Source organism: Shewanella hafniensis (assembly GCF_019655335.1).
GTDB lineage: Bacteria > Pseudomonadota > Gammaproteobacteria > Enterobacterales > Shewanellaceae > Shewanella > Shewanella hafniensis.
Genome location: NZ_BPFD01000017.1, coordinates 1 through 57,671, shown reverse-complemented (window position 1 = coordinate 57,671; position 57,671 = coordinate 1). Strand labels below are relative to the sequence as shown.

The following is a 57,671-nucleotide window of genomic DNA, read 5'->3' as shown; positions in this document are numbered from 1 at the left end:
ATAAAATCAGTAAATTTACAAAATTAACTTAAATTTAACTGATTTGGTTCTCATAAATTGGGAATGTGTGAGGCGCTTCATTTATTCATTTTGGCTAAAGTTGATGTATTGGCTAAGTCATTGGGTGGATGAATACCACGATAAACTTGCGGGTGTTAGCCAACATTTACTTTTTAGGCGTGCCAAATAGCGCTGCTGTTTTCTCTGACTCATGCGCACATGTTTACATGCTTATTTTTAATGCGAGTAAAGTTTGACTAAGCGGATTTTAGATGGGCATCTCAAATAAAAACATCAAGTTAAAACAATGGTCGTGTCAGTCATTTACGCTATTTACATTAGGTAAAACGATTATTAGACTGTGAGTTTATCACTGCCCAGATATCTACTTGAGATTGAGTTAACGAGTAGGGCATTATGATTCTGAATATTGTAACTATGGCAGTTTAAAGGATTACACATAAAGTCAATTACCCCATACCTTAAGGTAAACATTTTCATCGCCTTAGCTTACATAATTGTAGGTAAACTAGGCTTGATGATTGCGTTGCCACCAGGATATTCAGCTGCCATTTGGCCTGCCGCAGGGATTGCCATTGCTGCCTGTATCCTGTGGAAAGAGTATGTCCCTTGGGTTGGCGTGTTTATTGGTTCGCTACTGATCAACATCAATATTGGCGGGCATATCCATTGGGGCTGGTTACCCTTTGCTATCTCGATTGGGTCTTGCATACAGGCTGTGCTTTCTGCCCATGTTCTTGGGCGAGTCGATCATTTATTTACCTTAGATAATCCTAATACCGTCATTAAATCCTGCTTGAGCTTGGCCTTTACTTGTATTGTGGCGACCGTTTTTGGCAACTGCGCTTTAGTGATCAACGGTACGATTCCGCCATCCGATTTACTGGGAAGCTTAGTGAATTGGTGGATAGGAGATTTGCTCGGCGCCGTGATCTTTATCCCCTTGACTATGTTGTTATTTGATAAGCGGACAATCTGGCGTGTTCGCCGCATTCAGACCGGCGTGCCTCTGCTGGTGGGCTTTTTATTCTGCGTGGGTATTTATTACTACTCAAATATGAATCAGCGCCAACAACTGCAAGATAAGTTTCAAATCCAATCCAATGCCATTATTAGCAATATTGATAGTTTTCAGAGCGCCAACCTGCAGCAAATTATCGCCTTAGCGAGTTTATTCGATAATAGCGAGCAGGTTTCTGATGAAGAGTTTGTGCAGTTTGGCAAACGTAACATGTTGCAGAAAGATGGCTTTAGAGCTTGGTCTTGGTCGCCGTTAGTGGCGGCTGCCGATCTACCCAGTTTTGAAGCATCAACCCGTTCGGCCATTGGCGCTCCCTACAAAGTCAAGCGGCCTCAAGATTGGCAAGCTAATGCCGATGGCTGGCTAGTCCCTGTGATGTATATTCAGCCATTAATAGGTAATGAGGCGGCATTGGGATTAGATCTCAATAGTGAACCAACACGAGCCGCCGCCATTGCCAAAGTGCGCGCGACTTTAGCGCCTGTGATGACGGCTAAGATCCAATTAGCACAAGATCCCAATGGCCCTGGTGGCACCTTGCTTATAGCGCCCTCGTTCGATCGGCTAGGCAAAATCTCAGGATTTTGTTCGGCTGTGATTGATTTGCAAAGCATTATTAATGATGTTGAGAGCGTAAAGGGATTGCAGTGGAAACTCTCTGACATGAGTGCGGGCGGTGCATTGCTTTACAGTAATACCCAGAAGTCGTTTCCCGAGTTTAGCAGCAAGCTATTTAGCGATAAAACCGGGCAGTATTTTCAGGCAAATCTGATGTTAGCGGATCGTCATTGGCATATAGTGATTTATCAATCCTATGCAGTGCTAATGGGTGATACTTTTAGCTTATCGCTACTGCTGCTTCTGCTTGCCTTTATTACCTGTGCCGTTGTGGGCGGTATGACACTGGTTTCCTCCGGTGAGCGTCAACGTATTGCCGCGAAAGTGACGGAAAAAACCATGGCCTTGTCAAAGGAAATTGCCCGTCGTCAGGCTTTTCAGGCCACTTTAGTCGAAAGCGAGCAAAGATATCGTAACTTGTTTGATAAGACGCCTGTAGGGCATGTGCTTAAACGTTTATACGATAGCCAGTTTGTGGCGATCAACCCCGCATTCGAAGCGATCACGGGTTACACACTCGCTGAGTTAAATGAGCTTGACCCTTGGGAGCTCACACCAAAGCGTTACCAATTAAGTGAAACTGAGCAATTAGAACGTCTAAAGCAAACGCGTCGTTATGGCCCTTATCAGAAGCATTATTTGAATAAGAATGGTCAATTAGTGGCGGTGCGTCTCAATGGTGCGTTAGTCACAGGTGCCGATGGTGAACAGCTTATTCTCTTTATCGTTGAAGATATTACCGAGCAGGAGCGCACCGTTGCGCGGGTAAATCTATTGGCGCAGGTGTTCCAGCAAAGCGGTGAAGGCATCACTATTATGGATGCCAACGACATTATTGTGGATGTGAATACTGCGTTTTCTCAGATAACCGGCTATTCACGAGAAGAAATCATTGGTAAAAACTGCCGCTTTTTAGAGGCCGAGCGTACCGACAAAAATATCGACCCTCAAGTGCGTGCAGCCCTTGAACAAACGGGATTCTGGCAAGGCGAAGTTTGGGACAGACATAAGCATGGTTACGATTTCCCCAAATGGTTGATGATGTCTGTGGTGCGCGATGATGCAGGTGCGGTGAGCCATTACATCGGCAGCTTTACCGATATCAGCGAGCGTAAAGTCAGTGAAGAACGGATTCATTTCCTCGCCCACCATGATTCTTTGACGTTACTGCCTAATCGACTCAGCTTACAGTCGCGCCTCGAAGTGGTTTTCAGGGAGGCGCTGGCATCCGACAGTCAAATTGCCGTGATGTTTATCGACATGGACCACTTTAAAAATATCAACGACACCTTGGGCCATCATGTGGGCGATCAACTTTTGTTAGAAGTTGCGCGGCGTTTGAAAAACATCGTTGGTGATACTGACACTGTGGCACGTCTAGGTGGCGATGAGTTTGTGGTTGCCTTATCTGATACGAACCATGATGAGGTGGCCAGTTTAGCGGAAGCGCTGCGCAGTGGTTTGAGTCAAACCTATGTTATTAACAATCAAGCATTACATTCATCACCGAGTATAGGCATCAGTTTATTCCCGACCGACGGCGACAGTGTTGAAGCCTTGATGAAAAACGCCGATATGGCCATGTACCGCGCCAAGGCTGCGGGGCGCAACAACTATCAATTCTTTACTGCGGCGATGAATACCTTGATCACCGAGCGCCAGCAAATTGAAACGGGCCTGAGGCAAGTGCTCGCTAACGATGAATTACGACTGCATTATCAGCCACAAATTGATATCCGCACTGGGCAAGTGGTCAGTGTCGAAGCCTTAGTGCGCTGGCAACATCCTGAGTTTGGCATGGTAGCGCCAGACCGCTTTATTCCCATCGCCGAAGAGATTGACATGATCATTCCTATCGGCCAATGGGTGTTAGAAACTGCCATGGCGCAGCTTGCCGTATGGCGCGCTGCGGGTGCGACTGAGCTGCGAATGGCAGTGAACTTGTCTGCGCATCAACTCCGCAAAGATAGCATTGTCGCCGATATCACCAATGTGCTTTTAAAGCATAAGTTGGGCAAAGGGGCATTGGAGCTCGAAATCACCGAGAGTGTGGCAATGCAATATCCGGAGCAGAATGCGCGCCTGTTAGCGGAATTGCGCCAGCATGGTATCGAACTTGCGATTGATGATTTCGGCACAGGTTATTCCTCCTTATCCTATTTGAAACTCTTGCCCTTAGACAGATTGAAGCTCGACCGCTCCTTTGTGAAGGATATTGAGAGCGACCCGAACGATGCTGCTATCAGTGCTGCGACCATTTCTATGTCCCATGAGTTGGGGCTAACTGTGGTGGCAGAAGGCGTTGAAAACGAAGCACAATTGGTATTATTGTCGAGCATGGGGTGCGACTTAGTGCAAGGGTTTTACTTTAGTAAACCCTTGGCGGCAGAAGAGTGTTTCCGCTTTATTCAGCGTAATTTATAACGGCAGAGTATTGTTGATTTCCTAATACTGGCGCTGAGTTGGACTATACTTGAGTTCGCGTTATGTATGCGTTAATCGAAATACTAAGGATGGTTTTATGCAAGTCATCTTCACCAAAGGAACCCAGCGTTATGGTCAGTTGCGCTGCGTGCGCATGGACGGTAGTGCGACCCAAACCCAAATGCCAGAACAGGGCATTGCTCCCCACGATATGATTCATTATGTGGTTGAAAAACGTCTGCATATTCAAGGGGCTTTCTTCTCGCAGGTCAGAGCTGGCGCCGATATCAGCTTCGCCTTGGAACATAATGAAACCTCCCGCGCTATCGCTGATAAAACGGAGGTGTGGCAAACCGAATCCATAGTTGAGACCTTGCAGTCGCTACTCTGGTCGGGTGAGACGCCAACCTATGACGGCTTTATTTATCTGTTAGAACAAGCCTGCAACAGCCGCGACCTAGCCGTTCCAACCGTCAGCCAATCGGACTTTGAACATATTCTTAATGAGATTATGGATCTGAGTATCGAATGGCAGGGCATGGGTGAAGGTCAGTCCCTGACCTTAAAGTTTTAAGCGGCTTAAAAATAAGTCATTTAACAACTAATTAAAACACAAAGAGCGCAGTTAACTGCGCTCTTTGTGTTACTGCGGCCATAGCGGGATTATTCCCTATGACGGCGTTCTTGGCTTTGAGTTGAGCGGCCTTGGTTATGTTCTACGAGCGAGCGGTTTGCGCATTTTGGCGTGGCTCACTTTGTCTCACTCTTACGTCTTCGCGTTGTCTCGGCGCCGCTTGCCTTGGTTGTTCAATACGTTGCGGTTCTGCGCGTCTTATCTCGGGTCGTGGCGTTTCAACTCTTGGGGTCGCAGTCCTTGGATTTTCTTGCCTTTGTGGCTGCGTCCTTTGTTGATCGACATTACGCGGCTGCGATTCACGAGTTTGGTATTGCCTTTGCTGCGGCTCCCTCGATGGTATTGGCTTTGACTGCACGGGTCTTGATTGCATGTCATTACGATCCTTGTGAGTCGGCGTTTGTACCATAGCCGCGGTGCGACGTTCCTTTAACTCGGCCTGCGTTTTTTGATAACTCGGTGAGCGGTTATCACGTTCACGGCTGGCGTTGTGATAGTCCTTACTGTCACGACTCTTATAACCCTGATTACTGATATTGCCCTGATTGCTATGGGTATCTTGGCGTTCTTTTGACTTCGAATATTGGCTATTGAAGTGTTGCTTGTTGCCGCTAGAGTATGAATCTCTACCGCGATACTTATTTTCGTTGTAATAGCGTTGCTTCACGACGGGGTTGTGGTAACTCACGCCGCGTCTATGTTCGGGTTTATGTTTCCAAGGCTGGGCACCATAGCTGACAGTGTATCTTTCACGTGGACGATAGCGGTGTGAATGGCGATAGTCGATCACGACCACTTTATGGTTGTGCCAGTGGAATGAACTGAAGAAGTAATTAAAGGAAATATGGATGCCCGGTGACCAGTAGAAATGATTATGGCTTGGACGATAGGGATAGCCAGCATAGCCGCCAAATTCCCAATAAACCGGTGGATAAGCCACACCCCAGCGCCATGTGCCATAAACCACACGCGGATCGTAATAGGGCACATAGACGATTTCTCGCTTAACGGGTTCTATGATGATCTGATTGTTGGCGCGGGTGATCGCCATGTTATCCATGTCTGCTAAGCTGTTCGCTTTATCAGCCTGCTGTCTTAGGGATTGAATGCTGTTCATCACTTGGCCTTCATCTTCTAAGAAGGCTTCACCGAGTCTTTGAGTCCAGTCGAGATCTTCACTCATTTTTTGCAGCAGCGTCGGAAAGGCCAGTAAAGCTTTGACGCTCGGGTCCCAGTCTTGATCTTCGGCCTGCGACATCAGTTGATCGATCGATGATTTGGGGCGCTGGGTTAACCAACGCTGTGCCTGCACGATTTCGAGTGGATAAGTCGAGGCAATAAGTATGTGGGTCAATAAGCTATCGGGATACAGGGCAATAGGCGCCAGCATTTGTTCGAGTTCGGCTTGGCTTGCCGTAGCGCTCGAGCCTTGGCTCACAGATACGCCCGCAGCTTGTGCTGTGGTAGTGAAAGGCAAGGCTGCTAATGCTGCCGTTAACACTAGCCAATTCCATTTATGTAGTCTGTTCATGGTTTGCTCCAATAATCCTGTTCGAGGATGTTATGGGCATCATAGGCGTTTGAATATGAACATAAGCTGAAAGCATTTTTGCAGTTAAAAAGTGATGTTTAACCGCAATGTAGGAGGGGATTTAAATTTATGATATTGAAATTAATGGTTAAATAGAATGTACGAAACTAATGCTGAACTTGGCGCCGCCCAAGGTTTCTGAACGTGAGACTGAAATTCTGCCGTTATAGCTGTCGACTAAATCGCGCACGATCGCAAGCCCAATACCATTACCCTGATGATAGGAATCGGCGCGAATGCCGCGTTCAAAGATTTGATTTTGCAGCGCTTCACTGATCCCTGGCCCATCATCTTCGATGCAAATAAGCAGTTGATAGGCATCGCCGGTCACGGTTAATTTAACCGTGGACTTTGCCGCTTTGCAGGCGTTGTCGAGCACGTTACCGAGAATTTCCGTGAGATCCGCTTCATCACCTTTGAATACTGCTGCGTCTGCCATCTCGCCGCTGAGATTGATTTGCGGCTCACGATAAATTTTAGCTAAGGTGCGTAATAACTTAGCGGCGACTTCATCGACGCGAATGCCTAAATGCCACGAGGCCGCCGCTGCGGTTTGGGCACGTTTTAGCTGGTGGCCAATAATGCGGCTGATCACCGACACTTGCTCGCTTGAGGCTTCGCTTAAGTCGGCCTGACTCTTGATCACCGCTAGCGGTGTTTTGAGGCTGTGGGCAAGATCGGCCAAGGCATTACGATAGCGTTTTCGTTGGGTTTGTTCGGTATTGAGCAAAATATTAAGCTGCCGAGCAACCGCTTGTAATTCAGTGGGGTACTGGCTACTTAGCTGCATCGACTTACCTTGCTCGACGGAATGTAACTCTTGGGTAAAGCGCGCCAATGGCCGCAGCGTCCACACTAGCCAGCTCAGTTGGAACACCAGCATGACGAACATTAAGATTAGCAGCCAAGTCCAAAGCTGTTGATTAAATTGATCGATTTGCTGCTGAAATTCGCGCTCGTCCTTAATGATGTGAATCGTCACTGGCACGTTTTGATTTTGGCTGGCAAAACTGACGCTAAAGCTATAAATCAAATGGGGTTGTTCGGCGAGCTCGATTTGCTCAAAGGCACTTTGACCCGTTGCTGGGATGGTAAAATGCGGCGGTGGCACCATGCCCATAAAAGATTGCGAGTGCCACACGATCGTTTGTTTGCCGCTGGCATCTTCAGTGGTCGCAATGGCATACAGCCCTGATTGAATGAGGTTAAAACGATTTTCGAGTACTAATTCTGGGATAGAGATTTGTTTATTCTCGACTTCAGTCACCGCGAGTATCGAATAGACATAGGCGCTGAGTTCATTTTTGGTCGCGCTTTTAACTTGTTCGGTAAAGGCATCGTTTAAGGCAACGCCGATCAAAGGTAATAACACTAAGATAAACAATAGCGCGCTAATCACTAAGCGCGCTTTAAGGGAATTCAATACTTGCCACACAATGGCACGTTTACTCATCGGCAGTGGGCTCGAGCGTTAACGCTTTTAGGCGATAACCTTGGCCGCGCAGGGTTTCAATCAGGTTGTATTGATTATCAGGATCGAGTTTTTTACGTAACCGGCGGATAAAGACTTCGATGACGTTTGAATCTAAATCAAAATCCTGATCGTAGATGTGCTCCGTCAATACGGTTTTAGATTTCACTTCGCCCTGATGCAGCATAAAAAATTCGAATAACTTGTATTCAGAGCCGCTGAGGTTAACCAGTTCTTCACCTTTACGCACTTCTAAGCTGCTGGTATTCAAGCTAAATGGGCCGTTATAAATTAAAGGGCTGGCCTTGCCGGCAGAGCGACGGATCAGGGCTTTGAGCCGCGCGACCAGTTCTTGGGGATGAAAAGGTTTCGTCAGGTAGTCGTCGGCACCGGCGTCGAGTCCTTCTACTTTATCTTGCCAACTGTCCCTCGCGGTTAAAATCAGGATTGGGAAGTCACGTTCCTGTTGGCGCACGCTACGGATAAGCGCGATACCATCGAGCTTAGGCAAACCGACATCGATTATCGCCGCATCATAGTTGTATTCGAGTGCTTGAAATAAGCCTTCTTCACCATCGCTCGCCACATCGATACTGTAATGGGCGTCGAGCAGATGTTGTTTTAAGTTCGTTTGCAGTTCTAAATCATCTTCAACCAATAACAATCGCATAGTTAGTTCCTCGACACTCGGCCAGATGCGGCATCCACTGAGACAGAAAACACTTGGCCGTCATTATTGAGGAGCTTAACCCGGTACCCTGAGCCGCTGGATTGCACGCTCAGTACCTTGCCTTGATATTGGCGTTGCACCATAGCCACAGCTTGATCTGGGCTATTGACCGCCAGACGGCGTTGCTCATTCTTCGCATTTTGGCTGCGAGACTGATTGCGATCATCCTGTCTATCATTGCCTGCCATGCTGCCAAAGGAAGCGAATAAGCAAGCGATTAGGGCCAATGTCAAACCAAGTTTCATATCTGGTACCCGCAATGTTCGGCGATCTTAAGTTAATGAATGAGATGGATAACTTATCGAGTCGACTAAGAATACCTCAACACCTTAACAAACACATAGAGATCAGCCAATTGGTTGGCACAATTCCATCAAAATTAACTTTGGTAGTCATTTTGTTATGCGTGACAGAACTGAAGCTCTGTCAGCGAGTCTATTCCTATGCTCGCATTCAATATGCCCTAGTGTCGGCTAATCCAGATGAACTAAGGCTGAACGTATTTTTACGTTAAAAAACACTAAATGTTGATGTTCAGCTTATGTTCACCTTCATTGCACTTTAATGGCTCCAATTTGAACGGGTTATCCATGGGGTATTCAAGATGAACACACTCAATAAACAAGGTATGGCAGCCACAGTTAACGGTCATTTCATTAAAGCGACGGCCATTGCCGCGCTGTTTTTAGCGTCCTCCGCTGTTAGCGCTCAGCCCCGCGAACTAGAGTCATCGCAAAGCTTAACGCCATTTACTGCGGCCAGTGTCGGCATTGCCAAAAAAGCCGAAAACAGCGAGCAAGCGGCCGAGCAGGAGCAGCAAGCTTTAGCCCTGTTACAACAAGCGGCGCCAGCAAAAAACGTCACTGAAGCTGCCGCTGCGGCCGTTAAATCCTTGGCGCCCGTATTATCGGCCAAATCGCCGACGGCAAACCGCGTGCAACTAATGGGCGCCTCGCCGATGACGCGTGAGCAAGTCACTGCGAAACATGCGAGCCAAGGCATGCCGAGTTCGAGCGCAACTAGTGAAGATCCCTACCGCGCCCCTGTGTATCACAGCTTTTCGATTTTTGATGCCAGCAGCCGTTTGTTCGAAGACTTTGACTACGATGGATTTTATCAAACCTTTAGTGTGACCTTCGACGTCGATGTAAACGGCGCCTATCTTAATGAAAGAGCAGACTTATTTGCTGAGCTGTATCTCAGTCGTAATGGCGGCCCTTGGGTGCATTACTACACCACAGACGTGTTTACTATTTATGGCGATTCAACACAAGACGACTATGAAGTACTGACTACGCTCTACACGGGTTATGCGACGGATCACTATGATGTGTTGATTGATGTGTATGAAGTGGGTTACAGCGACATTGTCGCGACCATCAGTGCCGATGAAACCGATAGTTTGTATGCCTTGCCGTTGGAAAGTAGCGACCGAGACCGAGAACCTGAAGTTATAGTTGTCGAAGAAAGTGGTGGTAGTTTATCGGTATGGGGTCTGTTATTCCTCGGTTTGTGTGCCGGGCTGCGGATGAATCGCACTCGCGCCTAATCGCCCTTATTTCTCTCTGTGTTTATCTCAGGTAAATAGGGCTAGTATGGACAGGTTAATTCAACTCAATGGAGATAAACATGATTGCTCAAGGTCAAACATTACCAGCCGCCACATTAAGCCAACTGACGAAAGATGGCATGGTGAATCACCAAGTTACTGAACTGTTTGCTGGTAAAAAAGTGGTATTGTTTGCTGTACCCGGTGCTTTTACTCCGACCTGTTCTGAAGCGCATTTACCTGGTTATGTGGTATTAGCCGATCAATTTAAAGCGAAAGGCGTGGATTTGATTGCCTGTGTATCAGTGAATGATGCCTTCGTGATGAAAGCCTGGGGCGAAGCGCAAAATGCTTCTGAATTGATGATGTTAGCCGATGGCGATGCCAGCTTTACTAAAGCGTTAGGCTTAGAAATGGATACAGCTGGTTTTGGTGGCGTGCGTTCACAACGTTACGCCATGATCATAGATAACGGCGTAGTGACGCTGCTGAATGTTGAAGAGCCAAAGGCTTTTGAAGCCAGTAAAGCCGAAGTGGTTTTGGCTGCTCTGTAATGATTCAGCTCCGAATTTAATCGGACATCAAAATAGATGGGAGCCTAGCCTAGGCTCCCATTTTTATTGGTATTTTAGTGGGTTAAGCGGTCCGCGACTGCGGTGCTAAGTTACCAACATCGGCAATGCCTAAACTGGTCTCAATATCCTCGACGCTCTGTTGCACTTCTTGGGCGATGACTTCACTCTGTTGTGAACTGGTTTGCGCCTGTTCTTTTAAACTATCCATAGTGCGCACAAATTGATCGAGATAATCGACTTGCTCCTTGGCATTGAGCGAGCCTTGTTTGGCGGTATTGGCCATGTCGCTCGCTTGATTTTGCACCGTTTGCGCCACTTGCCATAGGCTTTGAGCGCGCAGTTTTTGGCTGCTGGTGGCCTCTGCTATGCCATCGACACTCTCACTGAGAGCATGATTCGATTGGGTCAGTTGCTGCAGAATCTTCACGATTTCATTTAAAGACACTTGGGTGCGCTGACTTAAATTTCGCACTTCATCGGCGACCACGGCAAAGCCGCGACCTTGCTCTCCCGCTCGTGCAGCTTCAATGGCGGCATTGAGGGCAAGTAAGTTAGTTTGTTCGGCGATATTGCCAATCACATCAATGATTTTCGATACGTCCGTCACAGAGTTATTCAGGCTTTCGAGGGAAGCATGGCAAAGGCCAACGGCGGTTTGCGTCTGCTCGGTTGCGCTCAGTACGGCCTCGGCCTGTGTTTGACTCGACTGCATTTGGCGCATGGTTTCGGCGGCGCTATCTTCCACGAGTGCCGAAGTGTGGCTCACCTCATTGGCGAGGCTGCGGATATGTTCGGTCTGTGTTTGCGTATCGGCCACAATCGTTTGGGTGTGCTCCGTGTGCTGCGATAGCTGAGTAATGCGCGCCACCAGTTGGCTTAATGATTGAGAAACCCTAGTGATTTGCTGGCGCTGCGCCTCATCTTCCTGTTCAAATCTTTGCAGCAACTGGTTGAAATGACCTGCGATTTGGCCCGTCTCGCAGCGCCGATTAATGTCTAAACGCTCGCGGCTGTTCGATTCGCTTAATTTCATAAAGGCTTGGTTGAGACGTTTTAACGGTTTGACGACGCGGTTTTGCTGCAGGATTAAATAACCAATCGCAAACAAGGCCATGATCGAAACCATAGTGTAGAGGATCAGCTGTAACTCATATTTCAGCTGTTGATTCTTTGCTGCTTGAGCCTCACCTAAGCCAATAAGCTGTTGTTCCACATTGCTAATCGCTTGAATGAGTTGATCTTGCATCTCTTGGTTGGCTTGCAGCAATTGGTGAGTATTAGCGACTTCTTTATTGTATCGATTGGCGAGACTCAGCAGTTCACTGCGGTCACTTTCGCCGACTTCAACCTGTTCCGGTTCGCTGGCACCGAGGGCAAATTCATCGGCTTCTTGCTGCTCATATACGCCGATTAACGGCAGTGCGCTGAGTGCGTCGTGCCACGTATTGAGCTCTTTGCTGGTGCTGTCTAAAATGCCCTTGAGTTGCTGATTTTTGCCGATGAGGTAGCCATCGGTCAGCTGGGAAAGTTGATAGACGATAGAAGGTAAATCGCGGCTCAATTGCAGATATTGTTCGGCGACCGCCGCATTTGTGGTTAAGCCTTTATCGGCATAACTGCCCAAACGACGGTTATAGTCGAGCATTTCAGATTCGGCGTGGGCCAGCAGTTGTCTAGGATTGCCAGCGAGTTTACCCGCGGCGCGGTACTTGGTATCTAAATCTTGAATGAAGCTGCTGAGACTTGCTTGCAAGTCATTATCGGTAGCGCCCATGGTGGCGAGATTAAGCTCTGTAAGCTGGTTCTTAATGGCGCTGAGTTTGGTTTTCGCTTGTTCCAGTTGGCTAGCGTTGCCGCTCGCGAGGTAGCCGTCGAGATCGCGGCGTACGCCGACGAGGAAGTCTTCTTGTATGCTTTGCAGTGTGAGTGTTTGCTGTTCTATATTTTGTCGCTGATCACTGCTCCACAGCACTACGGCCGCCAATAATCCCGCGAGCAATAACAACAGGGCAGAAGCAGAGAGCGACAGCGTTGAAATTTTCATTTTGCAATCTTCATAATTGTCAGAGCCAGTTAACTGTTCTGAGTTTATGAATTTAGCGTGACACTAATATGACAAGCGCCAACATGAATGTCAGCGTTGTCATTTGATTTGCCGATATGTGATCTCGCGTTATTCCAGCGGCAGCCACACTTGGGCCCTTAAACCGCCTTCGGCGCGGTTGGAGAGGGTGACTTGCCCTTGGTGTCTATCGATAATCCGTTTGATGATGGCGAGGCCTAGGCCTGAACCGACACTGCCACGGGCGATATCACCTTGGGTAAAGGGTTGAAATAGTTTGGTAATTTGTGACTCGTCGATTCCTGGGCCATTATCTTCAACACTAAAACCGATACGTTTGCCATCGAACTGCGAGCTAATGCGGATCCAGCCAGAACCATAGCGAAAGGCATTTTCGACTAAGTTGCTCAGTACCCGTTTAATGGCAATCGCTTGGAATTGGGCTTCTGGGCAGTCAGTTAACACCACTTCAATTTCGCCGGCGCGATTGGCCTCTGCTTGAGCGACATCTTGAATGAGTTTATTGATTTGCCCTAGCTCACGGCTGGTTTCCTGATCTTGGCGAATATACGCAATAAACTGGCTGATGATGGCGTCCATATCTTCGATATCGTTAACTATGCCATCTTTAAGATATTGATCTTCCTCAACCATCATCTCAGAAGCGAGCCGAATACGGGTGAGCGGCGTGCGCAAGTCGTGGGAAATCCCGGCCATCAATAGCGCTCTGTCCTGCTCCAGTTGTTTCATGCTGTGCGCCATCTGGTTGAAGGCGTTAGTCACTTCGACAATTTCACTCGAACCATTCAGCGGCAAGGGCTCGGGGAATTCACCGCGGGAAACGGCAATCGCGGCTTTTTGTAGTCGTCTAAGTGGGCGGTTTTGTTGGCGGGCAAACCACCAACCCCCGGCGACGCTGAGGGCGCCAATCACCATTAAATAAAGAGTGAGTGGCGAAAGATCTGAAACATTTTGGCCGATAAGTGGCACTTTTATCCAAATCGAGGGCGCCTGTGGTGGACGGATCCAAATCTGTAATACGCTGCCATGGGTGACGCGGACTTCAGCATCGCCACCAAGATATTCCGACATCTGCGATGACCAGAAACCATAGTAAGTGGCTTGCTCAATACCCGCTTCATGCGCTTGCTGTTGATTGTAGATTTTCATGCCATCGTCGTGGACTTTGGCATTAAGGGCATCGACTATGGTTAAGTGTTCGCGGCCAATATCTATGCCGTCGACAAACAGTAATTTGACTTGGCGAGCGATTAACTGATTGATTTGTTGGTAACTTGGCTTAAGCACATAGACGGCGACCGTGACGTAAGACACCAACTGATTGATCAGTAATAGGCAACCAATCAGCATCACGGTTTGACTAAATGCGCTGCGAGGCACAAACCGCCACCAAAACTTAGGTTTCATCGTGGGCTCAATAACCGCAGGAGACTAAGATGGCAGCGCGGCTCATCGACGCGCGGCACCATCGGGTACAAACACATAACCTAAACCCCAAACCGTTTGAATGTAACGCGGATTTGCAGGATCTTTCTCGATTAAGCGGCGCAGACGTGACACTTGCACGTCGATGGAGCGTTCTAGCGCAGAATAATCGCGGCCACGGGCGAGGTTCATCAACTTATCCCGCGACAAGGGCTCGCGTGGATGGGTGACAAGCACTTTAAGTACGGCAAACTCACCGCTAGTGAGCGCAATCGATTCGTCGCCGTGGTACATCTCACGGGTGGCTAAATCTAGCGAAAACTCACCGAAGCTGATTTGTGCTTCTTGCTGGGCGGGCGCACCGGGCACATCTTGGGTTTGGCGACGCATCACGGCTTTGATCCGTGCGAGTAATTCCCGTGGATTGAAAGGTTTTGGCAGATAATCGTCGGCGCCTAACTCTAGGCCAATAATACGATCGACTTCATCGCCCTTGGCCGTCAGCATCACGATAGGAATAGGATTACCTTGCTGGCGCAAACGGCGACAGATAGACAGGCCATCTTCACCGGGCAACATCAAGTCGAGCACGAGTAAATGGAAGTTTTCGCGTTCTAATAGGCGGTCCATCTGCTCGGCATTGGCCGCGCTGCGCACCTGATAACCTTGCTCCATCAGGTAACGCTCGAGTAACGCTCGCAGGCGCATATCATCATCGACGACGAGGATTTTCGAGGTTTCTTGTCCCATGGGATGTCCTTTAATTGCTCAGATTGGTGCTTATTCTACTGACGAGAAACAGTTAAGATTAACCAACTGGCTGAAATTGAAAACGAATCTGCCTAATATAGCCGCATTCAACCTAGGCGACTAGCTCACCTTAGTGGCTTGAATGCGATAAATGCTGACATTTATTGCCCAATGTTAATACTAAGCAAATGAAATTGCATGGGAATACTCGCGTTTATTCACGCTAAGGGTGAAATTGTAACTAAATGGGCATCAGCAACTTTTGGCGTATCTGTTATCGAATTTGCATATCAAGATGGCTATACGCCTACAGTTGGTCCACAATTATAACCCTATGATTATAAGAAAGTAGGTTCATTATGAGCATGTTAAACCATTATAAAAATGCCTCTAAGTGGGGATTGCTAATCTTGTTGATGGGCCTACTGATCACGGCTGGATTAGCGTGGCAAATAGAGCAGAAAAATACGTTACTTATCGAACAGGCGTTACGTGAAAAGTTGGAGCGGCTAAGTACAAATATCATAGAGCGTATGACATTGTACCAATATGGCTTGCGAGGGGCTCGGGGTGCGATTACCACAGCAGGGGAGCACAATATTAGCCGTACCATATTCCATAGTTACAGCTTGACGCGAGATGTAGAGAAAGAATTTATAGGCGCTCGTGGATTTGGCTTTATCCGTCGAGTATCGAGTGCCGATGAAGCTGAATTTTTAGCGAGTGCAAAGCAAGACAACTGGCCCGATTTTAAAATCCGTCAGTTTAATCCTCATGAGGGTGAAAAATATGTTATTCAGTATATTGAACCCGTTGAGGGAAACCAAGCTGCGGTAGGCTTAGATATTGCATCAGAAAAGTCTCGCAAAGAAGCGGCAGATTCAGCTGTGATGTCTGGAGAGGCGCGTTTAACCGCACCGATTACCCTTGTGCAGAAGTCGGGTCAGACCCAACAATCATTCTTGATATTGCTCCCCATCTACCGCACTAACTCAGTTCCTGATACAAAAGAAAAGAGACTTTCAGAGGCTTATGGTTGGAGTTATGCGCCATTAGTTACTAATGAAGTTCTTACGGGTTTATCTATTAATCCACACATGACTCAATTACGTTTAAGTGATGTGACTGACATTAAATCCCCTATACATTTTTTTGAAACTAACAAAGGTAATAATATTCAGCCATTGAGTTATAGCCTTAATTTAACAAAAGAGGTATTTGGTCGTAAATGGCAATTAGAGCTCATTGCTTATCCTGCATTCGTTCAGTCATTAAATTTAACAAAGCCAAGCTTATGGCTGTTAATAGGTAGTTTGTTTAGTTTGATGCTAGGGGCTTTAGTGACTATCTGGTCCCTCAATTTACAGCGTAAACAACAAATTCAAGTTGAACAGGCTAGACAGGCTAGCATGGTAGAGCACTCTCTTGATGGAATAATTAGCTTAAACTTACAGGGGCAAATTACCAGTTGGAATAAAGGCGCCGAACAGTTATTTGGCTATAGTCAAACTGATGTATTGGGCGAATTAATTTGTTCTTTAATTGTGCCCCACAGACTTGTGCCAGATGAAGAAAAAAGACTAATAGAAGTCATATCGGGTAAGGCAATATTAAATCATCTATCACGTCACCGGCGACAAGATGGTCAAGAATTGATGACATCAACTACGATACTACCTCTTTATGATGAGCGCGGTTTTATCGTGGGTGCCAGTCAAACTATCCGTGATATTACCGCTCAAGAAGAAGCTAAACAAAATATATTAAACTTAAATTCAAGTTTAGAAAAAATAGTGGCTAAGCGAACGCAATCATTGCAGCAAGCTTTGCTCGAAAACCAGACATTACTTGATACCATTAATCAGCAGTTGCTTTATTCTGTTACGGATCCGCAAGGCACTATTCTTGAAGTCAATGATAATTTTTGTCGCGCGAGTGGTTTTCCCCGTGAAGTATTAGTAGGTAAAAACCATTCACTGCTCAAATCTGGTGAGCACGATGCGTTATTTTGGAAGACAATGTGGTTACAGATTAAATCAGGTCAATCTTGGCATGGTGAAATTTGTAATTATGATAGAAATAAACAATTAAAATGGTTCGATACGATTATTTCGCCGGCATTTAACGAATATGGTGAAATAGAACGCTTTATCGCCTTAAAAATTGATATCACAGCGAGAAAGTTAGCTCAAATTGAGAAAAATGATTTAGGAATCTTACTTTCAAGCGTACTTGATGCCGCCTCTGAAATGTCCATTATAGCCACTGATGTGCAAGGGAATATCACGATTTTTAACCGTGGTGCAGAGCGCTTACTCGGTTATTCAGCCGAAGAAATGATAGGTCAATCTACCCTTGCGCCTCTGCATTTGCTCGAGGAGGCGATGATAAGATCGGTAGAGCTATCTGCGGAATATGGTAAAGATATCCAAGGCTTTGATGTTTTTATCTATAAGGCAAGAGTCGAAGGTTCGGAAACCCGCAATTGGACCTATGTGCGTAAAGACGGTAGTCAGTTTCAAGTCTCACTTTCTGTTACTGCGATGCGTGACAATGTTGGCGAGATTATTGGTTATTTAGGCATTGGCGTCGATATTTCACAGATATTGCTTCAAAAAGAGGCGCTAATCACTGTCAGTAATCATTTAAGTAAGGCCGCAGAAGTCGCTCAACTGGGTATTTGGAGCTGGGATTTACTCAATAACTCACTTGATTGGAATTCGCGGATGTTTACGATTTACGATCAGCCAGAAAGCTTACGTGAGCAGGGATTAACCTATGAACATTGGTATAGTCGGGTTCATCCTGATGATATCGCCAATGCTGATGCTAGCTTAAAAGCTGCCATAGAAGGTATTTTTAGGGTAGTAAGGACGGATGGTTCGATTCGTTATGTGCAGGCTGCGGCCAAAGTTGAGCATGATAAACAAGGTAATGCGACGAAAGTCGTCGGGATAAACTTAGACATTACAGAGCGCCAACAAGTAGAAGAAACTTTAAAAAATGCAAAACTAGAGGCTGATGCGGCAAGTGCCGCTAAGTCAGCATTTTTAGCCAATATGAGCCATGAAATTCGCACACCAATGAATGCCGTGTTAGGTATGTTACAGTTGATGCAACATACTTCTCTGTCTTCACAGCAGCAGGATTACATTAATAAAACGCAAATTGCGGCCAAATCGCTGCTAGGTTTATTGAATGACATTCTTGATTTCTCCAAGATGGATGCGGGTAAACTGGCGCTCGATCTTCATCCCTGTTCGATTGAATTACTGATGCGAGATCTTGCTGTGGTGCTATCGGGTAACCATGGCAATAAAGACGTCGAGGTTATGTTTGATCTTGACTCGGCTCTACCTCCTTGGCTGTTAGCAGATCAACTTAGATTGCAACAGGTTCTGGTTAATTTAGCAGGTAACGCCTTAAAATTTACTCGCCAAGGGCAAGTGATTGTGAGTATTGAATGTTTAAGCCTTGATACTGATTCTGTCACAGTGAAAATTGCTATTACCGATACGGGGATTGGTATCAGTGACGAACAGATTGGACGTATCTTTACTGGATTCGAACAAGCAGAATCTTCAACTTCTCGTCGTTTTGGTGGCTCAGGATTAGGGTTAGCGATCAGTAAAAGACTCGTTGAGCTTATGGGAGGACAACTACAAGTTACCAGTGAGCTCGGTGTAGGGAGTTGTTTTTGGTTTGATGTGACTTTCCCTATTACAACTGCTGAAGAAACCTCAAAAATAGATCTTAGTGGATACCGTATTTTAGTGGTTGATGACCACCCATTAACAGCGGAGATTTTACACAAAAATTTGACTGGATTTGGTTGTGAGGTAGAGACTGCCTTTAGTGGCAATCTTGCCATCGCCATGGTGCAGCAAGCTGATGGCGAATCTAAGCCATTTGATGCAGTCTTGATGGATTGGCGTATGCCAGAGATAGATGGGTTACAAACCGCCGAAATGTTGCGAAATTTGCATCCTGATAGCGACACCCCTGTCGTAGTGATGCTGACAGCATATGGACATGATGTGATAGCTAAAAGCCAGCATAACAAAAATGTACCTTTCGTGAATTTTTTAACCAAACCAGTGACATCGCAGGTGTTGGCTGAAACAGTGCTCAAGGCTATAGAAGGCAAGACAATAGAATTACCATCTCAACCGCGTTTACAGCGCTTGTTAGTGGACCTAAATATTTTAGTCGTTGAAGATAATCAGCTTAATCGACAGGTTATTGAAGAGTTGTTGGGTTATGAAGGTGCCAATGTGGTACTGGCAGAAGATGGCGAGAAAGGCGTTGCCTTAGTGCTTGAAAGCGAAAACGCCTTTGATATTGTTATCATGGACATGCAAATGCCCGTTATGGATGGCCTCGAAGCAACTCGACGCATTCGTGCTGATGACCGTTTTGCTACATTACCTATACTCGCCATGACGGCAAATGCGTCAGAGTCTGATAGACAAGAGTGCCTCAACGCAGGTATGAATGATCATGTTGGTAAGCCAATCGATATGCCTTTACTGCTACCGAGTATTTTGCGCTTAGTTGGGCGTGAATATACGTCCGTTGAACAAGATTATGCTCTTTTTCCTGAGGCGGTAACTGATCAGGACGATAAACAGTTACTCGATGATATTGATTTGATTCTGCGGCGTTTTGGGGGGGATAAGTTATTCTTCCAAAAAATGGCCAAAAGTTTTGCACCCGAAATGAACAAGCAATTGATCTTGTTTACAGAGGCAATCAAGCGATTTGACTATTCGAACGCTGCAGCGATAAGTCATGCGATTAAAGGTATTGCGAGTAATTTTGGAGCAAGACGTTTAGCAGCATATGCGGCTTACTTAGAGAAGCAATTTAAACAAGCAAGCTCAGAGCCTATTGATATTAAGTGCTGGGCAGATAAGTTAGAAGAGTTGATTGAACAGAGTAGTCAGCAACTTTCTCGCTATGGTGATGTTGCCGAATCGGGGGAGGGAACTCACGTTCAACAAACTAATCCTATCGATTCCTCCGCATTGGCACAGAGTGTTAAGGTTGAATTAAATCATCTCATGATTCTTCTGCAAGAAAACAATTTAGAAGCGATGACCTTAGTGGACCGATTAGCAGACTCCTTATCTGGGCATCCACAATGGTCAGCGCTAAATGAGCAAGTGCAAGCGTTAGAGTTTGAAGGGGCAATAGCGACGCTAGGTATTATTTTGGAGAGTAAATAATGGACAATATTGAACTTAATCAGTATCCAAATGACACAAAGGGAAAGATTGTTATTGTTGATGATCAGCCGCTCAACATCAAAATTTTGCATCAAATCTTCAGTGAAGAGTATGAACTGTTTATGGCGACCAATGGTGAGCAGGCAATAGCGATATGCCAGAAGGTACTGCCGGATTTAGTGCTGTTGGACATTGAAATGCCTGGAATGTCAGGTTTTGACGTTTGCCAACATCTTAAAGCTGATCCTGAAACTGCGGGCATTGGTATTATTTTTGTCACCGGTCATTTTGATGAAGTTCAAGAAGTGAAAGGTTTTCAGCTAGGTGCTGTCGATTTTATCCATAAGCCTATTAATCCCATCATTACGGCTGCGCGCGTGAAGAATCAGTTCACTCTTAAACGCCAATCAGATTTATTGCACTCAATCGCTTTACTTGACAGTTTAACGGGTGTTGCGAATCGTCGTCATTTAGATCAGCGACTTCCTGAATTATGGAAACAATGTTGCCGATCTAAATTGCCATTATCGATAGTGATGCTAGATGTCGATTTTTTTAAACGGTTCAACGATCGCTATGGTCATCAAGAAGGTGATCATTGCTTACGGCTGGTGGCACAAACAATCAACTCAGTATTACGGCGGCCTATGGACTATATCGCCCGTTATGGTGGTGAGGAATTTATTTGCATCCTACCTGAAACTCCGCTTTCAGGGGCGTTACAAATGGCGCAAAGAATAGTAGATGCTGTTCGAGCTTTGCATATTGAGCATTTGGACTCGTGTTTTAAGGAGATCACTATCAGCGCAGGCATTGCAAGCGTGCAGCCTACGAGTGATGTGACATGGTTTTCATTAATTGAGACCGCCGATCAGCAGTTGTATCATGCCAAAGAAAATGGGCGTAACCAAGTTTTTGGTTTAGAAGTTAGTTAGTTGAATATATTAGCAAATATGGTGATAACGCCGCTATCATTTGTTCAGAGTGTGGAAGCCGAAAGTTATGAAAGCGCATTTGATCACCCGACAGGGTTGGCAAACTTTAGATAAAGAATTGAAGTATTTGTGGAAAGAGTATCGGCCGCAAATCACCCTTAAAGTCCAAGAGGCGGCGGCGCAAGGCGACCGTAGTGAGAACGCTGATTACACTTACAACAAGCGTTTGTTAAGACAAATTGACGGCCGAGTTAGATACTTAGTTAAGCGGCTGGAAGAATTGAAAATCGTCGATTACTCGCCGCAGCAGGAAGGTAAAATATTCTTCGGCGCTTGGTTTGAGCTTGAAAATGAAGCGGGTGATCGCGTGCGTTATCGGATCGTCGGTAAAGATGAGCTCGATACTAAATTGGGTTACATCACCATTGACTCGCCCATGGCGCGTGCCTTAATCGGCAAGCAAGTGGACGATGAGGTGCTAGTGCAAACGCCATCGGGTCCAAAAGAGTGGTATATCAATCAGATCCGTTACACTCCTTTTGAAACCACTCTCGCCAGCGAGGCTGATTAGCGACAGGGTTGGCGTCGTGACAACCGCTGCGGTCACCATGGCATAACGGGGAAAGATCAAAGACTCTGATTTGACTTAGGCTTTAGCATGAAACATACGGGGCGCCTGTGGTATCTTTGGCGCAATAACGACTTACTTTACAGTTAGGCACGACACTTTATTTATGCAAACTAATGCACATAACATCGCTCAGATTATCGCTCAAGAACTGAATGTTCGTGAGCAACAAGTTGCCGCAACCATCACTCTGCTTGACGATGGTGCGACAGTTCCCTTCGTTGCCCGCTACCGTAAAGAAGCCACGGGCGGATTAGACGATACGCAACTGCGTACCTTGTACACACGTTTAGGTTACCTGCGTGAGCTGAACGACAGACGCCAAGTGATCCTGCCTAGCATCCAAGCTCAGGGTAAGTTAACGCCAGAATTACAAAGGGCGATTGACGAGGCAGACAGTAAGACACGTCTCGAAGATTTATACCTGCCCTTCAAACCTAAGCGCCGTACTAAGGGCCAAATCGCTATCGAAGCTGGGCTTGAGCCATTAGCCGATGCATTACTGGCTGATCGTAGCCTAGATGTCGAGACTACAGCGGCAGGTTATATCAATAGCGAAGCGGGTTTTGCCGATGTTAAAGCTGTGCTCGAGGGCGCGCGTTATATCCTGATGGAGCGCTACGCCGAAGACGCTGAATTACTGCGTAAAGTGCGTGAGCATTTAAGCCAAAACAGTGTGTTAGAAAGTCGTTTAATTGCCGGTAAAGAGAAAGAAGGCGCGAAATTCCGAGATTATTTTGAGCATACCGAACAGTTAGCTAAGATCCCATCACACCGTGCGCTGGCTATGCTGCGTGGCCGTAACGAAGGTTTCTTAACCTTATCTATGAATGCAGACCCCGCCGCCGAAGCGGGCCAAGGTAGTTACTGCGAAGTGATTATCTGTGATCACTTAGGGCTGAAATTAGGCGATAGCAGCGTTGATCAATGGTTAAAAACCGTGGTGACGGCGACATGGCGCATTAAGATTGCGTTGCAGATGGAAACTGAGTTTATTTCGCAAATGCGCGAACGCGCCGAAGCCGAAGCGATTAAAGTTTTCGCCCGTAACTTAGGCGATTTATTGATGGCTGCTCCAGCGGGCGCGAAAGCCACCATGGGACTCGATCCAGGTTTACGTACCGGCGTGAAAGTGGCTGTGGTCGATAACACGGGTAAGATGTTGTGCCATGCGACGATTTTCCCGCACGCACCGCAAAATCTGTGGGAAAAGTCGATCCGTACTTTGGCTAACTTAGTCAAAATGCATAAGGTTGAGCTGATTGCGATTGGTAACGGCACGGCATCACGGGAAACCGACAAACTGGCCGCTGAGCTGATTGCCGCAGTGAAAGATACCCATCCACACTTGACCAAAGTAATGGTCAGCGAAGCGGGCGCGTCTGTGTATTCGGCATCGGAATTGGCGGCGCTGGAGTTCCCTGATCTCGATGTCTCGATTCGTGGTGCTGTGTCTATCGCGCGTCGTTTGCAAGATCCGTTAGCCGAATTGGTGAAGATTGAGCCTAAGTCTATCGGTGTGGGTCAGTATCAACACGATGTGAGCCAAAGCCAATTATCGGGTTCACTGGAAGCCGTGGTGGAAGACTGTGTAAACGGCGTGGGTGTGGATCTCAACATGGCCTCTGTGCCGTTATTGTCACAAGTGGCGGGGTTAAATAAGACGTTAGCGAAAAACGTGGTCGATTACCGCGATGCCAATGGTCAGTTTAAGAATCGTAAAGAGCTGCTGAAAGTGCCACGTTTAGGGCCTAAAGCCTATGAGCAAGCGGCGGGCTTTTTGCGTATTCGTGAAGGTGATAATCCACTCGATGCCTCGTCTGTGCATCCAGAGGCTTATTCACTCGTCGAAACTATCGCTAAGGCTAAACAAGTGGAACTGGCGAGCCTGATGGGTAACTCTGATTTGCTGCGTAGCATCAAGCCTGAAGAGTTTATTACGGCGGAATTTGGTTTGCCGACCGTGACGGACATTTTGGCCGAACTGGATAAACCGGGTCGCGATCCCCGTGGTGAGTTTAAAACGGCTAAGTTTAAAGATGGTGTCGAAGAGCTTAAACATTTGAAACCAGAAATGGTGCTCGAAGGCGTAGTGACCAACGTGACTAACTTTGGTGCCTTCGTCGATATTGGCGTGCATCAAGATGGACTGGTGCATATCTCTTCACTGACCGACAAGTTTATCAGCGATCCGCATACTGTGGTGAAAGCGGGTGATGTGGTCAAAGTTAAAGTGATGGAAGTGGACGTTGAGCGTCGCCGTATCGGTTTGAGCATGCGTTTGGACGAAGCTATCGACCAGAGTAAGTCGCAGCAAAGACCGCACAACTCTGCCAAAACTCATAATGGCAAGGCGCCTCAGTCGGCAAAACCTGCCGCACGTCCGGCGCAAAAACAAGCACCTAAAGCGCCGGCAAATGCGGCTATGGGCAATGCCTTTGCCGATGCCTTCGCTAAGCTGAAAAAGTAAGCGTTAACCGTTAAGACTCGGACTTAAACCTTGTCCGAGTCGACTTTTTTACATGTTACTCACAAAATTGTTGCATCAATGTCGCCTTAGGGAATATAAAGTCGGCATTTAATGCAACGTTAAGCAAAATCGGTTGTCATAGCACAGCTTATTCACCGATTTTTTTCAAATTGACACTCCAACGCTGAGTGGCTCTTTATACGTTTTGGGGTAACACATGCAATCTGGTTTATCACCTCGCGGGCATCACAATGCCCATGGGCCTTTCCGCGCCATCTTTATTTTCTCACTATTAGTGCTTTTTATTGCCACCGCGAGCCGTATCGCTTTAGGGCTGTGGCAAGCCGATCGCGTGGCCGCTGTGGATGGTTGGTCGCATCTATTAATCCAAGGTTTGCGTGTCGATATCGCTACCCTGTGTTGGTTATGGGGTATTGCCGCCTTAGGGACTGCATTATTTTCAGGTGATCATTTTATTGGCCGTCTGTGGCAGCCGATTTTGCGGGTGTGGTTAACTGTCGGTCTGTGGATCATGTTGTTTTTAGAAGCATCGACCCCTGCATTTATCGAAGAATACGGTATTCGCCCGAATCGTTTGTATGTTGAATATTTGATCTACCCAAAAGAAGTGCTTTCTATGCTGTGGGCGGGTCGTAAACTTGAGCTGATTTTCTCCGTGTTATTAACTATAGGTACACTATGGGGCGGTTGGATATTAAGCGGTAAGCTCACTAAAAATTTACGCTTTCCACGCTGGTATTGGCGTCCAGTATTAGCATTAATTGTTATCGCTATCACGATATTAGGTGCCCGTTCAACCTTAGGTCATAGACCACTTAACCCTGCTCTAGTGGCCTTTGCCGATGATCCATTAGTTAACTCGTTAGTTATCAATTCAGCCTATTCATTAGTGTTTGCCATCAAGCAAATGGGCAGTGAAGAAGATGCTTCTAAAGTGTATGGTAAGTTAGATAATGCTGAGATTATTGCGACCATAAGACAGGAAAGTGGTCGTCCTGACAGTGCATTTACCTCTACGGATATCCCATCGCTAAGCTTTAACCAAGCCAGTTATACTGGTAAGCCAAAGAACTTAGTGATCTTACTACAAGAGAGTTTAGGCGCACGTTTTGTGGGCAGTTTAGGCGGTTTACCCCTGACTCCGAATATCGATGCTTTATCCAAAGAAGGTTGGTATTTCGATAACTTGTACGCTACTGGTACTCGTTCAGTGCGCGGAATCGAAGCCGTGACAACAGGCTTTACCCCGACTCCAGCCCGTGCTGTGGTGAAACTGGGTAAGAGCCAAGTTGGTTTTTTTAGCATAGCTGAACTGCTTAAAAATCATGGTTATACCACGCAGTTTATCTATGGTGGTGAGAGCCATTTCGACAATATGCGTAGTTTCTTTTTGGGCAACGGCTTTAGTGACATCATAGATCAGAAAGATTATAAATCTCCGGCCTTCGTGGGTTCTTGGGGCGCGTCAGACGAAGACTTAATGCGTAAGGCGAATAGTGAGTTTGAGCGTCTACATAGTGAAGGTAAGCCTTTCTTTAGTCTAGTTTTTAGCTCGAGCAACCACGATCCATTCGAATTCCCTGATGATCGTATCGAACTGTACGAGCAACCTAAGCAAACCCGCAACAATGCGGCGAAATATGCCGATTATGCGATTGGTGAGTTTTTTAAATTGGCGAAAAACGCGGACTATTGGAAAGACACGATTTTTATCGTGGTTGCCGACCATGACAGTCGAGTGGGTGGCGCGGATCTGGTGCCAGTGTCACGTTTTCGGATTCCGGGTTTAATCCTTGGGGATAATTTAGCGCCAAAACGCGATCATCGCATTGTGAGCCAAATTGATTTACCGCCAACACTTCTATCATTGATTGGTATTTCAGACTCTTATCCTATGCTAGGCCGAGATTTGACTCAGGTCAGCGATGATTGGCCGGGGCGCGCGTTAATGCAATACGATAAAAACTTTGCCCTGATGGAAGGTAAAGATGTAGTGATCCTGCAGCCAGAAAAAGCGGCTCAAGGTTTCGAATATAACGAAAAAACTGAGCAGTTAACGCCTTATGCGCCAGCTGCGGCAGCGCTAGAGAAGAAAGCCTTAAGTTGGGCATTGTGGGGCAGTTTGGCCTACCAGCAAGAGCTGTATCGTTTGCCTAAATAAGCGTTAAACAGTATAAAAAATGCCGCTATTTTTAGCGGCATTTTTGTTTATCATTCAGGTTAATTTTGTGCGCAAATGGATTAATACGATTGGAATAGGTTAAATCCACGTCGACATAATAGATTCTTGTTCTGGTTGAGTCTGTTGTTGATAGAACTGACCAATGCGTTGCCCAAGTTGTTGATAAAATTGAGTCGATTCACCTTGAAGTGATAGCCTTGCTGTACTGCTGGTATTCGCTTTGGCGTTACTGCTGGCATAATTTGCTGCACCTTGACTGACCTTTAAGCGGATATCCTTGCGTTGCAACGCCGCTTGACCGCGTGCAGCAACTTTAAGCGTCTTAGGTAACACCCGCTCGGCCATCACAAGGGGGGCTTTTTTCTCTTGCTGTTGTTGGCTTTGTTGCTGCGAGGATTGCTGTTGCTGCTGTTTTTCTTGAACTTGTTGCTGATTATTCTCGAGCGTTTTGGTTTGTTGCTGAGTTTGATCTGCTGTGCGTTCATTCTGCGGATTAAAGGCGCGTTCTTCATGGCCTTTAGTGGCAGCTTGTGGGGGAATGACCACAGGTTTCAGTTGGTTGTCGACCCGAGCCGAGTCCGTCGCGACATTACTGGTCGCTAGTGGGACTTGGGGGTAGTTACTGACAACTAACATGGAAAATTCCTTGGCACATTAATGGTTAAATACTAGTCATTAATCGCTCAAAGATAAAGCGTTAACGTGTCTGTAACGTTAACCAAGGCATAAATACCTGCAAAAACTCCTGCTGATGGGAAATAAAGGGCGCGTGAGAGGCTTTGGCGATCATCACATCCTCACTTTGAGCTGTGATGGGCATTTTAGGTGGTACGCGTTTGGGTACTAGCCCGTCGAGTCGGCCCCAGATCCTTAGCCAAGGTTGTTGCAACTCTATCAGTTGCTGCCTTAAGTCGACGTCGGTCAGCATATTTAGGCCTTGAGTTAAGGCTCTGGCATTGGGTAAAGGGCGTGCGAGGACAAGATCGCGCAGTTGTTTGATGTCTTCTTTGGCGGTTTCGCTGCCCATGGCCTGAATCGCTAGAAATCTCTCTATAGTTTTAGGTAAATTTTGCCCGAGTTGTTCTCTAAATTGATTAAGGACTTGGGGTGGAATGCCCGGCCATGCTTCGTCTTCCCTTGCCATAAAGCAAGGGGATGAGGCAATAGTAATCAAGCCTTTGATTTTTTGTGGATAACTTAACGCTGCCTGAGTCGCAACGAGCCCACCGAGTGACCAGCCGGCCCAAATAGCGTGTTCTGGTAATGCGGTGACTAAGGCATCGACCCAAGTGGATAGGCCACCCTCCACCATTTGGCTATGGCCAAAGCCCGGCAAGTCGACATAGTGCACCCTATACTGAGACAGTGACTCATGTAATGGCGTAAACACAGCGCTATTGACTCCCCAACCGTGAAGCATCACCAGATCTGGCCCTTGGCCGCTGATTTCAATATGCAAATTTGCGTGGTTTGTGGATGTCACTTGGCTCACTTGAGTGCCTCAAAAATGGATTAGGTGAAGGTATGCCGTACTTTGTCAAAAGGATTTGGCCGCCATCCGCTTGGCGGATAATGCGTTTAGGCTATCAACTCGGCACAAGCTGGTTGGCGAGCAGTTTACCTAACCGTTGCCTGCTGTGCCACCAATCCATACCTATCCCCGAGACGGGTATTTGCGCCGTTTGTCTTCAATCTGGCTTATACCATGGACCTATTTGCTTAGGTTGCGGTAAGTCGATGCAAATAGAAGTCGATTATTGCGGGGAATGCCAAAAGCGCCAGCCGCGTAAAGTCGTTGCCCCCTGTAGTTATCATCAAGGTTTAGGGGCTTGGATTGGTGCGATTAAATATCAGGGGCAACTTGCCGCTTTGCCCGTGCTGTGTCGCGCCTTAGTGACACGAATTCAGTTATTAGAACAGCAAGGATTAATCACCTTGCCGCAAGCGATAGTGCCAGTTCCATTGCATCCCAAACGCTTACAACAACGGGGATTTAATCAGGCGTGGTTAATTGCTCATGAGCTTTCACAGCTCTTACAACTGCCGTTAGTGAGCGAAGGGTTAATACGCCAGCAAGACACTCGGCCGCAGGCCGGACTTTCGGGTGCACAGCGACGACGCAACTTACATGATGCCTTTATGTTAGCGGATGATTTTGCGTTCCAGCGGATTGCACTGGTGGATGATGTGGTCACGACAGGCACTACAGTCTCTGAAATTGCCCGCTTATTCGAAGCACGATACGTGCACGTGCAAGTATGGTGTCTAGCAAGGGCAGAGGCGCCAGGCTTGTTGGATGATCTCGATAATGAATGAGAAGCATGTATAGAACATCTTGGAATGTCTGCTTAAGTGACTGTCTTAGGAGCATTATTCGATTTTAATACGTTAAGATCATATCGTTTGAACAGCTCAAATAGCTCAGTCAAATCGTGATCGCTATGGCAAAAATCCACAAACTTGCTGCCCAAGGGACTACAAAGCAAAGGTGAGTCGGAGTATCATACGGCTAATTCTTACTAAAACACTCAGGTATCCCCTGACGGAGCAGGTTTTCATGATTACCATTTCCGATGCGGCTCAAGCCCATTTTGTTAAGTTGTTAGCAGATCAACCTGAAGGCACTCATATTCGCGTATTTGTGATCAGTCCAGGAACCTCGCAAGCCGAGTGTGGTGTGTCTTATTGTCCACCGGATGCAGTAGAAAGTGATGATATTGAAATCGAGTTCACTGGCTTCAATGCTATGGTCGATGAGAAGAGTGCACCTTTCCTTGAAGATGCCACTATCGATTTTGTGACTGACCAATTAGGTTCACAACTCACGCTCAAAGCGCCTAACGCAAAAATGCGTAAAGTGTCTGGTGATGCACCTTTAGTCGAGCGTATTGAATACGTGATCCAATCTGAGATCAACCCTCAGTTAGCCGGCCATGGTGGTAATATCATGCTGGTTGAAATTACCAAAGAAGGTGTAGCTGTACTGCAGTTCGGCGGTGGATGTAACGGTTGTTCTCAAGTTGATATCACCCTGAAGGATGGTATCGAAAAACAACTGTTAGACATGTTCCCAGGTGAGTTGACTGGTGTACGTGACGTGACAGATCACCAACATGGTGAACATTCTTACGCTTAATCTTGTTGGTTGAGCTGAATAAAAAACGCGATCTTAGAGTCGCGTTTTTTATATTTGGCTTTAGCTTAAACTGCTGTTGTTCAGTTATAACTTTGGGTTGAGATTATCAGCTAAGAACTTATCTAAAGCTTTAAACGTCGCTAGTCTGTTGTCGTTATTGCTCAGGTAATGATCGCCATTTTCCAGCTCAATATACTCCACCGGTTTTTTCAGTGATTTGAGTTCGTCATACATTTCTCGGCTATGTTGAACCTTCACCACTCTGTCCTTATCACCATGTAGCAGCAATACTGGGATGCTAATTTTATCGGCTTTACTGATCGGGGAGCGGTCATAGAGCGCATCAAAGTCACCCCCTATTTGCTCTTTAACCACTTTGTAGTTAGTAAATCTTCGGCTCGATTTCACTAGATAGGCCACATCGGTAACGCCTGCCACACTCACGGCGCAGCGGTAGAGATCGGGAGTCATAGCAGCCCCCATTAAGGCCGCATAACCCCCATAGCTAGCCCCGACAATACAAATACGTTTAGGATCGCTAATCCCTTGATCTATTAGGTAGCGAGTTCCATCTTCGACGTCGTTTTGCATTTCGAGTCCCCAGCTTTTCAGGCCAGCTTTCATAAACTCATAGCCGTAACCCGCCGAGCCCCTGAAGTTCATCCGAAATACCGCATAACCACGATTAGCGAAGAACTGTGCCCAGTAGTCGAAGTCGTTGCTGTCGTAACTGATGGGGCCGCCATGGGGGAAGATTATCGTCGGCAGTTGCTTGGCTTCAAGCCCTTTTGGCACTGTTAGGTAAGCATCGATTTTGAGCTTATCTCTTGCCTCATAGGTCAAATATTGGGTATCGGCGAGGAGTTCACTCTTGAGCTTTCCATATCGGTTAGCGATGGGATAAAGCGTTTTTTCGTCCCTATCGCCAAAATAGTAAGTACCGGGCTCGGTCGAGCTAGTGGAATACACTATATAGCGGCGTTCATCTGCACTGAATTGAGTGATGTAGTTGTGTGCATTGGGTAACACGGCTTTTAGGCCATTTTGTAGGCCCACATATTCTTTTTCCCAAAAGGTGAATTCTTCGCCGTCACCCTCACTGATACCAATGACTTTTTTCTTCAGTTTCGAATAGAGTAAATTACCTTCAACGTCAGTATCTTCATTGGCGTAGACTAATTCTTTTGTGAGCTTAGGATCGGTCAGATTGACTTTAAATATGGCTTCGAAACCATTGTGATAGGCGCGAACGTAAAGAATGTTAGGATCAGCATCAAAACCTAATGGCCAAACAGTGTCCTCAGAAAAAGCTTTAAAGGTCCAAAGTAAGCGTGAATCACTCTTTTGCTCGGCCTGTTCATAAATGCGGTACTCAGTATCATCGTTGTAGATAGAAATTCGGACTTTGTGCTGCCTGTCGGTAATCCAACTGATGATCTTCTTTTTAGCATTTTGGCTGTAACTGGACTTACTCTGCGCTAAATTGACTTTCAGTACGCTATCTTCGCCTACGTTTTCGCCCATTCCGTCTAATGACAGTAAAATATTGTCGGGATCATCTGGCATAAGATCGATAATTTGCCCCTGATGTTGCGGGATCCAATTGAGACGGTCTAAGACACTGCGGGGAATGACACTCGAGGTCTTTTTCGTGGTCAAATCATACTTAACAAGGCGGGTTTCGGTTGTCGGTGTGCCGTAACGGTTAGCAGGAAACTTAGCATTGATCAGTAAGATATTATCGTTTGCCCACTGCAGAGACAGAATGACAAATTTTTGATTATCTGTGTGCAGTGGAATGCTCTTTTCGCCCGTTTCTATATCTTGGATACTAACGACAGTACCTTTGAGTTTGGCTTGATCGACGCGGACAACAGAAGCGATTTTTTTGCCATTAGGCGAGAGTTGTACAGAGCTCACATCTGGGATGTTGGCAAAGGCTTCAACGGGTAATTGTGGCGCGGTGTCGGCAACGGCATGGTTGCATAGCCACAGGAAAAACAGCGGTAAAATCCTTTTCATTATCGATTCACATCATTGTTACAATTGTAAAATCAATATCATAATGATTATGAGATTAGTAAACTACTGTCTTTACAGATTATTTATTCAAAAAGTCTTTGCTGAAATAATAGTGACCAGCAAGCGTTAGGCTTCTGGCGACCATAAAGGCACTCATCGCGGCCCAGAGAGCGTGGTTACCTTGCTCTGGTAATAATAGTTGCTGCAGTAAATACCATGTCGGGAAAAATGCGCCGAAGGTGGCGAGTATCATGCTATTACGCATCACTTTACCTTTAGCGGCACCTATGTAGACTCCGTCGAACAAATACGAGCTAAAAGACCATAAAGGCAAAAATATCAGCCAGATAAGATAGGTTTGCGCAGTTGCTCTGACCTCATTAATGCTGGTCAGTAACGCGATAATATTACTGCCAAAAAGACTGAATACAGCGCAGAACCCGAGCGCAGTAATGGCTGACCAGCTCCACGCTAAGATCACGGCTTCCCTCAATTGTTCCGCCTGTTTTTGGCCATAGGCTCGGCCGACTTCTGCCTCGGCATAATAGGCAATGCCATCCAGTGCATAGGAGATTAACAGCAGTAAATTCAATAACACGGCATTAGCAGCAACGGTATTATCACCCAAACCTGCACCATGGAATGTCATAAAGGCAAAAGCTGCTTGCAGGCAGAGACTGCGGATAAAAATATCTGTGTTGAGCCTCAGTAATTTGCCATAACCCGTCAGGGTGACATGGGGTAATAGTTGGGATAAGTGAAAATCGGCTTCGCGCTTGAGTTGCTGTAACACCATAGTGAGTGCGACTGCGAAAGCGGTGATATCGGCAAAGACTGAGGCGAGGGCTGCACCTTTAACGCCCCAGCCTAAGCCGAGGACAAACACCACATCGAGAATAATATTGGCAAGGTTCGCTAATATCAGCTGCCACATGGCGGCTTTAGGTTGTTGTCGCCCTAAGAGCCAACCTAACATAACTAAATTGAGCAGGGCGAAGGGCGTTGACCAAATTCGTACCTGAAAATACTCGCGGCAATAACGTTCGACTTCGCTACTCGCTTCGGATAATCCTAAGGCTAAATTCAATATCGGGACTTGTAGTGCGATAACGCCTGCGCCCAATAACATCGCTAGCATAGCGCCTTGGACTAAGAGTTTGTGCTGGGCATGAAGATCGTCAGCACCAAAGGCTTGTGCGACCAAACCTGTGGTCGCCATACGCAAAAATCCCAATAACCAAATGATTAATGTGATAATCGTTGACCCGACGGCGACTCCCCCTAAATAATAGGCTTCACTCAGATGACCTATGACAGCCGTATCGACTAAGCCCAACAGTGGGACAGTGATATTGGAGAGTATCATCGGCAGGGCGAGCGCTAGTAACTGGCGATTTTTCGCGCCGTTGAGCATGAGGTCGAGCCAAGTTGATTTAGCAGTATTCATTAATTTCAGAGGTGTTCACATTATGGTTAAACGTGTGCTGTTGGCACTCATAGGGCTAATGACGTTTTCTGCCCATGCCGTGGTCATTCTGCAATATCACCATGTATCAGAGACCACTCCGGCGGCCACAAGCGTGACGCCCGCGCAATTTCGTGAGCAAATGCAGTTTCTAGCCGATGATGGCTTTAAGGTAATCCCGCTTTCTCAGGTGGTTGAAGCGATAAAGCAAAAACAAGATTTACCGGCCAAAACAGTCGCGATTACCTTCGACGATGGTTATCGCAGCATAGCCACGACGGCGCATCCTATCCTAAAGGAATTTGGCTTTCCCTACACCTTGTTTGTGGCAATTGAGCCGATTAAACAAAAGTTTACCGAGATGATGACTTGGGATGAGCTGATAACGCTATCCAAGGAAGGCGCCGATATTGCTAACCACAGTTGGGCCCACGAACATTTGATTCGCGCCTTAGAAAATGAATCACAGGCGCAATGGTTAACGCGGATAAAAGCCAATATCTTAGATACAGAAAAGGCGATTGCAGATGCCACTGGGCACAATTTTAAAATGCTGGCTTATCCCTACGGTGAGTACAATCAAGCCTTGCAGGATATGTTAACCGAGAACGGCTTTGTCGCTTTAGGGCAGCAATCGGGAGCCGCTGGGCCCTATTCGCCGTTAACGGCACTGCCGCGTTTCCCTGTTGCGGGACAATATGCGGATTTAAAAAGCCTTAAGGCCAAGCTATACAGTTTAAACATGCCTGTAATTGCACAGAGTCCTAGCGATCCTGAGTTAAAGGGCGGCCACTGGCGTCCAGAGCTTAAAGTGACCCTCGATATGAGCGATATCTCGGCTAAGCAGGTAATGTGTTACATCCAAGGCCAAGGTTCAAAACAGCCGACTTGGCTCAGTGAAACCGAGTTTAGTGTTCAAGCGGATTTAGCTTTACCTGCGGGTCGTTCCCGTTACAACTGCACTGCGCCGAGTAAGGCGCGCAATGGCTACTATTGGTTTTCTCAGCCTTGGGTGAGGCCAAAGGACGATGGCTCTTGGGTCAAAGAGTGATCAACGACTAGGTTTGTATTGAGCCACTATTTTTCTAAAATCGCTAATCATTTCATCATTTAACACTTGCGGCGGTTTGCCTAGCGCGGCCGTAGGTTTAAACACTGCGACTCGCGTTCCCTGCGGCGACACCAACACATAACCCGCACTATGGTCGACTTGGTAGTTTTCCCCTTCACCGACCATGGCATAGGTCAGCCCTAAGCTGCGGGTGAGCGGGAAGATTTGTGTCTGCTCGCCCGTGACCGCTTTAAATTCTGGATTGAAAAAATTAACATAGGTCAGGAGTTTATCCGGTGTGTCCCGTTTGGGGTCGACGGATAGAAACACCACCTGCAATGGCGCAATTTTGTTTAGATCGGGATAAGCCGCCGCGAGTTTATTTAAGGTCGTAGGACAAACGTCGGGGCAAAAGGTAAAACCGATAAAGAATAAGCTCCATTTCCCCTGCAAGCTGGCGTTGGTAAAAGCCTGCTGATGTTGATCAACCAATTCAAAGGGCGCTAATTCATAGGCCTGCGGAAACAAAAAACCACTCTCTAGCTCGATAGGTTTCGGGGGATTAAATTTCACCGCAAATAGACCGCCAAGGCCGATCAATAATATGGCGATGACTAAAATTCTTTTCTGCATTATTGGCTCCATAACGACAGGTTAGCGCGACAAACGAGTTGCATACACTAGTTCCACAAATAGTGGTCGAGCAGTAATGCCATAAATAACAACATCAAATGATAGATAGAGAAGCGGAACACTTGCATCGCCAAGCCATCATGATCCCGATATTTAAGTTGCCATGCTTTATAAATAAATCCGGTGCTGAGTAAACTCGAGCAGATGAAATATACGGGCCCACACATGCCAACCAGCACAGGTAATAGGCAAGCAATCGCCAGCAATACTGTGTAAAGCAGAATACAGGTTTTAGTAAACTCGACACCGTGGGTAACCGGTAGCATGGGAATATCCACTTTGGCATATTCGGCGCGTCTGTGAATGGCCAGAGCCCAAAAATGTGGCGGTGTCCACGTAAAAATGATGATCACTAACAACAGCGCATGGCCGTGAAATTCGTTCGTCACTGCCGTCCATCCCAGCAAGGGTGGCATGGCTCCCGCAAGGCCGCCGATCACAATATTTTGTGATGTTGCACGTTTTAAATAGGCAGTATAAACCAAGGCATAACCAATCAAGCTGGCAAAGGTCAGCCAAGCCGTGAGTGGATTCACTAAGGAATATAAGACGATAAAGCCAAGGCTACCTAAGCTGGCAGCGAAAATTAACGCGCGGGTTGCCGAAATGCGTCCCTTAGGCAGCGGGCGATTGTAGGTGCGCGCCATTAAGCCATCGATACGGCGATCGATCAGATGATTTAACGCCGCCGCCGAACCCGCCATCATGGCAATGCCCAGCATACCAGCGAGTAAAGGTTGAACGGGCACCGCATGGGGCACGGCTAAACACATGCCGACTAAGACAGTGAGCAGCATAAGTGCGACCACTTTAGGTTTGGTCATTTCAAAATAGGCGCGCCATGTCACGCTGAAAGTGGGTAGGCTACTGGTGATTGAGAGTGGTTTTGCCATCTTGGATCCCTCGCTTAGGCTTTGCGCCATAAAAAATAGTTGATTGCGACTAAGGTCAGCAGCAGTAATGCCGCCCCGCCGTTGTGAGACACGGCAATGCCGAGTGGTAAATGCATCACTACGTTAGAAATACCTAAGCTCACTTGCAGGATCACTAACCCCACCAATAAGAGGCTTAAGGCCCTCATCCCAGCAGCGCCAACAAATAATCGATAGGCGAGCACGAGTAATAAACTCGCGGTAACGACAGCGCCAATTCGGTGGGCGATGTGGATAGTCATACGGGCTGGGTAATCGAGCACTCCAAATTCGAAACTGTGGTGTTGGCCTTGAAACGGTGAAAAGGCTTCGGCTATTGCTAAATTATCCACCCAGTTACCTTCGCAAATGGGTAAAGAGGTGCAGGCGAGAGCCGCATAGTTAGATGATGTCCAAGCGCCCAGCATAATCTGACCTACAAGAACGAATAGGCTCACCAGTGCCAGCGGTGCCAGATTGCGGGCATGGGTTTCGCTATTAAAGATCCGCCGCGGTCGGGTTCGCAGATAGAGGAGTAACAATAGTGAAATCAGGCTGAAGCCACCAATAAGATGTGACATCACCACTATGGGCATGAGTTTCATCGTCACTGTCCACATGCCGAGTGCCGCTTGAAAGAGGATCAATAGCACTATGATGAGCGGCAATTTTTTCGGTGCTTCCGGCGTTTTCAAACACAGCACTAAGATGAACAATACTAGTAAGCCAAGTCCGCCGGCTATATATCTGTGGATCATCTCCAGCCAAGCTTTCTCAGGATGGATATCGTGATCTGGGAAGATGGTTTGTGCATGGGCGATTTCATGGTCTTGGGTTGGCACCTTGATATGGCCGTAGCAACCCGGCCAATCTGGGCAGCCGAGCCCCGCGTCCGATAGGCGAGTGTAAGCGCCCATTAAGATCACCAACAAGGTAAAGACTAAGGTTAAGCGTAGGACCCAAGTTAGCTGCATCAATCTACCCTCGACAGTTTCAACAACTTACGCAGATCCGCAATCAAGGCCTTGCCTTGAGCTAAATGGGCTTCTTTGCCCTGCACTTGGGGATAGCGCAGCACTAAGCTGCCTAAGGGATCGACTATGATCAGCTGCTGTTCATCTAGCCAATGGCTTAAGCCAGCATTGGCGGGACGTGTGTTGAAGTGAAAGGCGCTTAAAGCATTGAGATCGCTGTCGGGATGGGTGAGGATCAGCGGTTCGACTCGTGCCTGATCTGGCCCCAAAGCAGTGTGGCTTTGGCGTAAAATATACAGGCGTTCGCGGCAAGCATCGTCGCATTGGGCGGGTAGTAAATATAGCAGTTGCCATTCTTTGGGATTGGGATTCTCAACCCCAAGGCTGGCATAACTTGTCTCAGGATTGATCAGCTCGCCATGATTAGTGGCGCCGCCGTGGTATAAATTCAGGCTCAGCACTAGCTTGGCTATCACCACGGGCGCGATAAACGCCAGCAACAACAAGCCCAATGCTTTGTGTTTCGATTTATTCTGGGAGTTCATGCTTGCTCCTCTCATTCAAATTATCCCTAATTTATTGTTTTATATTTATTTAGTTTTTATTTGTGTCTTGCTAAGTATGGTACGAATTTCCCTATTCGCTCCTTGAGTTTGCGATTGTTTCGGCACTATGGCGTTTTACATACTTAATCCCTTGCCACAGCATGAGCCCAGCAAACACGGCTGCCATCGAAAACCACTGCAGCGCATAACCCCAATGTTTTTGCGCAGACAGTGGGAAGGGTTGCCAAGGATGCGGCAAGGCGAGGGCGGGTAGCTCATCCGGTTGCAGCACTGCATCTAGTAAAGGGTGGCCTAACAGCTGCGCCATTTCCGGTATATTCAAATTCTGAAAGCGAATACTTGTCCCCGTTTCTGCCATTAAAGCCTGGCTCAAAGGATTGATTTGCTTTTGGTAAAGCCGACCTTCGATATTCAATTCACCGCTAAGTGGGCTGATGTGGGGCAACTCATCACGGTGGGAACTGGCAGCGACAAAACCTAATTCGACCAATAACCAAGGTTGACCCGCAGTCACTTGCAGGGGCTGAAAGGCTAAATAGCCCACTTGGCCCTGATAGATTTGATTATCCAGCAGCCATATTTGCGAGCTCGCGGGTATGGCGTGCACTTGCAGTCGATAACCTGTCACGCCTTCCTTATCGATTTTGAGTTGGAGCTGCTCAAAACTTAATGGCAGCAAGGATTGTCTTGCCTCCATTTGGGCTAACAGCATGGTTTTTTCTTCGCCGCGGGCTAATTGCCATAGACCCAACTTGACCAACATCACGAATACAGCCACAGTCAATATCAGTAAAAAAACCGTTAATTTATTCAGCAGAACATAAGGATATTGCATGAATACCCTATTCATTTTTAAATTGGTCTTAGTTCTGCTGTTGCTGTTCATCATTTTTAATCTAGGTAGAGCCTTGTTTATTATGGTGAGAGGTGACAACCAAGTGCCTATGAGCCGTTATCTTGGTCGCCGGGTGATTTTCTCAGTACTCGTTATTCTGTTGCTGCTGGTGGCCTTAGGGACTGGGTTAATCAGCCCCAATCCCACGCCTTACTAAAGCCTTAAAGTACGTAGACGAAAATAAACAAACACAGCCAGACCACATCGACAAAGTGCCAATACCAACTCCCCGCTTGGAAAGCAAAATGCTTATCTGCGCTAAAGTGCCCCTTCAACACTCTGAAAAACAACACTAATAAAAACAGAGTGCCAAGCGTGACATGCATGCCGTGAAAGCCAGTTAAGAGGAAGAAGGTGTTGCCATAAACCCCTGAGGTCAGGGTGAGCCCCATTTCATGGTAGGCATGCATATATTCTTCGGCCTGCAAGGCAAGGAAACTCATACCTAAGAGTATGGTGATCCCGAGCCACAGCGTAATGGCAGAACGCTTGCCTTTCTCTAGGCTGACATGGGCAAAATGTAAGGTGACTGAAGAGGTCAGCAGCACGATAGTGTTGATTAACGGCAGGCCATTCCACGGCATCGCTTCGGTTTTGGTGCCATCTGGCGTAGTGAGCAACGGCCAAACGGCTTCGAATTGTGGCCAGAGTACTTCGTGGGTCATGGCATTATTGGAGGCGCCACCGAGCCAAGGCACTGCGACCATACGGGCATAAAATAACGCACCAAAAAATGCGCCGAAGAACATCACTTCCGAAAAAATAAACCAGCTCATGCCTTGGCGAAAGGATCTATCCATTTGGTGCGAATAAAGCCCAGTCATAGATTCGTTGATCACGGTTCTAAACCAGCCAACCAGCATAAAGAGGATCACGGCGATACCCGCTAGCAGGATATAACCGCCACCCGATGCGCCAGATTTTAGTTGATGGACAAAGTGTCCTGCGCCCAAGGCGATTAGAAACAATCCTATAGCGCCAATGATGGGCCAAGCACTTTGGGCGGGAACATAGTAATTTTCATGTTTTGTGGTCATTTTGCAGCTCCTTGCTCTATGGCAGACGCTAACTGCTTGTCGGTAATGTCGTAGAGGGTGTAAGAGAGGGTCAGAGTGTGGATGGATTCAGGTAACTGAGGATCCACAAAGAAAATGAGCGGCAACTCAGCGCTTGTCGAAGCCGCTAAGTGCTGTTGATTAAAGCAAAAACATTCCGTTTTATTAAAATATGCCGCGCCTTGGCCGGGTGATATTGAAGGTATCGCCTGACCGACCGTGGCTCTGTCTGACACATTGCGTGCCAAAAATGCTGTGTGTATCAGTTCGCCGGGGTGAACTTCGAGCCGCTTGGTTTGCGGCTCAAATTTCCACGGCATACCCGTTTGCACTTGGGAGATAAATTCCACGGTGACAATACGGCTAGTATCTATGGTTATCGCTTGATAACTACTGGCAGTATTGGAGGTTTTACCGTTAATCCCTAGCTTCTCACACAGCACATCGTATAGCGGCACCAGCGCGAACCCAAAACCAAACATACCAATACAGCCCATGACGAGCATGCTGATAAGCTTTCGATTTGACTTAGGTTTTTCTGGCTGGTGATGGTTCGTCATTTCATTTCACCTCAGGTGGTGTCGTGAAAGAGTGGTAAGGCGCTGGGCTTGGTAATGTCCACTCCAAACCCTCGGAACCTTCCCAAGGTTTAGCGGGGGCTTTCTCGCCGCCACGGATGCACTTGATCACTAACACTAAGAAAATCAATTGCGATAAGCCAAAGGCGAAGCCACCAATCGAGACGATTTGATTAACATCGGCAAATTGAATCGAGTAATCGGGGATACGCCTTGGCATACCAGCTAGCCCAAGGAAATGCATCGGGAAAAACAGTACGTTGACCGAAATCACCGAACACCAGAAATGCCATTGCCCCAGTCGCTCGTTGTACATGTGCCCCGTCCACTTAGGTAGCCAGTAATAGGCTGCCGCCATGATGGAGAAAATCGCCCCAGTCACGAGCACATAATGGAAATGCGCTACCACAAAATAGGTGTCGTGGTATTGGAAGTCGGCTGGCGTAATGGCGAGCATTAACCCCGAAAACCCGCCAATGGTGAAGAGTATGATAAAGGCCACGGCGAACAACATAGGGGTTTCGAAGCTGAGTGAACCGCGCCACATAGTCGCGACCCAGTTAAACACTTTCACCCCCGTTGGCACCGCAATCAACATAGTGCAATACATGAAGAACAGCTCGGCAAACACTGGCATACCTGTAGTGAACATGTGGTGCGCCCACACAAGGAACGACAGAATTGCAATACTGGCAGTGGCATAAACCATTGATGCATAGCCAAATAATGGTTTGCGGCTGAAGGCGGGTACTATGGCGGAGATGATGCCAAAGGACGGCAAAATCATGATGTAGACCTCAGGGTGGCCGAAGAACCAGAAAATATGCTGGAACATCACAGGATCGCCGCCGCCTGCCGCTTCGAAGAAGCTAGTGCCGAAAAACTTATCGGTCAGTACCATAGTCACAGCGCCCGCGAGTACTGGCATCACAGCGATCAGCAGGAATGCTGTGATAAGCCAAGTCCACACAAACAGCGGCAGCTTCATCCATGTCATGCCGGGCGCACGTAAATTCACTATGGTTACAATCACATTGATTGCACCCATGATCGAACTTATCCCCATGATATGAATAGAGAACACGAAGAGTGCCGTGCTGTCAGGACTATAAGTGGTAGACAGTGGCGCGTAGAAGGTCCAACCAAAGTTAGGTCCGCCACCTTCCATAAACAGCGAGCTGAGTAGGATGGTAAAGGCGAAGGGTAAGATCCAAAAACTCCAGTTATTCATCCGTGGCAGCGCCATATCTGGCGCACCAATCATCATAGGGATCAGCCAGTTTGCTAGCCCAGTAAAGGCGGGCATTACCGCGCCGAATACCATGATCAGCCCATGGACTGTGGTCATTTGGTTAAAGAAGTTGGGCTCGACTAATTGTAATCCTGGCTGAAAGAGTTCAGCGCGGATCACCATGGCCATAGCACCACCGGTTAAAAACATAATGAAGCTGAACCATAAATACAAAGTACCAATGTCTTTATGGTTGGTGGTTAGCACCCAGCGCATGATGCCCTTTGGCGCACCATGATGATGGTCATCATGGGCTGCGGTTTGATCTTGAGTCGTTGTGCTCATCATAATCCCCTACTGTCCATGGCTTGCGATATCAGCAGGTTGCACTGTATCGCCGGTATTGTTGCCCCAAGCATTGCGCTCATAGGTAATGACTGCTGCGAGTTGCTGTGTGCTGAGTTGTTTGCCAAATGCCTGCATAGCCGTGCCCGTTTTGCCGTGCATCACAATATCGAGATGATTGGCGACGGGCCCAGTGGCGATAGCGCTACCAGCGAGGGCGGGGAAGGCGGGTGGTATGCCAGCTCCCGTTAACTGATGGCAGGCCGCGCAAGTGGTGGTGTAGACAGTTTCACCTTCGGCCATCAGTGCCTCATGGGTGAGCGTGGGGAGACTCGCCGGATCGACTATGGTTGCAGAGTCGACAACTGCTGCGGGCTCAGTTGTAGGTGCGGGTGTTGGGGTCGTGTTGACTGGTGCGGTAGCAGGTGCCTGTGTGCCAGTACTGCCGTTCATATGCTCATTAACATCTTTGGCCTGCACAGCATCGCCAGTATTATTACCCCACGCATTACGCTCATAGGTAATCACAGCGGCAATTTCTTGTGCAGTCAATTGCTTACCAAAGGCTTGCATGGCGGTACCCGCTTTACCGTTAATCACGATTTCAAGGTGGCCGCTGAGCGGTCCCGTTGCTATCGGACTGCCTTTGAGGTGTGGGAATACGCCTTGTAACCCCTCGCCATTAGGCTGGTGGCAGGCTGCGCAGTGACCGAGGTAAACTTGCTCACCTTGGGTCATCAGCTCCTCTTTGCTAAGGGTCTGTGACAATGCAGCTTGAGCAGCTTCTGCCGCCGCGCCTGCAGCTTGTTTTTGCTCCGCTACCCAAGCTTCAAACTCGGCTTCGGGTAAGGCTTGCACTACAATCGGCATAAAACCATGGTCTTTACCGCAGAGTTCGGCGCACTGACCACGGTAAATGCCGGGTTTGTCTATGCGAGTCCAGGCCTCATTGATAAACCCAGGATTAGCATCTTTCTTCACGGCAAAAGCAGGTACCCACCATGAATGAATGACGTCTTCTGAGGTCATTAAAAAGCGAATTTTGCGGTTTATCGGCAGCACGAGCGGCTTATCGACCTCCAAAAGGTAGTGTTCACCCTTGGTTTCGGTACCGTCGATTTGTGTTCTTGGGGTTGCGAGTATGCTGTAAAAATCAATGTCTTGATCGAAATAGCTGTAGTGCCATTTCCATTGGGAACCTGTGACTTTAACGGTGAGATCGGCATTGCTGGGATCTTCCATCGCAATTAAGGTTTTTGTCGCTGGAATCGCCATTAAGATCAAAATGATAAATGGCAGAATCGTCCAAGCGATTTCAACTTTAGTGCTTTCGTGAAAGTGCGACGCGACAGCGCCTTTGGATTTTCTGTGATTGATCATGGCGTAAATCATCACGCCAAAGACCACAAGGCCAATGGCGCAGCAGATATACAAGATGGTCATGTGCAAGTGATAAACCTTGCCACTGATCTCGGTTACGCCAGGGGTCATGTTGAACCGCATGTCCGCGGCGGCCAACGGTGGTGCGAATAACACCACGAGTAAACAATACAACAATTGCTTCACAAGACTTCTCCTCTGCCAATTGCGAATAGCAACTACAAAGAAGAGCAACACAGTAAGTCTCAACTCTATGCAAACTCTTCAGTTCCCAAAAAAGCTTTTTTGACTTCAACGTGCGTTGGCGGCTGTTACTTTTAATTAAGTATTATTACTGCTGGTATTAGCCACGCTGGCACATACGACTGAAATAAATCTGTTCTCTATTTTTAGTGGCATTTTGAACGCGATAACGGCTCGATTTATTTGCCACGGGCGGCGATATATCATCGCCGACTAAACCAACCATACTTGCTGTTTAAATATTGATCAAGATCACTTATTTATCTAATTGTCTGAAAAATTGCCAAAAAAAAGCCTCACATTCATAGGCGAGGCGGCTTTCAAGGTAAAAAATTAAATGAATATTTAATGCACAGCGCTAAAAAAAGATTGTTGGCCGAAGAGGCTACCTTGCTCAATGCGTACGTCGCCATGTAAGTGACTGTTTACGTCTTCTAGCACTATGCCCATGGCGCGGGCACTTTTAGCGACAATTTGTAGGCGACGATTATCGCGTGCATCCAATGATTGGGTCCAAGTAATAACCGCACTGGACGTACCACTTGTTAAGGCTTTTTCCATCGCCCACAGGGTTTCGACTTCATCTTTAGCGTGTACCAGCAAGACTCTGTCCATACGCACGCCAGCGTTGGCGAGCATTTGTTTGTAGCCAATACTCGGCGGGTTGATGAGCACTAACCAACGGCCCTGTTGGCTTAACTGGGCGAGTTGCGCGCTCAGATGGATTAATTCTTGGCGACCTTGAGTCTTAGTTGGCATGCAGGCGATAGGTGCATGGTGCCAGTCATAGTCGGCATCACGTACTTCATCGAGCCACAAGCCCGGATGGCGGGGTGCATTGCCAAGTAGTTTGTTCATAGCCAATCTCCATTACGGATCACACCGACGGCGAGTCCTTCAATTGTTAAACTTTGATAGCCTAAATCCACTTTTATCGGGGAATAGTCTTCATTTTCGGCGTGTAGATAGACCACATTGCCTTTTTTTTCGAAACGTTTAACAGTGACATCGTCGTCGACTCTAGCGACAACCACTTGACCATTTCTAGCTTGTTGTACTTTATGAACAGCCAGCAAATCTCCTTCGAGAATGCCGATATTCTTCATGCTGTCGCCTTTAACCCGCAGTAAAAAATCGGCGGCGGGATGGAACATGCTCGGGTCGACTTGGTAGTACTGTTCGACATGTTCTTGGGCAAGAATAGGTTCGCCAGCAGCCACTTGACCGATAAGTGGTAAACCTGTTTCAGTTAAATCTTCGACTTCCGCAGGTAGGCGAATGCCCCGCGAAGTGCCCGGCATGATCTCAATGCAGCCCTTTTTCGCCAACGCTTTAAGGTGTTCTTCAGCCGCATTGGCGCTCTTAAAACCTAAACGGGTCGCGATTTCTGCCCGTGTGGGTGGCATGCCAGTATCGGCAATATTTCGTTTAATTAGCTCTAAAATTTCAGCTTGGCGTGGCGTCAAAGGTCTCATGGTGTTTCCTGTTTTTCTATACAGTTACTGTTAGTATATACAGTATTATTTGCAGCGCAAGTATTAACCACTTTTTAGCTATGTTGGAGAGAATTAGCGAATATTACCCATAGTCTGGTATTCTATCGGGCTAGTAAACGTACTTAATTGCATAAGAATAATGCCTAAACACGACTCTCTTTGGTTGAAATCATTACGCTGGATCCAAAAACACTTAGTGCACACTATTGTTGTGCCTCAGGATCCCTTTGCCGATCTGAATCTGGATGCCTCCAGACCCCTTGCTTATGTGATGAAAACGGAATCGCTGAGTGACATCGCTGCCCTGAGTGAAATAACGGCAAAGTTAGGACTACCGAGCCCCTATGAGCCTTTAGTGGCGAATGGTGTGATTGCGCCTCGGGTTGTCTGCCTCCAGGGGCGTAAGCCGCTGTTTGGCGAGCGTGCCGGTAACGAGCCTTTCCTCGAATGCTTTATGCGTTTGTTAGCCGTGCATAAGGAGCGCCCTGAATTGGATATTCAACTGGTGCCCGTGAGCCTGTATTGGGGCCGCACACCAGGGAAAGAAGACGACACTATGAAGGCGGCTGTGTTTGAACGGGAAAACCCGACTTGGCTGCGTAAGTGTCTGATGATTCTGTTCTTAGGTCGACATAACTTCGTGCAGTTTTCGAATGCGGTATCCCTGCGTTATATGGCCGACGAGCATGGCACAGACATGGGTATCGCCCATAAGTTAGCGCGGGTCGCGCGGGTGCATTTCCGTCGTCAACGCAAGGTGATGACAGGGCCTGTGCTGCCAAATCGCCAAGCACTGTTTCATTCGTTGCTCAAATCTGAATCGTTGCGTAAAGCGATTCAAGAAGAAGCCGTCAGTAAGAAGATTTCAGAGACCCAAGCGCGCGAGACAGCCATTGAGTATCTCGATGAAATCGCTGCCGATTACTCAGATAGTTTAGTTCGTATTGCCGAGCGTTTCTTAACTTGGTTATGGAACAAGCTTTACAGCGGGATCAATATCAAAGGTGCCGAGCAAGTTCGCCAGTTGCACCACGATGGTCACGAGATTGTTTATGTGCCTTGCCATCGCAGTCACATGGATTACCTGCTGTTATCGTATATTTTGTACTATCAAGGTATGGTTCCGCCGCACATTGCCGCTGGTATTAACCTCAACTTCTGGCCTGCTGGACCTATGTTCCGTCGCGGTGGTGCCTTCTTTATCCGCCGTAGTTTTAATGGCAACAAGCTGTATACCGCAGTATTCCGTGAGTATTTAGATCAACTGTTTGCTAAAGGTTATTCGGTGGAATATTTCTCCGAAGGCGGCCGCTCACGTACGGGGCGTCTATTGGCGCCCAAAACTGGCATGATCGCCATGACGATGAACAGCGTACTGCGCGGTATCGAGCGTCCAGTCACGCTAGTGCCTGTGTATTTAGGCTACGACCATGTGATGGAGGTAGCGACTTACCATAAAGAATTAAGCGGTAAGAAAAAGAAAAAAGAATCTGTGTGGCAAGTGTTTGGCGCGATCCGCAAACTGGGTAATTTCGGCCAAGGTTATGTGAACTTTGGCGAGCCCATTACCCTGCAAAACTTCTTAAATGAGCGTGCGCCAAACTGGCGTAATGAGGTAGCCGATGATCCTGAGCAAAAACCGAGTTGGTTAACGCCAGCGGTAAACGTGCTAGCGAATCGAGTGATGACACGTATCAATGATGCGGCGGCAGCGAGTTCAGTGACCTTGACGAGCTTAGTGTTGCTGGCGACAGATCAAAATGCCTTAGAGCGCGGTCTGTTGGAGCGTCAGCTTGATTTGTATCTGACCCTACTCAAAAAAGTGCCTTATACTGCTTACACTTCGGTTGCCGAAGGTGATGGCAAGCATCTAGTGCAGCAAGGTTTAGATTTGAACAAGTTTGTTGTTAGTGCCGATCCTTTAGGGGAAATCGTGTCTATCGAAGCGAGTCAGGCTGTGTCCATGACTTACTATCGTAACAATATCATCCACTTATTTATCGTGCCGTCATTAATTGCGAGCTGTTTAACGCATAATGAGCAGATCCCGCGTCAGCAAGTGGTGTCAATCGTTGCCGATTTTTATCCGCTACTGAAAGCAGAACTCTTTATGGGCATTAAAGATGTACCTGCCTATGTCAACCAAGTGCTGGATTTCTTCATTGAACAAGGGTTAGTGGTCGAGACTGATACCTTAGCTGTCGTGCCAGAGCACACTAGCCAACTATTATTGTTAGCCAGTTCAGTGAGCGAGACCTTGCAACGCTATGCGATTATTTTCAATCTGTTAGCAAACAGACCTAAGATGGAGCGCTCAGAACTTGAGTCTGAGAGCCATCTACTTGCCCAGCGTTTAGGCGCTTTGCATGGCATTACTGCGCCTGAGTTCTACGATAAAAAACTCTACGGAACCTTGAGTGTTAAGCTCAAAGAATTGGGCTATCTGGCAGATAACCAAGATAAGTCCAATATCAATCGCATCCGAGATCAAGCCAATAGCTTATTACGTCCGTCAGTGAGACAAACGATAGTGGCGAGTGTCACCGCGGAGCACATAGTTTAATGGCAAATCATATGAATGCGGCTAAGCATAAGCCCGCAGGTAAGTCCTTGCTCGGCGGCGCCATGATTATTGCTGGCACGACCGTAGGTGCTGGGATGTTTTCTCTGCCCGTGGTCGGTGCGGGTATGTGGTTTGGCTATTCGATTTTAATGTTATTGGGTATTTGGTTTTGCATGTTGATGTCGGGCTTATTGTTGCTCGAAACCAATTTGCATTTCGAACCCGGTGCCAGCTTCGATACCTTAACTAAGCAAACCCTCGGACAGTTTTGGCGGATAGTGAACGGCGTTTCTATCGCGTTCGTGCTGTATATTTTGACCTATGCCTATATCAGCGGCGGTGGTTCGATTGTAAACCACAGCTTGCAGGGCATGGGAATTGAGTTACCGCAAAGTGTGGCAGGGCTAGTGTTCGCCATAGTGTTGGCGAGCATAGTGTTGATCAGTACTAAAGCCGTGGATCGTATTACCACGATTATGCTCGGCGGTATGATCATTACCTTCTTCCTCGCTATCGGTAACTTACTGATCGAAATCGATGTGACTAAGTTGCTCGAACCCGATGGTAATAACAGCTTTTCACCATATCTGTGGGCGGCGCTGCCCTTTGGTCTTGCCAGCTTTGGCTACCATGGTAACGTTCCCAGCTTAGTGAAGTATTACGGCAAAGATTCCGCCACCATTATCAAGGCGATTTTCGTCGGCACCTTTATCGCGCTGGTGATTTATGCCTGTTGGTTAGTGGCGACTATGGGCAATATTCCCCGCAGCCAGTTTATCGATATTATTGCCCAAGGCGGCAATATGGGTGTCTTGGTGGGCGCTTTGTCTGAGGTGATGGCGAGTAGCTGGTTAAACAGTATGTTGACCCTGTTTGCTAACTTGGCCGTGGCCTCATCTTTCTTAGGGGTGACCTTAGGTTTGTTTGATTATCTCGCCGACTTGTTTGGTTTTGACGATTCACGCTCGGGCCGGATGAAAACCGCGTTAGTGACCTTTGTGCCGCCAACGATTTTAGGATTACTGTTCCCCGACGGCTTCTTAGTGGCGATTGGCTTTGCGGCATTAGCGGCGACAGTGTGGGCGGTAATCGTCCCGGCACTGATGGCCTATAAATCGCGGCAGTTATTCCCCGAGAGCACAGGTTTTAGAGTGATTGGCGGTACACCGTTAATTATTCTTGTGGTGTTATTCGGCATAGTCACGGGTGCTTGTCATCTGCTCGCGATGGCAAATTTATTGCCGCAATATTCCTAATTTGTTTCGATGATTTAAGCCCTCTGCGTAAGGGCTTTTTTGTATTTGGCCATTGAGTTTTAATCCTGCAGATCTTTTTTATCCCGATACTGGACAGAAGCCCGAACTCAGGCTTAACTCGAATGATTGTAAAAATGAAGGAGCCAATGATGAAAATTACTCAGTACGCACAAGGACATGCATGTTGGGTTGAACTCGCAAGCCACGATTGGCAAGCTGCTAAGGCATTTTATCAAGCGTTATTTGGTTGGGACTCAGTTGAAATGCCTATCCCAGAAGGTCATTTTTCGCTATTTAATTTAGCAGGTGATGATTTAGGCGCCATGTACCAAATTCCTGAGTCCGAGTCGCAGATCCCCAGTCATTGGCGTGTCTACTTTGCCGTGGATGATATGGATGCCAGCATTGCAGCTATTCAAGCTGCGGGCGGCCAAGTGCACATGGGGCCGCATATTGTGGGAGATGCGGGGGTGATGGCGCAGGTGAGCGATCCGCAAGGCGCACGTTTTGCACTGTGGCAAGCGAAGAACCATATCGGTGCTCGCCGTCAGGGTGAACTCAATACCCTTTGCTGGGTTGAACTGGCTTGTAAAGAACCATGCGCTGAAGAAGCCTTTTACTGCAAAATATTCCCTTGGACTAACACGCCCAGCGATATGCCAGACATCGAATACTCTGAGTGGCAAGTTGATGGGCAATCCATCGGCGGTATGATGACCATAATGCCCGAATGGGGCGATATCTCTCCCCATTGGCTGCTTTATTTTGCCGTAGCCGATTGCGATGCATTTGCAGAAAAAGCCCAAGCCTTAGGCGCACAAGTGTGCATTCCGCCTAGTGATATCCCCGATGTGGGTCGATTCTCTGTGATAGCTGATGCTCAAGGTGCCACCTTTGCGGTGATCGAGCTTAATCAGATGTAAGGCCATATTTAGGACGAGTCATATTTAAGATTAAAAACGGCGACACTCAGTCGCCGTTTTTATTCGTCTAACCATTTGTTTAATTAGCATTATCAATCATGATTGTCTCAGGGCAGGAGCCTCTGCCTGCTTTACTTGCTTTGGCGAGTAGACTAGGTAAGGAGTCTGAGGCTTTAATGACCTCGGGCAAGTTAATGCGGATTTCACTCAGTAATCCCTTGCCACATTCTAGGCTCATTTTAACGTGAGCACCTTGACCAAAACTGCTGTCAAAGCTTTGGTTTAGTTCACTTTTACTGACACTCTTACCTATGTTGTCATGAATATACTTTTGCACCCATGCCGAGGCGTTTACGGCTTGGGTCAGCTGGGCTGCCAGCAAAAAGTACTCGTTAGGATCTTGGCTACGGCAAGTGCCGTGTTTCCACCATTCGTGGCGTTCTAAACAGGTGCCATATTGGGCGCTTGGCATGACTTCTTCTAAATTTTTGCGCACAGATGGATTCAGTTCAAACTCAGGATAAGTACAGAAATCATTTGGTTGTAGTTTGACAGTGCTGCAATAACCGTAACGCGTGCCGCATTGTTGTTTATTCGGCCACAGTCCGTGCAGGCTGAAGTGTTGCCACTGGCTCGATTCAGGCGTTTGGCTGAGGGCGCGACATTCGGCTTTGCGGCGGCCATAGAGTTCACAAAAGGTACTTTGCCAGCTTAAGGCCAGCACGTTGGCGTCAAATTCACCGCCGATTTGGCATTGATCTCCTTGGCGTTTCTCTGGTCTGCCATGCTCTTTAAGGCTATCTCGGCTTTTGGCTTTAATGTCCGATGCCGTGGTGGTTTGCGCGGGTTCTACCGCTGTTGCAGGTGTCGATACATTACTGCCTGCAATATTAGACAGATACTGACCACAATCGCCACTAATCCACCGCATGGGAGACTTCATTGCGTTGGTGCGTACTCGTAGCCAGTCAGGTTTAGCGCTGTTGCCGAGGATTTCGAGTACCGGATAGCGCTCACCAATATTGCTCTGCCATTGATCTGGATTCGTCTGCTTATTTTTCGATTGAAATAGCTCACAGCGTTTATCGGCAACAAACTCACCGGTCGCGGGCGCGGCAAAGGCAGGTGCTGCTGAAATCATTAGCGCAGCGCATAAACCGAACGCCGCAAATAACGTACGCGATAGGCTTTTAAGGGAAAGTGCTTGCGGCCATATCCGGCGGATGGTCAAACAAAATGGCTTAATCATGTGATGGAATCCTTTCTGCTGCAGTAAGTCGGGTCAATCCTGTGGTGCGCTAAGTTAATGGTACACATAAGCGTTATAAACTAAGAGGCTTATTTTACTCAGAGTGATGTGTAGCACGGCTGCTAAATTAGATTTTTAATCTGATTGAATGAAAAATCCCCTCAAACCCTAATAGCTTGAGGGGATTTTTATGGGTGCTCTCTTGCCGTTAACTTACGTGCGCAGCATCTTTGTTTAATTTACGCGAGTAAATCAGTAGATAGAGTGCAGGCAGGAAAAACAGCGACAGTATGGGCGCTGTGACCATACCGCCTACCATAGGTGCGGCGATTTTTTGCATTACATCGTTACCCGAACCCGCGCCCCACATAATGGGCAGTAGGCCGAAGAAGATGGTTGCCACTGTCATCGCTTTGGGGCGGATCCGCATCACAGCACCTTCAATTAAGGCTTCTTTCAAGTCATTGACGCTGTGGTAATTATCTTTTTCTTGCCTGTGTTTGATGGCGTTATTGAGGTACACCAACATCACCACTCCAAACTCGGCGGCGACACCCGCTAAGGCAATCATACCGACAGCGACGGCCACTGAGATGTTGTAATCCAGCAGATACAACAACCAAGTGCTACCGACCAATGCGAAGGGGAGGCTTAGCATAATAATGCTGGCTTGAATGGTGGAGCCGAAGGTCATCATCAGCAGGATGAAGATCACGGCTAACGCCATAGGGATCACTTGTTTAAGCTTAGCATCGACTCTTTGCATATATTCGTACTGACCCGCAAAGCTATAGCTGTAACGGGGCGGGACGACGAGTTCAGCGTCTAAGGCAGTTTTCGCGCTGGCGATATACTCACCGATAGAGGTGCCCTCGATATCGATAAACACCCAAGAGATTAAGCGGCCATTCTCACTCTTTAACATAGGCGCGCCATCGTTAATTTCGATGTCGGCCAAGTTACGTAGCGGCAGATAATGCCCTGACTTAGTGATCACGGGCAGCTCGCGCAGTTTCTCAATATTGTCGCGCAGCTCACGGGGATAACGCAGGTTGATAGGATAGCGTTCGGCGCCTTGCACCGACTCGCCAATGTCCATACCGCCGATGGCGTAACGCACCACATCTTGAATATCCTGCAACGTCATACCGTAACGTGCGGCTACATCCAGTTTCGGACTGATATCGATATAACGCCCGCCGCCACTTCGCTCAGCATAAGCCGACTTAGTGTGCGGCACTTTGCTTAAGATAGCTTCAATCTTAGTGCCTAGACTTTGTAACTCGTTAACATCGGCACCGGTGATTTTTATGCCGACAGGGGTTTTTATTCCCGTCGAGAGCATGTCGATACGGGTCTTGATGGGTTGCACCCAAGCATTGGTGAGTCCTGGTACTTTGACGGTTTGCTGTAGCTGGGCAATGATGCCGTCCAGCGTCATGCCTTCACGCCATTCGTCATGGGGTTTAAGCATGATAGTGGTTTCAAGCATGGTCAGCGGCGCGGGGTCGGTCGCGGTTTCGGCGCGGCCTACTTTGCCAAACACGCGGGCTACTTCGGGCACGGTTTTGATTAACCGGTCGGTTTGCTGCAACACTTCGGCGGCCTTGCTGGCACTGATGCCGGGCAATGCCGTTGGCATGTAGAGTAAATCGCCTTCTTCGAGGGCGGGCATAAACTCGCTGCCCATGCGGGTCATAGGATACCAAGCGCTGGCCAGCGCGACTAAGGCTAACATCAGGGTGACTTTAGGAAATTTAAGTACCAGTTTGAGTGACGGTTGATAAATCGCGATCAAGAAACGGCTGATGGGATTGCTGCGTTCGCTGGGGATTTTGCCGCGAATAAAGTAACCCATCAAAATCGGCACTAAGGTAATGGATAAAAAGGCCGCCGCTGCCATGGCGAAGGTTTTAGTGTAGGCCAATGGCGCGAATAATCGACCTTCCTGCGCCTCGAGTGCAAACACAGGTACAAAGCTTAAGGTGATAATAATTAATGAGAAAAATAGCGCAGGGCCGACTTCAATCGAGGCCTCGGTGACGATGCGCCAATGCTCTTTTGTATCGGGTTCGCGCTCATGTTCCGCTTTAAAATGCTCTAAATGCTTGTGCAAGTTTTCGATCATCACAATCGCGCCATCCACCACGGCGCCGATAGCAATGGCGATACCGCCAAGGCTCATGATATTGGCGTTAACACCCATCTTATTCATCACGATAAAGGCGATAAGGATGGATAGCGGCAGGGTGATCACGGCCACGAGTGTCGAGCGCGCATGCAGTAAAAACAGCAAGCAGACTAAGCCGACCACCAACATTTCTTCGACGACCTTGCTAAATAGGTTGTCGACGGACTTAAGAATCAAGTGAGATCTGTCATAGGTGGGGATAATCTCCACCCCATCGGGTAAACCTGCCTTGAGTTCTTCGAGTTTTGCTTTCACCGCATCAATTGTCGCTAGGGCGTTTTCGCCGTAACGCATCACCACAATGCCGCCAACGACTTCGCCTTCGCCGTCGAGTTCGGCAATGCCGCGGCGAGAGGCTGGGCCTTTACGCACAGTGGCAACATCTTTGAGGGTTAAACCTGTGCCAGAAGGGCTAGTGATGCCAAGGGGGATTTCACGGAAATCCTCTAGCGTCTGGCGATAGCCTTTGGCGCGCACCATGTATTCAGCTTCGGCCATCTCGATCACTGAGCCGCCCGCTTCGCTGTTGGCTTTGTCTATGGCTTGCTTAATGGTGGCGATATCCAGCTTGTAGATCGCCATTTTATCGGGCTCGAGCACTATCTGATAGGTTTGCTCCATGCCGCCGACAGTGGCGACTTCAGACACGCCCGCTACGCTTTGCAGCTCTAGCTTGAGATACCAATCCTGCAGACTCTTGAGTTGCGATAAATCTAAATTGCCGGAGCGATCGACTAGCGCATATTCAAACACCCAACCGACGCCAGATGCATCGGGGCCGAGGGAAGGTTGCACATTTTGTGGTAAACGGCTGCTGATCTGACTTAGGTATTCAAGCACCCGTGAGCGAGCCCAGTAAATGTCGGTGCCATCTTCAAAAATCACATAAACGTAGGAGTCGCCGAACATGGAATAACCACGCACGGTTTTGGCACCAGGTACAGCTAACATGGCGGTCGACAAGGGATAAGTCACTTGTTCTTCAACCAATTTTGGCGCTTGACCAGGATAAGGGGTTTTAATGATCACTTGCACATCGGATAAATCCGGCAGCGCATCGAGCGGCGTTTTGCGCAGCTCCTGTACGCCCCAAACAGTGATCATGATGGCGATAATCAACACCATAAATCGCTGCCTGATGGACGCCTCGATAATATATTTCAACATAACGCGCTCCTAGTGCTGATGACCGCTGCTTAAACGCATTAAACTGCCCTTGAGGCTGGCTTCAGAGTCGAGTAAAAATTGCCCCGAAATCACCACACGTTCACCTTCATCCAGGCCTGAAATAATCTCGGCCTTGCCTTGGCTCATCATGCCGACGGTTACGGCCTTGGCAGTAAAGCTGTCGTCGCTTTGCTTAACGATTACGCGGTTTTCTTTACCCGTTTGGATTAAAGCTTCCTGCGGGATCACTAGCACATCTCTATTCGGGCCACCAAATAGTGAGACTTTGGCGAGGGTTTTAGGTCTTAAATCGACGTCGTTATTGTTGAGCACCACTCGTACTCGCAGGCTGCGAGTGACAGGATCAAGTTCAGGGTAGATGTAATCGATTGTGCCTTCGACGCCGCTGATATTCATGGCGGGGACGGCGACTTCGGCCTTCTGACCTTTGGCAATCCAGCTTTGCTCATTCTCAAATACGTCGGCAATCACCCAGACTTTAGACAGATCCACCACAGACATGACTTCGGTTGACGGTTGGATATACATGCCATCGCGAACATCGAGGGCTTTCACTATGCCGTCTTCTTTGGCGTAGAAAGGTACCCGATATTGAGTTTGATGTGATTCCGCTAATTGTTTGATTTGTTTGTCGTTAAAACCGAGGAAAGATAAGCGTAAGCCCGCATTACGCACCAAATCTTTGTAGCGACCTTGGCCGTTTGCTTTAGCTGTGTCTATCGCAAGCAGGTAGTCATCTTGGGCGTTGATTAAATCGGGGGAGTAGATCTCATAGATTAGCTGGTCTTTCTTGACGGTATCACCCACGGATTTGATCATCAGCTTTTCAATCCAGCCGGTAACACGGGCATGGATATGGGTGATCTGGCTTTCGTCATAGTCGATTTGACCGACGGTTTCGACGAATTTCCACAGTGTGTCGCGTTCAACCTTGGCCACCTTTAACGCCAACGCTTGCTGCATACTGCCGGAAACATTGATGTTGATTTCTTGGGTATTGCCGCCCGTTTCAACTTTTTCTAAGTTCATACCGCAGATAGGGCAAGTGCCTGGGACATCACTAATAATGTGGGCATGCATAGGGCAAACGTACTTGATTGTTGTCACGTTATTTTGGGTTTTAACTAAACTGTCGGCCTTAAGTGCAGGAGTATCAAATACTTGACTCGAAGCCTTGGCAGCAGAGGTTTGCCCATGCTCAGAGGCCTGATGATCGGCGGCTTGATGCTGTGCATGCTCGGCAGCAGGGCTCTCGGCATCGAGTTTTTCGACCAAAAACATATTGCACTTAGGGCAGCGACCGGGCTCATGGCTGATCACTTCGGGGTGCATAGGGCAAGTGTAGGTTTTCACTTGATTTAACGGGTTGTTTTTAGGTGCAGTGGCGGATTGTGTCACTGCAGCTTCGGTCGCAACGGGTTCTTGTGTGCTCGCCAGTTGGGCATGGCTCAGCCAAGTCGTACTGATGAGTAAGCTACTCAAGATCAGTACGGCCTTAGGGGCCTGCTTTTTTGCGGTATTAAATTGGTTCATATGCCTCATCTCCAGCCTAGCTTAGTGGTGTTCGTGCGCGTTGTGCATCGCACCTTCAGCTGTTTTTGCTTCCGTCGCTTTTGGCTCTAAATCCATACCACATTTAGGGCAGGAATCGCCTTTAGTGCCTGTTACTTCGGGGTGCATAGGGCAAACATAGGTTTGTGCTTGTTGCTGCGGATTTGCATTGTCGTGTTGATGTTCGTGCGGCGTAGCTGTGGCAAACACGTTAGTGCTGGTCAGCAAGAATGCAATTAAGGCGAGATTAGTTAGGGTTTTCATATTATTCACTCCATCGGATTAACGGCCGAATATGAGCGCATAAACGTCTGTGAGCACAGCAGATCAAAGCGGTTCGCTTTGATAGACGGATTAATGCCACAACTTGGCATTCGGCTCAGTTATCAACGTTTTGCGAGACTCTGGTGCACGATTTAACGATAAGGCACCACAATAAACGGCTAATTTGGGTGTTAGCTTAGGGCTAACTGGATTGTCGTTTTAGCTTGGCTTCTTTAAGGGCGATTTACCCATTAAGCGCAAAGTAGGCCTAGGCTATCGGTGGTTTAAAGGCCGAAGACAAAGAGATCGAGTGGAAATGAGGCATAGGAGTGGCCATTGCAGTATCGCTCATGCTCACACTTGGCCAGAGGTGTGGGCTGAATAGAGTGCCAGCGACTGAAATCGTCAAACAATGACCACAATCATTTGAACATGATGTGGTGCCATCACAGCAATGCTGTTTCGCGCCGGGAAGCATTTTATCGTTGCAGCAATCCGCGTTGGCCATTGAATGTGAGTCAGAAGGGTTCTCAGTGTTCATCTGCATCATGGCAGCATGGTGCATTTGGGAGGAAGCTTCATGATTCATCGCACTCATATCCATAGTGTGTGGCACCATGGCGTGACCATTAGACACAACACTTTGCCCGACGAGTGCGAGTAAAGTGAACATGACTAAAAAGTAACGACCGAGTGTGTGATGCATAAGTATTCCAAATGATGAACGGCTCGATTCTAGCATAGAGGCATTATGCTGTAATGATTTAACTCACATTTAAGCACATGCCTCAAATTAAATATTTTGCTTATCTAAATTAGAATGCAGGATTGCTGACGAGCATTTTCGCCATCAGTTGGCTGTGGTTTTGCAATGGGTATTCGCCCGCTCTATCACCATTAATACTGAGTTGAATCGTTGGATATTTAATAAATTGGCGCGCTTCAGTTTCAGTCATTATGTTTGGCGGCGTGATTTGGTAACTGTCACTTGCCTTTACATCCAACACTAAGTAAAGCGGTTCTGATTTAACCCAGTTGCCATTATCATCGGCGCGATAATTAAATATATCCTGATATTTTAGCTCGATCAGTACTTTTCCCGCGGTGAGTTGAATAGGTTTAAAGGGTGTCGCTGGTTCACCATTGATACTGATAACACTGAGCGCCTCTGTACTTTTTAAGCTGGCGGCTGTCACTGTGGTGCTACTTAATAAGGCATCGATAACGAAAGTAAGGCCTAGTAAGCTTTTGTTCAATAAAGTGGTTTTCATAATAAACTCCAAAAATTCTCTGTACCTAGTTGCAGTGCGAATATGCAGCGGCGCAAGCTAAGGTGTTTAGTCGGTTTTACGTTGTAAAAAACGAGTGACGTTTACAGTGAATAGGAGTTAGGAGGCGGTGTGGTGAGCCCGAGGTCGGCAGTTTGCATCGCCCAGCCTTGGATGGCAATACGCTTGTTTGCTGGGTTGGCGAAGGCCAGTTCTAGCACTGCAGGCTCAAGGTAAAGTGATGATAGGCAATGGGTTTGACAATGATTTGTCATACTATCTTGGCTGTGTTGCAAGCAATCGGATGCAGCACAATCTGGCATGGTGCAGTTCATTTCTGCATCCATCATCAGCATGGTTTGACTGCTGTGGCCATTAATGTTGGCTGAAGTTGGCATAGCACTCACCATCGCCGATTGGGCGATTAGCGAAAATAACACTGCTATGGTGATCCAAAATTTAGCCATGATAACTCGGAAAATTGATTGCTTACCCTTAGAGACCTTAGTTAGCCCGATAAAGTTTCATATACGGTTCAAATTTTAATTTTTAATGATTTATTTCTCCGCCTCCTTCAATAATTAAACAAAACCTCGACCGGATCACATTTCTATTTTCTAGAAATGATATCAATAGTTATTGATTCTCAAAGGGGAAATCTCATCGCGATAATCGCTAACTTGCGATTATGGGATGATTGCATTAGCTTTAGTTAAGGTGCATTGCAGCTCAGCTAGCGGTTTTTACCAAATGTCGTCCTAATAGTTAGAGCTAAGTCTCATTTTGCGCTTTTAAGGTTAATTTAATCGGCAAATTTCGGC

Annotated in this window: 44 protein-coding genes and 1 pseudogene; 16 read left to right on the top strand and 29 right to left on the bottom strand. The window is 47.4% G+C overall.

Annotation, left to right across the window (positions count from 1 at the left end):
- The first annotated feature begins 460 nt into the window (after nt 1-460).
- On the top strand, nt 461-4,084 hold the full coding sequence (locus K5Q99_RS07500; protein WP_220776500.1) for a bifunctional diguanylate cyclase/phosphodiesterase: 3,624 nt from the start codon (nt 461-463) through the stop codon (nt 4,082-4,084).
- A gap of 97 nt (nt 4,085-4,181) precedes the next feature.
- Nucleotides 4,182-4,658 (top strand): hypothetical protein, encoded by a 477-nt coding sequence (locus K5Q99_RS07495; RefSeq protein WP_006084642.1) that lies wholly within the window; start codon nt 4,182-4,184, stop codon nt 4,656-4,658.
- Between the two features lie 89 nt (nt 4,659-4,747).
- Here K5Q99_RS07495 and K5Q99_RS07490 read toward each other — a convergent pair.
- From K5Q99_RS07490 to K5Q99_RS07475, 4 genes and pseudogenes are all read right to left on the bottom strand, one after another.
- A pseudogene (locus K5Q99_RS07490) lies at nt 4,748-6,249 on the bottom strand (DUF3300 domain-containing protein).
- Nucleotides 6,250-6,397: 148 nt separating this feature from the next.
- The gene (locus K5Q99_RS07485; RefSeq protein WP_220776494.1) at nt 6,398-7,762 is read right to left on the bottom strand and encodes an ATP-binding protein; all 1,365 of its coding nucleotides are present in this window, start codon (nt 7,760-7,762) and stop codon (nt 6,398-6,400) included.
- Nucleotides 7,755-8,450, bottom strand: coding sequence for a response regulator transcription factor (locus K5Q99_RS07480; protein ID WP_220776493.1), 696 nt, complete (start codon nt 8,448-8,450; stop codon nt 7,755-7,757). The genes K5Q99_RS07485 and K5Q99_RS07480 overlap by 8 nt, the downstream gene beginning before the upstream one ends.
- A gap of 2 nt (nt 8,451-8,452) precedes the next feature.
- Entirely contained in the window at nt 8,453-8,755 is a 303-nt protein-coding gene (locus K5Q99_RS07475; protein WP_220776492.1) for a PepSY domain-containing protein, read from the bottom strand.
- A gap of 359 nt (nt 8,756-9,114) precedes the next feature.
- Here K5Q99_RS07475 and K5Q99_RS07470 point away from each other — a divergent pair, with 359 nt between their 5' ends.
- Together K5Q99_RS07470 and K5Q99_RS07465 are read left to right on the top strand one after the other, a co-directional pair.
- The gene (locus K5Q99_RS07470) at nt 9,115-10,059 is read left to right on the top strand and encodes a choice-of-anchor H family protein (RefSeq protein WP_220776491.1); all 945 of its coding nucleotides are present in this window, start codon (nt 9,115-9,117) and stop codon (nt 10,057-10,059) included.
- An 80-nt stretch (nt 10,060-10,139) separates the two neighbouring features.
- The gene (locus tag K5Q99_RS07465) at nt 10,140-10,613 is read left to right on the top strand and encodes a peroxiredoxin (RefSeq protein ID WP_106649008.1); all 474 of its coding nucleotides are present in this window, start codon (nt 10,140-10,142) and stop codon (nt 10,611-10,613) included.
- 82 nt (nt 10,614-10,695) lie between these two features.
- Here K5Q99_RS07465 and K5Q99_RS07460 read toward each other — a convergent pair whose 3' ends face one another.
- From K5Q99_RS07460 to ompR, 3 genes are all read right to left on the bottom strand, one after another.
- The gene (locus tag K5Q99_RS07460) at nt 10,696-12,678 is read right to left on the bottom strand and encodes a methyl-accepting chemotaxis protein (protein ID WP_220776490.1); all 1,983 of its coding nucleotides are present in this window, start codon (nt 12,676-12,678) and stop codon (nt 10,696-10,698) included.
- A 129-nt stretch (nt 12,679-12,807) separates the two neighbouring features.
- Entirely contained in the window at nt 12,808-14,124 is a 1,317-nt protein-coding gene (envZ, locus tag K5Q99_RS07455; protein WP_220776489.1) for a two-component system sensor histidine kinase EnvZ, read from the bottom strand.
- 42 nt (nt 14,125-14,166) lie between these two features.
- On the bottom strand, nt 14,167-14,892 hold the full coding sequence (ompR, locus tag K5Q99_RS07450) for an osmolarity response regulator transcription factor OmpR (protein ID WP_006079507.1): 726 nt from the start codon (nt 14,890-14,892) through the stop codon (nt 14,167-14,169).
- A gap of 359 nt (nt 14,893-15,251) precedes the next feature.
- Between ompR and K5Q99_RS07445 the strand changes: the two genes are divergently transcribed.
- From K5Q99_RS07445 to K5Q99_RS07425, 5 genes are all read left to right on the top strand, one after another.
- Complete coding sequence (locus K5Q99_RS07445; RefSeq protein ID WP_220776488.1) at nt 15,252-20,120, top strand: PAS domain S-box protein; 4,869 nt, start codon at nt 15,252-15,254, stop codon at nt 20,118-20,120.
- Nucleotides 20,120-21,055: a diguanylate cyclase gene (locus K5Q99_RS07440; RefSeq protein WP_220776487.1), complete on the top strand. Its 936-nt coding sequence runs from the start codon at nt 20,120-20,122 to the stop codon at nt 21,053-21,055. The genes K5Q99_RS07445 and K5Q99_RS07440 overlap by 1 nt, the downstream gene beginning before the upstream one ends.
- A 67-nt stretch (nt 21,056-21,122) precedes the next feature.
- Entirely contained in the window at nt 21,123-21,626 is a 504-nt protein-coding gene (gene greB / locus K5Q99_RS07435) for a transcription elongation factor GreB (RefSeq protein ID WP_220776486.1), read from the top strand.
- Between the two features lie 163 nt (nt 21,627-21,789).
- Complete coding sequence (locus K5Q99_RS07430; protein ID WP_220776485.1) at nt 21,790-24,153, top strand: Tex family protein; 2,364 nt, start codon at nt 21,790-21,792, stop codon at nt 24,151-24,153.
- A 217-nt stretch (nt 24,154-24,370) separates the two neighbouring features.
- Nucleotides 24,371-26,335, top strand: a complete 1,965-nt coding sequence (locus tag K5Q99_RS07425; RefSeq protein ID WP_220776484.1) for an LTA synthase family protein — start codon at nt 24,371-24,373, stop codon at nt 26,333-26,335.
- A 99-nt stretch (nt 26,336-26,434) separates the two neighbouring features.
- Here K5Q99_RS07425 and K5Q99_RS07420 read toward each other — a convergent pair whose 3' ends face one another.
- The gene (locus K5Q99_RS07420; protein WP_220776483.1) at nt 26,435-26,992 is read right to left on the bottom strand and encodes a hypothetical protein; all 558 of its coding nucleotides are present in this window, start codon (nt 26,990-26,992) and stop codon (nt 26,435-26,437) included.
- Nucleotides 26,993-27,053: 61 nt separating this feature from the next.
- A complete protein-coding gene (gene bioH, locus K5Q99_RS07415; protein WP_220776482.1) occupies nt 27,054-27,848 on the bottom strand; it encodes a pimeloyl-ACP methyl ester esterase BioH in 795 nt (264 codons plus the stop codon).
- Nucleotides 27,849-27,880: 32 nt separating this feature from the next.
- On the opposite strand from bioH, the gene K5Q99_RS07410 reads away from it, so the two are divergent.
- Nucleotides 27,881-28,672: a ComFC family protein gene (locus K5Q99_RS07410; RefSeq protein ID WP_220776481.1), complete on the top strand. Its 792-nt coding sequence runs from the start codon at nt 27,881-27,883 to the stop codon at nt 28,670-28,672.
- A gap of 241 nt (nt 28,673-28,913) precedes the next feature.
- Entirely contained in the window at nt 28,914-29,492 is a 579-nt protein-coding gene (gene nfuA / locus K5Q99_RS07405; RefSeq protein ID WP_006079591.1) for a Fe-S biogenesis protein NfuA, read from the top strand.
- A gap of 84 nt (nt 29,493-29,576) precedes the next feature.
- Here the strand turns inward: nfuA and K5Q99_RS07400 are convergent, their stop codons facing one another.
- Entirely contained in the window at nt 29,577-31,514 is a 1,938-nt protein-coding gene (locus tag K5Q99_RS07400; protein ID WP_220776480.1) for an alpha/beta hydrolase family protein, read from the bottom strand.
- A 79-nt stretch (nt 31,515-31,593) separates the two neighbouring features.
- Complete coding sequence (locus tag K5Q99_RS07395) at nt 31,594-32,961, bottom strand: MATE family efflux transporter (RefSeq protein WP_220776479.1); 1,368 nt, start codon at nt 32,959-32,961, stop codon at nt 31,594-31,596.
- A gap of 22 nt (nt 32,962-32,983) precedes the next feature.
- On the opposite strand from K5Q99_RS07395, the gene K5Q99_RS07390 reads away from it, so the two are divergent.
- Nucleotides 32,984-34,030: a polysaccharide deacetylase family protein gene (locus tag K5Q99_RS07390; RefSeq protein WP_106649017.1), complete on the top strand. Its 1,047-nt coding sequence runs from the start codon at nt 32,984-32,986 to the stop codon at nt 34,028-34,030.
- Here the strand turns inward: K5Q99_RS07390 and K5Q99_RS07385 are convergent, their stop codons facing one another.
- The 5 genes from K5Q99_RS07385 to K5Q99_RS07365 form a co-directional block, all read right to left on the bottom strand.
- Entirely contained in the window at nt 34,031-34,663 is a 633-nt protein-coding gene (locus K5Q99_RS07385) for an SCO family protein (RefSeq protein ID WP_006084621.1), read from the bottom strand.
- Between the two features lie 47 nt (nt 34,664-34,710).
- Nucleotides 34,711-35,616 (bottom strand): heme o synthase, encoded by a 906-nt coding sequence (cyoE, locus tag K5Q99_RS07380; RefSeq protein ID WP_220776478.1) that lies wholly within the window; start codon nt 35,614-35,616, stop codon nt 34,711-34,713.
- A gap of 14 nt (nt 35,617-35,630) precedes the next feature.
- On the bottom strand, nt 35,631-36,608 hold the full coding sequence (locus K5Q99_RS07375; RefSeq protein WP_220776477.1) for a COX15/CtaA family protein: 978 nt from the start codon (nt 36,606-36,608) through the stop codon (nt 35,631-35,633).
- Nucleotides 36,608-37,153 (bottom strand): redox-active disulfide-containing membrane protein, encoded by a 546-nt coding sequence (locus K5Q99_RS07370; RefSeq protein ID WP_006079598.1) that lies wholly within the window; start codon nt 37,151-37,153, stop codon nt 36,608-36,610. The genes K5Q99_RS07375 and K5Q99_RS07370 overlap by 1 nt, the downstream gene beginning before the upstream one ends.
- A 91-nt stretch (nt 37,154-37,244) precedes the next feature.
- A complete protein-coding gene (locus K5Q99_RS07365; RefSeq protein WP_012090554.1) occupies nt 37,245-38,009 on the bottom strand; it encodes an SURF1 family protein in 765 nt (254 codons plus the stop codon).
- Here K5Q99_RS07365 and K5Q99_RS07360 point away from each other — a divergent pair.
- Nucleotides 38,008-38,226 carry a DUF2909 family protein gene (locus K5Q99_RS07360; RefSeq protein WP_014620547.1) on the top strand — a complete coding sequence of 73 codons (219 nt, stop codon included), beginning with the start codon at nt 38,008-38,010 and terminating at the stop codon, nt 38,224-38,226. The genes K5Q99_RS07365 and K5Q99_RS07360 overlap by 2 nt on opposite strands.
- A gap of 4 nt (nt 38,227-38,230) precedes the next feature.
- Here the strand turns inward: K5Q99_RS07360 and K5Q99_RS07355 are convergent, their stop codons facing one another.
- The 6 genes from K5Q99_RS07355 to lexA all read right to left on the bottom strand — a co-directional run bounded on the left by K5Q99_RS07355 (nt 38,231) and on the right by lexA (nt 44,376).
- Nucleotides 38,231-39,106 (bottom strand): cytochrome c oxidase subunit 3, encoded by an 876-nt coding sequence (locus tag K5Q99_RS07355; protein WP_220776476.1) that lies wholly within the window; start codon nt 39,104-39,106, stop codon nt 38,231-38,233.
- A complete protein-coding gene (locus tag K5Q99_RS07350) occupies nt 39,103-39,684 on the bottom strand; it encodes a cytochrome c oxidase assembly protein (protein ID WP_006079604.1) in 582 nt (193 codons plus the stop codon). The genes K5Q99_RS07355 and K5Q99_RS07350 overlap by 4 nt, the downstream gene beginning before the upstream one ends.
- Nucleotide 39,685: 1 nt before the next feature.
- Nucleotides 39,686-41,278 carry a cytochrome c oxidase subunit I gene (gene ctaD, locus K5Q99_RS07345; RefSeq protein ID WP_006084616.1) on the bottom strand — a complete coding sequence of 531 codons (1,593 nt, stop codon included), beginning with the start codon at nt 41,276-41,278 and terminating at the stop codon, nt 39,686-39,688.
- A gap of 9 nt (nt 41,279-41,287) precedes the next feature.
- Nucleotides 41,288-42,844 (bottom strand): cytochrome c oxidase subunit II, encoded by a 1,557-nt coding sequence (gene coxB, locus K5Q99_RS07340; protein WP_220776475.1) that lies wholly within the window; start codon nt 42,842-42,844, stop codon nt 41,288-41,290.
- A 402-nt stretch (nt 42,845-43,246) separates the two neighbouring features.
- On the bottom strand, nt 43,247-43,759 hold the full coding sequence (locus tag K5Q99_RS07335; RefSeq protein ID WP_006079607.1) for a cell division inhibitor SulA: 513 nt from the start codon (nt 43,757-43,759) through the stop codon (nt 43,247-43,249).
- The gene (lexA, locus tag K5Q99_RS07330) at nt 43,756-44,376 is read right to left on the bottom strand and encodes a transcriptional repressor LexA (RefSeq protein WP_106649027.1); all 621 of its coding nucleotides are present in this window, start codon (nt 44,374-44,376) and stop codon (nt 43,756-43,758) included. Before lexA ends, K5Q99_RS07335 begins: the two co-directional genes overlap by 4 nt.
- Before the next feature lie 160 nt (nt 44,377-44,536).
- Here lexA and plsB point away from each other — a divergent pair, with 160 nt between their 5' ends.
- The 3 genes from plsB (at nt 44,537) to K5Q99_RS07315 (ending at nt 49,139) form a co-directional block, all read left to right on the top strand.
- Nucleotides 44,537-46,960 carry a glycerol-3-phosphate 1-O-acyltransferase PlsB gene (gene plsB / locus K5Q99_RS07325; RefSeq protein ID WP_220776474.1) on the top strand — a complete coding sequence of 808 codons (2,424 nt, stop codon included), beginning with the start codon at nt 44,537-44,539 and terminating at the stop codon, nt 46,958-46,960.
- Complete coding sequence (gene mtr, locus K5Q99_RS07320) at nt 46,960-48,216, top strand: tryptophan permease (RefSeq protein ID WP_220776473.1); 1,257 nt, start codon at nt 46,960-46,962, stop codon at nt 48,214-48,216. The genes plsB and mtr overlap by 1 nt, the downstream gene beginning before the upstream one ends.
- Before the next feature lie 149 nt (nt 48,217-48,365).
- Nucleotides 48,366-49,139 (top strand): VOC family protein, encoded by a 774-nt coding sequence (locus K5Q99_RS07315; protein WP_220776472.1) that lies wholly within the window; start codon nt 48,366-48,368, stop codon nt 49,137-49,139.
- 79 nt (nt 49,140-49,218) lie between these two features.
- Here the strand turns inward: K5Q99_RS07315 and K5Q99_RS07310 are convergent, their stop codons facing one another.
- The 7 genes from K5Q99_RS07310 to K5Q99_RS07280 all read right to left on the bottom strand — a co-directional run bounded on the left by K5Q99_RS07310 (nt 49,219) and on the right by K5Q99_RS07280 (nt 57,317).
- Complete coding sequence (locus K5Q99_RS07310) at nt 49,219-50,388, bottom strand: ribonuclease T2 family protein (RefSeq protein ID WP_220776471.1); 1,170 nt, start codon at nt 50,386-50,388, stop codon at nt 49,219-49,221.
- A 208-nt stretch (nt 50,389-50,596) separates the two neighbouring features.
- Complete coding sequence (locus K5Q99_RS07305) at nt 50,597-53,746, bottom strand: efflux RND transporter permease subunit (RefSeq protein WP_220776470.1); 3,150 nt, start codon at nt 53,744-53,746, stop codon at nt 50,597-50,599.
- A 9-nt stretch (nt 53,747-53,755) separates the two neighbouring features.
- Nucleotides 53,756-55,300 carry an efflux RND transporter periplasmic adaptor subunit gene (locus tag K5Q99_RS07300; RefSeq protein ID WP_220776469.1) on the bottom strand — a complete coding sequence of 515 codons (1,545 nt, stop codon included), beginning with the start codon at nt 55,298-55,300 and terminating at the stop codon, nt 53,756-53,758.
- Nucleotides 55,301-55,321: 21 nt separating this feature from the next.
- A complete protein-coding gene (locus K5Q99_RS07295) occupies nt 55,322-55,582 on the bottom strand; it encodes a heavy metal-binding domain-containing protein (RefSeq protein WP_106649035.1) in 261 nt (86 codons plus the stop codon).
- A gap of 268 nt (nt 55,583-55,850) precedes the next feature.
- Complete coding sequence (locus K5Q99_RS07290) at nt 55,851-56,288, bottom strand: hypothetical protein (protein WP_246604415.1); 438 nt, start codon at nt 56,286-56,288, stop codon at nt 55,851-55,853.
- A gap of 109 nt (nt 56,289-56,397) precedes the next feature.
- Entirely contained in the window at nt 56,398-56,853 is a 456-nt protein-coding gene (locus K5Q99_RS07285; protein ID WP_220776468.1) for a DUF2057 family protein, read from the bottom strand.
- Nucleotides 56,854-56,954: 101 nt separating this feature from the next.
- Nucleotides 56,955-57,317: a hypothetical protein gene (locus K5Q99_RS07280; RefSeq protein ID WP_220776467.1), complete on the bottom strand. Its 363-nt coding sequence runs from the start codon at nt 57,315-57,317 to the stop codon at nt 56,955-56,957.
- Between the last annotated feature and the right edge of the window lie 354 nt (nt 57,318-57,671).

Excerpts from the sequence above, each read along its gene's own strand:
- K5Q99_RS07495 (WP_006084642.1), top strand. The coding sequence starts at position 4,182 with ATGCAAGTCATCTTCACCAAAGGAACCCAGCGTTATGGTCAGTTGCGC.
- K5Q99_RS07485 (WP_220776494.1), bottom strand. The coding sequence starts at position 7,762 with ATGAGTAAACGTGCCATTGTGTGGCAAGTATTGAATTCCCTTAAAGCG.
- K5Q99_RS07480 (WP_220776493.1), bottom strand. The coding sequence starts at position 8,450 with ATGCGATTGTTATTGGTTGAAGATGATTTAGAACTGCAAACGAACTTA.
- K5Q99_RS07475 (WP_220776492.1), bottom strand. The coding sequence starts at position 8,755 with ATGAAACTTGGTTTGACATTGGCCCTAATCGCTTGCTTATTCGCTTCC.
- K5Q99_RS07470 (WP_220776491.1), top strand. The coding sequence starts at position 9,115 with ATGAACACACTCAATAAACAAGGTATGGCAGCCACAGTTAACGGTCAT.
- K5Q99_RS07465 (WP_106649008.1), top strand. The coding sequence starts at position 10,140 with ATGATTGCTCAAGGTCAAACATTACCAGCCGCCACATTAAGCCAACTG.
- K5Q99_RS07460 (WP_220776490.1), bottom strand. The coding sequence starts at position 12,678 with ATGAAAATTTCAACGCTGTCGCTCTCTGCTTCTGCCCTGTTGTTATTG.
- envZ (WP_220776489.1), bottom strand. The coding sequence starts at position 14,124 with ATGAAACCTAAGTTTTGGTGGCGGTTTGTGCCTCGCAGCGCATTTAGT.
- ompR (WP_006079507.1), bottom strand. The coding sequence starts at position 14,892 with ATGGGACAAGAAACCTCGAAAATCCTCGTCGTCGATGATGATATGCGC.
- K5Q99_RS07445 (WP_220776488.1), top strand. The coding sequence starts at position 15,252 with ATGAGCATGTTAAACCATTATAAAAATGCCTCTAAGTGGGGATTGCTA.
- K5Q99_RS07440 (WP_220776487.1), top strand. The coding sequence starts at position 20,120 with ATGGACAATATTGAACTTAATCAGTATCCAAATGACACAAAGGGAAAG.
- greB (WP_220776486.1), top strand. The coding sequence starts at position 21,123 with ATGAAAGCGCATTTGATCACCCGACAGGGTTGGCAAACTTTAGATAAA.
- K5Q99_RS07430 (WP_220776485.1), top strand. The coding sequence starts at position 21,790 with ATGCAAACTAATGCACATAACATCGCTCAGATTATCGCTCAAGAACTG.
- K5Q99_RS07425 (WP_220776484.1), top strand. The coding sequence starts at position 24,371 with ATGCAATCTGGTTTATCACCTCGCGGGCATCACAATGCCCATGGGCCT.
- K5Q99_RS07420 (WP_220776483.1), bottom strand. The coding sequence starts at position 26,992 with ATGTTAGTTGTCAGTAACTACCCCCAAGTCCCACTAGCGACCAGTAAT.
- K5Q99_RS07410 (WP_220776481.1), top strand. The coding sequence starts at position 27,881 with ATGCCGTACTTTGTCAAAAGGATTTGGCCGCCATCCGCTTGGCGGATA.
- nfuA (WP_006079591.1), top strand. The coding sequence starts at position 28,914 with ATGATTACCATTTCCGATGCGGCTCAAGCCCATTTTGTTAAGTTGTTA.
- K5Q99_RS07400 (WP_220776480.1), bottom strand. The coding sequence starts at position 31,514 with ATGAAAAGGATTTTACCGCTGTTTTTCCTGTGGCTATGCAACCATGCC.
- K5Q99_RS07395 (WP_220776479.1), bottom strand. The coding sequence starts at position 32,961 with ATGAATACTGCTAAATCAACTTGGCTCGACCTCATGCTCAACGGCGCG.
- K5Q99_RS07390 (WP_106649017.1), top strand. The coding sequence starts at position 32,984 with ATGGTTAAACGTGTGCTGTTGGCACTCATAGGGCTAATGACGTTTTCT.
- K5Q99_RS07385 (WP_006084621.1), bottom strand. The coding sequence starts at position 34,663 with ATGCAGAAAAGAATTTTAGTCATCGCCATATTATTGATCGGCCTTGGC.
- cyoE (WP_220776478.1), bottom strand. The coding sequence starts at position 35,616 with ATGGCAAAACCACTCTCAATCACCAGTAGCCTACCCACTTTCAGCGTG.
- K5Q99_RS07375 (WP_220776477.1), bottom strand. The coding sequence starts at position 36,608 with ATGCAGCTAACTTGGGTCCTACGCTTAACCTTAGTCTTTACCTTGTTG.
- K5Q99_RS07370 (WP_006079598.1), bottom strand. The coding sequence starts at position 37,153 with ATGAACTCCCAGAATAAATCGAAACACAAAGCATTGGGCTTGTTGTTG.
- K5Q99_RS07360 (WP_014620547.1), top strand. The coding sequence starts at position 38,008 with ATGAATACCCTATTCATTTTTAAATTGGTCTTAGTTCTGCTGTTGCTG.
- K5Q99_RS07365 (WP_012090554.1), bottom strand. The coding sequence starts at position 38,009 with ATGCAATATCCTTATGTTCTGCTGAATAAATTAACGGTTTTTTTACTG.
- K5Q99_RS07355 (WP_220776476.1), bottom strand. The coding sequence starts at position 39,106 with ATGACCACAAAACATGAAAATTACTATGTTCCCGCCCAAAGTGCTTGG.
- K5Q99_RS07350 (WP_006079604.1), bottom strand. The coding sequence starts at position 39,684 with ATGACGAACCATCACCAGCCAGAAAAACCTAAGTCAAATCGAAAGCTT.
- ctaD (WP_006084616.1), bottom strand. The coding sequence starts at position 41,278 with ATGAGCACAACGACTCAAGATCAAACCGCAGCCCATGATGACCATCAT.
- K5Q99_RS07335 (WP_006079607.1), bottom strand. The coding sequence starts at position 43,759 with ATGAACAAACTACTTGGCAATGCACCCCGCCATCCGGGCTTGTGGCTC.
- lexA (WP_106649027.1), bottom strand. The coding sequence starts at position 44,376 with ATGAGACCTTTGACGCCACGCCAAGCTGAAATTTTAGAGCTAATTAAA.
- plsB (WP_220776474.1), top strand. The coding sequence starts at position 44,537 with ATGCCTAAACACGACTCTCTTTGGTTGAAATCATTACGCTGGATCCAA.
- mtr (WP_220776473.1), top strand. The coding sequence starts at position 46,960 with ATGGCAAATCATATGAATGCGGCTAAGCATAAGCCCGCAGGTAAGTCC.
- K5Q99_RS07315 (WP_220776472.1), top strand. The coding sequence starts at position 48,366 with ATGAAAATTACTCAGTACGCACAAGGACATGCATGTTGGGTTGAACTC.
- K5Q99_RS07310 (WP_220776471.1), bottom strand. The coding sequence starts at position 50,388 with ATGATTAAGCCATTTTGTTTGACCATCCGCCGGATATGGCCGCAAGCA.
- K5Q99_RS07305 (WP_220776470.1), bottom strand. The coding sequence starts at position 53,746 with ATGTTGAAATATATTATCGAGGCGTCCATCAGGCAGCGATTTATGGTG.
- K5Q99_RS07300 (WP_220776469.1), bottom strand. The coding sequence starts at position 55,300 with ATGAACCAATTTAATACCGCAAAAAAGCAGGCCCCTAAGGCCGTACTG.
- K5Q99_RS07295 (WP_106649035.1), bottom strand. The coding sequence starts at position 55,582 with ATGAAAACCCTAACTAATCTCGCCTTAATTGCATTCTTGCTGACCAGC.
- K5Q99_RS07290 (WP_246604415.1), bottom strand. The coding sequence starts at position 56,288 with ATGCATCACACACTCGGTCGTTACTTTTTAGTCATGTTCACTTTACTC.
- K5Q99_RS07285 (WP_220776468.1), bottom strand. The coding sequence starts at position 56,853 with ATGAAAACCACTTTATTGAACAAAAGCTTACTAGGCCTTACTTTCGTT.
- K5Q99_RS07280 (WP_220776467.1), bottom strand. The coding sequence starts at position 57,317 with ATGGCTAAATTTTGGATCACCATAGCAGTGTTATTTTCGCTAATCGCC.